This window comes from Streptomyces virginiae (assembly GCF_000720455.1).
In the GTDB taxonomy this organism is placed as follows: Bacteria; Actinomycetota; Actinomycetes; order Streptomycetales; family Streptomycetaceae; genus Streptomyces; species Streptomyces virginiae.
The window spans coordinates 230,687-286,585 of the sequence record NZ_JOAK01000002.1 but is presented as its reverse complement, the minus strand read 5'-3'; the positions used below and the strand labels follow the sequence as shown (position 1 = coordinate 286,585).

Annotated in this window: 52 protein-coding genes, 2 tRNA genes and 1 pseudogene (2 of these 55 only partly in view); 13 read left to right on the top strand and 42 right to left on the bottom strand. The window is 72.2% G+C overall.

What is annotated here, in order from left to right; translation table 11 throughout:
- Together IG86_RS0104285 and IG86_RS0104280 are read left to right on the top strand one after the other, a co-directional pair.
- A protein-coding gene (locus IG86_RS0104285; protein ID WP_030894747.1) for a metal ABC transporter permease crosses the window boundary here: on the top strand, positions 1-489 show its 3' portion. 375 nt of this gene lie to the left of the window's left edge; the window shows 489 of its 864 coding nt (coding positions 376-864); its start codon lies off the left edge, out of view; its stop codon occupies positions 487-489.
- 42 nt (positions 490-531) lie between these two features.
- Entirely contained in the window at positions 532-960 is a 429-nt protein-coding gene (locus IG86_RS0104280; RefSeq protein ID WP_078848072.1) for a Fur family transcriptional regulator, read from the top strand.
- On the opposite strand, the gene IG86_RS0104275 is transcribed toward IG86_RS0104280, so the two are convergent.
- The 5 genes from IG86_RS0104275 to IG86_RS0104255 form a co-directional block, all read right to left on the bottom strand.
- The gene (locus IG86_RS0104275; protein ID WP_030819327.1) at positions 957-1,493 is read right to left on the bottom strand and encodes a YcxB family protein; all 537 of its coding nucleotides are present in this window, start codon (positions 1,491-1,493) and stop codon (positions 957-959) included. The two genes, IG86_RS0104280 and IG86_RS0104275, sit on opposite strands and share 4 nt — an antisense overlap.
- A 19-nt stretch (positions 1,494-1,512) precedes the next feature.
- Complete coding sequence (locus IG86_RS0104270) at positions 1,513-2,334, bottom strand: isoprenyl transferase (protein ID WP_030819324.1); 822 nt, start codon at positions 2,332-2,334, stop codon at positions 1,513-1,515.
- 11 nt (positions 2,335-2,345) lie between these two features.
- The gene (gene recO / locus IG86_RS0104265; protein ID WP_030649778.1) at positions 2,346-3,092 is read right to left on the bottom strand and encodes a DNA repair protein RecO; all 747 of its coding nucleotides are present in this window, start codon (positions 3,090-3,092) and stop codon (positions 2,346-2,348) included.
- A 95-nt stretch (positions 3,093-3,187) separates the two neighbouring features.
- Entirely contained in the window at positions 3,188-4,729 is a 1,542-nt protein-coding gene (locus tag IG86_RS0104260) for a nucleobase:cation symporter-2 family protein (RefSeq protein ID WP_037847637.1), read from the bottom strand.
- Between the two features lie 536 nt (positions 4,730-5,265).
- Positions 5,266-5,961, bottom strand: coding sequence for a TerB family tellurite resistance protein (locus tag IG86_RS0104255; RefSeq protein WP_030819320.1), 696 nt, complete (start codon positions 5,959-5,961; stop codon positions 5,266-5,268).
- Between the two features lie 150 nt (positions 5,962-6,111).
- Between IG86_RS0104255 and IG86_RS0104250 the strand changes: the two genes are divergently transcribed.
- On the top strand, positions 6,112-6,870 hold the full coding sequence (locus tag IG86_RS0104250; RefSeq protein WP_030819318.1) for an SDR family NAD(P)-dependent oxidoreductase: 759 nt from the start codon (positions 6,112-6,114) through the stop codon (positions 6,868-6,870).
- Positions 6,871-6,948: 78 nt separating this feature from the next.
- Here the strand turns inward: IG86_RS0104250 and leuA are convergent, their stop codons facing one another.
- Entirely contained in the window at positions 6,949-8,712 is a 1,764-nt protein-coding gene (leuA, locus tag IG86_RS0104245) for a 2-isopropylmalate synthase (RefSeq protein ID WP_030894745.1), read from the bottom strand.
- 406 nt (positions 8,713-9,118) lie between these two features.
- Between leuA and IG86_RS0104240 the strand changes: the two genes are divergently transcribed.
- From IG86_RS0104240 to IG86_RS0104225, 4 genes are all read left to right on the top strand, one after another.
- Positions 9,119-10,192 carry a M4 family metallopeptidase gene (locus IG86_RS0104240; RefSeq protein WP_030819316.1) on the top strand — a complete coding sequence of 358 codons (1,074 nt, stop codon included), beginning with the start codon at positions 9,119-9,121 and terminating at the stop codon, positions 10,190-10,192.
- 9 nt (positions 10,193-10,201) lie between these two features.
- Positions 10,202-10,471 (top strand): protealysin inhibitor emfourin, encoded by a 270-nt coding sequence (locus IG86_RS0104235; protein ID WP_030027862.1) that lies wholly within the window; start codon positions 10,202-10,204, stop codon positions 10,469-10,471.
- A 27-nt stretch (positions 10,472-10,498) separates the two neighbouring features.
- Entirely contained in the window at positions 10,499-11,326 is an 828-nt protein-coding gene (locus IG86_RS0104230) for a GNAT family N-acetyltransferase (RefSeq protein ID WP_030819312.1), read from the top strand.
- Positions 11,327-11,470: 144 nt separating this feature from the next.
- Complete coding sequence (locus IG86_RS0104225) at positions 11,471-12,160, top strand: SAM-dependent methyltransferase (protein WP_030894742.1); 690 nt, start codon at positions 11,471-11,473, stop codon at positions 12,158-12,160.
- 31 nt (positions 12,161-12,191) lie between these two features.
- Here the strand turns inward: IG86_RS0104225 and era are convergent, their stop codons facing one another.
- From era to IG86_RS0104210, 3 genes are all read right to left on the bottom strand, one after another.
- A complete protein-coding gene (era, locus tag IG86_RS0104220; protein WP_030649798.1) occupies positions 12,192-13,142 on the bottom strand; it encodes a GTPase Era in 951 nt (316 codons plus the stop codon).
- Between the two features lie 1,001 nt (positions 13,143-14,143).
- Positions 14,144-15,433: a WxL domain-containing protein gene (locus tag IG86_RS0104215; protein WP_037941913.1), complete on the bottom strand. Its 1,290-nt coding sequence runs from the start codon at positions 15,431-15,433 to the stop codon at positions 14,144-14,146.
- A 116-nt stretch (positions 15,434-15,549) separates the two neighbouring features.
- Complete coding sequence (locus tag IG86_RS0104210) at positions 15,550-16,584, bottom strand: GlxA family transcriptional regulator (RefSeq protein WP_037941877.1); 1,035 nt, start codon at positions 16,582-16,584, stop codon at positions 15,550-15,552.
- A 71-nt stretch (positions 16,585-16,655) separates the two neighbouring features.
- Here IG86_RS0104210 and IG86_RS0104205 point away from each other — a divergent pair, with 71 nt between their 5' ends.
- Complete coding sequence (locus IG86_RS0104205; RefSeq protein ID WP_030894733.1) at positions 16,656-17,966, top strand: MFS transporter; 1,311 nt, start codon at positions 16,656-16,658, stop codon at positions 17,964-17,966.
- 98 nt (positions 17,967-18,064) lie between these two features.
- Here the strand turns inward: IG86_RS0104205 and IG86_RS0104200 are convergent, their stop codons facing one another.
- From IG86_RS0104200 to hrcA, 12 genes are all read right to left on the bottom strand, one after another.
- The gene (locus tag IG86_RS0104200; RefSeq protein ID WP_030894731.1) at positions 18,065-18,421 is read right to left on the bottom strand and encodes a cytidine/deoxycytidylate deaminase family protein; all 357 of its coding nucleotides are present in this window, start codon (positions 18,419-18,421) and stop codon (positions 18,065-18,067) included.
- Between the two features lie 60 nt (positions 18,422-18,481).
- A complete protein-coding gene (locus IG86_RS0104195; RefSeq protein ID WP_030819300.1) occupies positions 18,482-18,835 on the bottom strand; it encodes an MmcQ/YjbR family DNA-binding protein in 354 nt (117 codons plus the stop codon).
- Positions 18,832-20,136: a hemolysin family protein gene (locus IG86_RS0104190; RefSeq protein WP_030819298.1), complete on the bottom strand. Its 1,305-nt coding sequence runs from the start codon at positions 20,134-20,136 to the stop codon at positions 18,832-18,834. The genes IG86_RS0104195 and IG86_RS0104190 overlap by 4 nt, the downstream gene beginning before the upstream one ends.
- Entirely contained in the window at positions 20,133-20,630 is a 498-nt protein-coding gene (gene ybeY / locus IG86_RS0104185; RefSeq protein ID WP_030649828.1) for an rRNA maturation RNase YbeY, read from the bottom strand. The genes IG86_RS0104190 and ybeY overlap by 4 nt, the downstream gene beginning before the upstream one ends.
- Positions 20,631-20,643: 13 nt before the next feature.
- Positions 20,644-21,684, bottom strand: a complete 1,041-nt coding sequence (locus IG86_RS0104180; protein ID WP_030819296.1) for a PhoH family protein — start codon at positions 21,682-21,684, stop codon at positions 20,644-20,646.
- Between the two features lie 156 nt (positions 21,685-21,840).
- The gene (locus IG86_RS0104175) at positions 21,841-22,935 is read right to left on the bottom strand and encodes a carbohydrate kinase family protein (RefSeq protein WP_030819294.1); all 1,095 of its coding nucleotides are present in this window, start codon (positions 22,933-22,935) and stop codon (positions 21,841-21,843) included.
- 181 nt (positions 22,936-23,116) lie between these two features.
- Positions 23,117-24,022 (bottom strand): ribonuclease Z, encoded by a 906-nt coding sequence (locus IG86_RS0104170; protein ID WP_030894728.1) that lies wholly within the window; start codon positions 24,020-24,022, stop codon positions 23,117-23,119.
- Positions 24,023-24,025: 3 nt separating this feature from the next.
- A complete protein-coding gene (locus tag IG86_RS0104165) occupies positions 24,026-24,385 on the bottom strand; it encodes a histidine triad nucleotide-binding protein (RefSeq protein WP_030819289.1) in 360 nt (119 codons plus the stop codon).
- A gap of 79 nt (positions 24,386-24,464) precedes the next feature.
- Entirely contained in the window at positions 24,465-25,208 is a 744-nt protein-coding gene (locus IG86_RS0104160) for a 16S rRNA (uracil(1498)-N(3))-methyltransferase (RefSeq protein ID WP_030819287.1), read from the bottom strand.
- Complete coding sequence (locus IG86_RS0104155) at positions 25,205-26,296, bottom strand: nitronate monooxygenase (RefSeq protein ID WP_030819285.1); 1,092 nt, start codon at positions 26,294-26,296, stop codon at positions 25,205-25,207. Before IG86_RS0104155 ends, IG86_RS0104160 begins: the two co-directional genes overlap by 4 nt.
- Positions 26,297-26,452: 156 nt before the next feature.
- Entirely contained in the window at positions 26,453-27,592 is a 1,140-nt protein-coding gene (gene dnaJ / locus IG86_RS0104150; RefSeq protein WP_030027782.1) for a molecular chaperone DnaJ, read from the bottom strand.
- A complete protein-coding gene (hrcA, locus tag IG86_RS0104145; protein ID WP_030027783.1) occupies positions 27,593-28,609 on the bottom strand; it encodes a heat-inducible transcriptional repressor HrcA in 1,017 nt (338 codons plus the stop codon).
- Positions 28,610-28,762: 153 nt separating this feature from the next.
- Here hrcA and IG86_RS0104140 point away from each other — a divergent pair, with 153 nt between their 5' ends.
- Together IG86_RS0104140 and IG86_RS0104135 are read left to right on the top strand one after the other, a co-directional pair.
- Entirely contained in the window at positions 28,763-29,482 is a 720-nt protein-coding gene (locus IG86_RS0104140; protein WP_030819283.1) for an MBL fold metallo-hydrolase, read from the top strand.
- 34 nt (positions 29,483-29,516) lie between these two features.
- Positions 29,517-30,326: a DUF3097 domain-containing protein gene (locus tag IG86_RS0104135; RefSeq protein WP_030819281.1), complete on the top strand. Its 810-nt coding sequence runs from the start codon at positions 29,517-29,519 to the stop codon at positions 30,324-30,326.
- A 13-nt stretch (positions 30,327-30,339) separates the two neighbouring features.
- On the opposite strand, the gene hemW is transcribed toward IG86_RS0104135, so the two are convergent.
- The 3 genes from hemW to lepA form a co-directional block, all read right to left on the bottom strand.
- Positions 30,340-31,572 carry a radical SAM family heme chaperone HemW gene (hemW, locus tag IG86_RS0104130; protein WP_030819279.1) on the bottom strand — a complete coding sequence of 411 codons (1,233 nt, stop codon included), beginning with the start codon at positions 31,570-31,572 and terminating at the stop codon, positions 30,340-30,342.
- A gap of 126 nt (positions 31,573-31,698) precedes the next feature.
- Positions 31,699-33,591, bottom strand: a complete 1,893-nt coding sequence (locus tag IG86_RS0104125) for an AMP-dependent synthetase/ligase (protein WP_030894721.1) — start codon at positions 33,589-33,591, stop codon at positions 31,699-31,701.
- 235 nt (positions 33,592-33,826) lie between these two features.
- A complete protein-coding gene (gene lepA, locus IG86_RS0104120) occupies positions 33,827-35,692 on the bottom strand; it encodes a translation elongation factor 4 (RefSeq protein ID WP_030819275.1) in 1,866 nt (621 codons plus the stop codon).
- Positions 35,693-35,948: 256 nt separating this feature from the next.
- Here lepA and rpsT point away from each other — a divergent pair, with 256 nt between their 5' ends.
- Positions 35,949-36,209: a 30S ribosomal protein S20 gene (gene rpsT, locus IG86_RS0104115; protein WP_030030523.1), complete on the top strand. Its 261-nt coding sequence runs from the start codon at positions 35,949-35,951 to the stop codon at positions 36,207-36,209.
- Positions 36,210-36,417: 208 nt separating this feature from the next.
- Here rpsT and holA read toward each other — a convergent pair whose 3' ends face one another.
- Positions 36,418-37,410 (bottom strand): DNA polymerase III subunit delta, encoded by a 993-nt coding sequence (gene holA, locus IG86_RS0104110; RefSeq protein WP_030819273.1) that lies wholly within the window; start codon positions 37,408-37,410, stop codon positions 36,418-36,420.
- A gap of 76 nt (positions 37,411-37,486) precedes the next feature.
- Here holA and IG86_RS0104105 point away from each other — a divergent pair, with 76 nt between their 5' ends.
- On the top strand, positions 37,487-37,729 hold the full coding sequence (locus IG86_RS0104105) for a hypothetical protein (protein ID WP_030649865.1): 243 nt from the start codon (positions 37,487-37,489) through the stop codon (positions 37,727-37,729).
- 12 nt (positions 37,730-37,741) lie between these two features.
- Here IG86_RS0104105 and IG86_RS0104100 read toward each other — a convergent pair whose 3' ends face one another.
- From IG86_RS0104100 to IG86_RS43485, 14 genes and pseudogenes are all read right to left on the bottom strand, one after another.
- On the bottom strand, positions 37,742-38,623 hold the full coding sequence (locus IG86_RS0104100; protein ID WP_030819271.1) for a YceI family protein: 882 nt from the start codon (positions 38,621-38,623) through the stop codon (positions 37,742-37,744).
- Between the two features lie 136 nt (positions 38,624-38,759).
- Positions 38,760-41,132: pseudogene (locus IG86_RS40815) on the bottom strand (ComEC/Rec2 family competence protein); the annotation flags it as partial.
- The gene (locus IG86_RS0104090; RefSeq protein WP_338116722.1) at positions 41,129-41,914 is read right to left on the bottom strand and encodes a ComEA family DNA-binding protein; all 786 of its coding nucleotides are present in this window, start codon (positions 41,912-41,914) and stop codon (positions 41,129-41,131) included. The gene IG86_RS0104090 and the pseudogene IG86_RS40815, both read right to left, overlap by 4 nt.
- Positions 41,915-42,252: 338 nt before the next feature.
- Positions 42,253-43,098 carry a DegV family protein gene (locus IG86_RS0104085; RefSeq protein ID WP_030894715.1) on the bottom strand — a complete coding sequence of 282 codons (846 nt, stop codon included), beginning with the start codon at positions 43,096-43,098 and terminating at the stop codon, positions 42,253-42,255.
- 312 nt (positions 43,099-43,410) lie between these two features.
- A complete protein-coding gene (locus IG86_RS0104080) occupies positions 43,411-44,157 on the bottom strand; it encodes a hypothetical protein (RefSeq protein WP_030894713.1) in 747 nt (248 codons plus the stop codon).
- Between the two features lie 162 nt (positions 44,158-44,319).
- The gene (gene leuS / locus IG86_RS0104075; protein ID WP_030819262.1) at positions 44,320-47,184 is read right to left on the bottom strand and encodes a leucine--tRNA ligase; all 2,865 of its coding nucleotides are present in this window, start codon (positions 47,182-47,184) and stop codon (positions 44,320-44,322) included.
- 255 nt (positions 47,185-47,439) lie between these two features.
- Positions 47,440-47,512, bottom strand: a tRNA-Ala gene (locus tag IG86_RS0104070).
- A gap of 131 nt (positions 47,513-47,643) precedes the next feature.
- Positions 47,644-47,817: a hypothetical protein gene (locus IG86_RS0104065; protein ID WP_157854762.1), complete on the bottom strand. Its 174-nt coding sequence runs from the start codon at positions 47,815-47,817 to the stop codon at positions 47,644-47,646.
- 203 nt (positions 47,818-48,020) lie between these two features.
- Positions 48,021-48,093: transfer RNA gene (locus IG86_RS0104060), tRNA-Ala, on the bottom strand.
- Positions 48,094-48,216: 123 nt separating this feature from the next.
- Positions 48,217-48,882 carry a histidine phosphatase family protein gene (locus tag IG86_RS0104055; protein ID WP_030819260.1) on the bottom strand — a complete coding sequence of 222 codons (666 nt, stop codon included), beginning with the start codon at positions 48,880-48,882 and terminating at the stop codon, positions 48,217-48,219.
- A complete protein-coding gene (gene rsfS, locus IG86_RS0104050) occupies positions 48,879-49,325 on the bottom strand; it encodes a ribosome silencing factor (RefSeq protein WP_030819259.1) in 447 nt (148 codons plus the stop codon). Before rsfS ends, IG86_RS0104055 begins: the two co-directional genes overlap by 4 nt.
- A gap of 119 nt (positions 49,326-49,444) precedes the next feature.
- Positions 49,445-51,139, bottom strand: a complete 1,695-nt coding sequence (locus IG86_RS0104045; protein WP_030819258.1) for an LCP family protein — start codon at positions 51,137-51,139, stop codon at positions 49,445-49,447.
- A gap of 23 nt (positions 51,140-51,162) precedes the next feature.
- On the bottom strand, positions 51,163-51,780 hold the full coding sequence (gene nadD / locus IG86_RS0104040) for a nicotinate-nucleotide adenylyltransferase (RefSeq protein WP_030819257.1): 618 nt from the start codon (positions 51,778-51,780) through the stop codon (positions 51,163-51,165).
- Positions 51,781-51,816: 36 nt separating this feature from the next.
- Entirely contained in the window at positions 51,817-51,984 is a 168-nt protein-coding gene (locus tag IG86_RS43485; protein ID WP_037631388.1) for a hypothetical protein, read from the bottom strand.
- Between the two features lie 139 nt (positions 51,985-52,123).
- Between IG86_RS43485 and IG86_RS0104030 the strand changes: the two genes are divergently transcribed.
- Positions 52,124-53,206, top strand: a complete 1,083-nt coding sequence (locus IG86_RS0104030; RefSeq protein WP_030819256.1) for a M48 family metallopeptidase — start codon at positions 52,124-52,126, stop codon at positions 53,204-53,206.
- On the opposite strand, the gene IG86_RS0104025 is transcribed toward IG86_RS0104030, so the two are convergent.
- The 3 genes from IG86_RS0104025 to IG86_RS0104015 all read right to left on the bottom strand — a co-directional run.
- Positions 53,190-54,326 (bottom strand): SCO2583 family membrane protein, encoded by a 1,137-nt coding sequence (locus IG86_RS0104025; protein ID WP_030894707.1) that lies wholly within the window; start codon positions 54,324-54,326, stop codon positions 53,190-53,192. The genes IG86_RS0104030 and IG86_RS0104025 overlap by 17 nt on opposite strands.
- Positions 54,327-54,394: 68 nt before the next feature.
- Positions 54,395-54,961 (bottom strand): SCO2584 family spore wall biosynthesis protein, encoded by a 567-nt coding sequence (locus IG86_RS0104020; protein WP_037847626.1) that lies wholly within the window; start codon positions 54,959-54,961, stop codon positions 54,395-54,397.
- 77 nt (positions 54,962-55,038) lie between these two features.
- A protein-coding gene (locus IG86_RS0104015; RefSeq protein ID WP_030819253.1) for a glutamate-5-semialdehyde dehydrogenase crosses the window boundary here: on the bottom strand, positions 55,039-55,899 show its 3' portion. The gene runs 423 nt beyond the window's last position; 861 of the gene's 1,284 nt are visible here — the last part of the coding sequence; its start codon lies beyond the right edge, outside the window; its stop codon occupies positions 55,039-55,041.

Below are 55,899 nucleotides of genomic sequence, written 5' to 3'. Positions count from 1 at the left end.
GTCGCCACCGAGGACGTGACCGCGATGGCGATCCTCGCCGCGTTCGTCCTCGCCGTCGCGATCGGTCTGCGCAGGCAGCTCTTCGCCGTCTGCCAGGACGAGGAGTTCGCCCGGGTCACCGGGCTGCCCGTGCGCGCCCTGAACCTGCTGATCGCGGTCACCGCCGCAGTCACCGTCACCGTCGCCATGCGCATCGTCGGCCTGCTGCTGGTCAGCGCGATGCTGGTGATCCCGGTCGCCGCCGCCCAGCGGCTCACCCGCAGCTTCGCCACCACCCTGGGCCTGGCCATGGCCATCAGCGTGACCGTCTCCCTGACCGGCACGGCGGCCACCTACTACATCAACGTGCCCTCGGGCGCGACGATCGTGCTGCTCGCGATCGGCGTCTTCATGGTGCTGACCGCTCTCTCCGCCCCCCTGGCCCGCCGCCGGGCCAAAGCCGCCCTGGCGGTCGAAGAGGTCTGCACGCGCGACGATGTGAAGGTCTAGCGGGCTGGCACAATGGCCGCAGGCCTATACGAGGAGGAACCGGTGGCGACTGCGCCTGGCGAGATGAATACCGCGCCAGTACGAGGACGATCCACCCGGCAGCGGGCCGCGGTCGCGGCGGCGCTGGACGAGGTGGACGAGTTCCGCAGCGCCCAGGAACTCCACGACATGCTCAAGCACCGTGGTGACTCCGTGGGCCTGACCACCGTCTACCGCACCCTCCAGTCCCTCGCGGACGCCGGAGAGGTCGACGTCCTGCGCACCAGCGACGGCGAGTCCGTCTACCGCCGGTGCTCCACCGGCGATCACCACCACCACCTGGTCTGCCGCAAGTGCGGCAAGGCCGTCGAGGTGGAGGGGCCGGCCGTGGAGAAGTGGGCGGAGTCCATCGCCGCCGAGCACGGCTTCGTGAACGTCGCCCACACGGTGGAGATCTTCGGCACCTGCGCCGACTGCGCGGCCGCCGTCTAGAGCCTTCGCAGCTTCCGCCCGAGGAGCTCACGGATCCGGTCCAGCTCCTGGTCCGTCAGGGCGGCGCGCTTGGGCAGCCACAGCAGAGTGCCGTCCTCCTTCGTCAGGAGCAGGATCAGGTTCCGGCTCTCGCCGAAGCCCGCGCACTGGCTCCACAGGATCCGCGACGAGGTCCCGTCGGGCATCCGGGTCACCACTCCCGTGTCGGAGTGGATGCAGTGGTACTCGCGGTGCCGGGCCGCCCACTCGTACAGCCGGTGCGCCTGCCGGTCCAGGCTCAGGTACGCCCCGTACCAGCCGACGAGCGGCCCCAGAACGGCCAGCAGCAGCAGCTGCTCGGCCGCCATGCCCTGGACCGCCCCCAACGTGATGGGCACCAGGGGCAGCCCCAGCCACATCAGCATCCCGGCGCGGCCCTTCGCCGTCTTACGGGCGTACCACCTCATGGCCTCGCGGGCATCACCGGGCCGGGGGCTGTAGTACGCCTCGATCTCCGCGCCGACGGCCGGCTCCGCCCCGCCTGTGGTGTTCATGGGGGCAGAGCCTAGGGGGTCAGCCGGTGGAGCCTTCGGGCTGGTTGGGGACGGCGCCGCCGAAGCGGCGGTCGCGCTGGGCGTACTCCAGGCAGGCCGCCCAGAGGTTGCGCCGGTCGAAGTCCGGCCACAGCACGTCCTGGAAGACCATCTCGGCGTACGCGCTCTGCCAGAGCAGGTAGTTGGAGGTGCGCTGCTCGCCGCTCGGGCGCAGGAACAGGTCCACGTCCGGCATGTCCGGGTAGTAGATGTACTTGGCGAAGGTCTTCTCGTTGACCTTCGACGGGTCGAGCTTGCCCGCCGCCACGTCCCGGGCGATGGCCTGCGCCGCGTCGGCGATCTCCGCGCGGCCGCCGTAGTTCACGCAGAAGTACAGGGTCATGGCGTCGTTGTCGACGGTCTGCTCCTGCGCGACCTGCAGCTCCTGGACGACCGACTTCCACATCTTCGGCATGCGGCCGACCCAGCGGATGCGGATGCCCAGCTCGTTCATCTCGTCGCGGCGCCGCCGGATGACGTCGCGGTTGAAGTTCATGAGGAAGCGGACCTCGTCGGGCGAGCGCTTCCAGTTCTCCGTCGAGAAGGCGTACAGGGAGAGGTTCTTGACGCCCATCTCCAGGCAGCCCTTGAGCACGTCGAGCACGACGCCCTCGCCGACCTTGTGCCCCTCGGTGCGGGGCAGGCCGCGCTCCTTGGCCCAGCGGCCGTTGCCGTCCATGACGACGGCGACGTGGTTCGGGACCAGCTCGCCGGGGATCTTCGGCGGGACCGCGCCGGAAGGGTGCGGCTCGGGAACCTTGTACTCCCGGCGAGAGCGTCCCAGAATCCCGCGTCGTGCCATGTGCCCAGCTCCTATTTCTCGACGTATCGCAGGGAGCGTAGCCCGCGCTCCAGATGCCAGTGCAAATAGGCGGAGACCAGCCCGCTGCCCTCCCGCACGTGACGCGCCTCACACGCGTCGGCATGCCCCCAGTCGCCCGTCAGCAGGGCGCTGAGCAGGGCGATGGCCTCCGACGAGGGTACGACGCTGCCGGGCACGCGGCAGTCCCCGCATATGACCCCGCCCGCGGCGACGGAGAAGTGCCGGTTGGGGCCGTGGATCCCGCACTTCGCGCAGTCCTCGAAGCTGGGCGCGTAGCCGTTGACGGCGAGCGAGCGCAGCAGGAAGGCGTCCAGGATGAGGTGCGGTTCGTGTTCGCCGCGCGAGAGCGTGCGCAGGGCTCCCACCAGCAGCAGGTACTGCTGCACGGAGGGCTCGCCCTCGTTCTCGGTGAACCGCTCGGCGGTCTCCAGCATGGCGGTGCCGGCGGTGTAGCGGGCGTAGTCGGTGACGATGCCGTTGCCGTACGGGGCGATGATCTCGGTCTGGGTGCAGAGCGGCAGGCTGCGGCCGACCAGTTCGCTGCCGCGGGCGAAGAACTGCACGTCGGCATGGGAGAAAGGTTCCAGCCGGGCGCCGAACTTGGACTTCGTGCGCCGCACTCCGCGGGCGACCGCCCGTACCCGGCCGTGGCCCCGGGTCAGCAGCGTGATGATGCGGTCCGCCTCACCCAGCTTCTGGGTGCGCAGCACGATGCCGTCGTCGCGGAACAGACTCATGCGCCCATTGTCCCGTACGGGGATCCGCGCGCAGACAGCGACGACCCCTCGCCCGGACGTCGGTCCGGGCGAGGGGTCAGCACCCCTTGGGAGGGTCAGGGAGCGGACGGGGACGGCGTGGGGTCGGCGTCGTCCGCCTTCTCGGCCGAGGGGGCGGGGGAGGCGGCCTGGGCCGGTACCGCCGCGGGTACCTCGGGGGCGGTGGCGTCGGAGCCGGGCGCCGTGTCGACCTCGGCCTCGGCGAGGGCCTGGGCTCCCGCCTGCGGGGCGTCGTGGGCGTTGTCCTCGGCCAGCCCGTTGAAGATGAGGTTGAGCACGATGGCGGCCGTGGCGCCGAGGGTGACACCGCTGTTGAGGAGCGAGGACAGGTCCGCGTCCATGTGCTTGGTGAAGAACACCGGGACGGTCGCCGGGAGCAGGGCGAAGGCGAGGGAGACGCCGACGATCAGGGCGTTCTTCTCCTCCTTGAGGTCCACCTTGCCCAGGGTCTGGATACCGGCCAGGGCGACCATGGCGAACATGACGGTCGCTGCGCCGCCGAGGACTCCGTGGGGGACGGCGGCGACGATCGCGGCGGCCTTGGGCAGCAGACCGAGGACGATCATGAAGACACCCGCGGCGACGACCACGAACCGGCTCTTCACCTTCGTCATCCGCACCAGGCCGACGTTCTCGGCGAAGGCGACGTACGGGAAGGAGTTGAGGACACCGCCGAGGGCGGTGGCGGCGCCGTCGGCACGCAGGGCGCGTGCCACGGTCTCGCTGTCGACCTCTTTGCCGACGATGTCGCCGACGGCGTAGGTGTCACCGGTCGTCTCGACCATGGTGATCAGCATGACGATGAGCATCAGGACGATCGGGAACCACTCGAACTTCGGGATGCCGAAGTGGAAGGGGGTGGTGACGCCGATCCAGTCGGAGTTGCCCACGTCGCCGAACTTCGCGTCGCCGAGGAGGAAGGCGACCCCGGTGCCGACGACCAGGCCGAGGAGGATCGCGATGCTGGAGAGGAACGGCTTGCCGATCTTCATCAGGACGAGGATGAAGAGCATCGTGCCGCCGGCGTAGGCGAAGTTCTCGGGTTCGCCGAAGTCGGGGCTGCCGAGGCCGCCGGCGGCGTCGTTGAGGCCGACCGGGATCAGGACGATGCCCAGGACGGTGATCACCGTGCCGGTGACGACCGGCGGGAAGAGCCGCATGACCGTCCGGAACGCCTTGGCGGGCAGCCAGGCGAAGGCGAAGGTGGCGATACCGGCGGTTATGACCGCGCCGTAGATGACCAGCAGGGCGGCCGTTCCGCCGCCCGCTCCGAGGCCGATGGCGATCATCGGGGACACGGCGGTGAAGGTCACGCCCTGGATCAGCGGCAGTCGCGCGCCGATCCGGCCGATGCCCCAGGCCTGGATGATCGACGCGATGCCGCAGGTGAAGAGGTCCGCGTTGATCAGGTAGACCAGCTGTTCAGGGCTCAGCTTGAGTGCGCTGCCCACGATGATCGGGACGATCACCGCGCCGGCGTAGAAGGCGAGTACGTGCTGGAAGCCGTACAGCGCGAGCTTGGGGAGGGGGAGCACCTCGTCGACCGGGTGCGTGCTCTGCTTTCCGTCGGTGGAAAGCCGGGCGGCGACACGTGCCATCTCAGCCTTGCCCTTCAAGGTAGGTAAGTGAGAGGAGATCTGGTTATCCCTGGGCGAAGTGGGTCGTTAACCCGTTGGTTCGCCAGGGTTTTCAGTACGTTCACGTGGGTCGAAGTCCCGCTGTGCGGGGCGGCGGCTTCTCGGCGTGTGACCGGAATTGAACGCCTGTGGGGGGCTTCACAGATATCGTCGACTTCTACAAACTGTTGACCACACTCGGCTTCAGATCTGTAGATTTCTCCAGTGGTGGAGGATCCGGCACAGGGGTATGAGCCGGACCTTCCACAGGAGGGCGCCCCAGCCGCGCGAGTGCGAACCGCACCGGCCATGAGCTGCCACGACGCGCTTTGCGGCCCCTCGGCGACGCAAAGGAGAAGGGCCCGTTCCGGCGCCCTCACGGGCGGCCCGAACGGGCCCGGAGTCATCGACTCCGCTGTTCACAAAGTGTTCACCAGGCGAGATTTCGGCCTCCATGAGGCCGGATCGTTACGTCAGACCGACTCGTTCCGGACGGTTCCGGGCGGCGCCGGCGCTCCTCAGGGCGCGCGCACCGCCGACAGCAGCCGGGCCACCTCGTCCGCGCCGATCCGCAGCGCCGACCCGACGGTGGCGAGCACTTCGCGCTCGGCCGGGATGTACGGGCCGTCCGCGAGGGCGATCCGCGCGCCCTGGAGCAGGATCGATTCCCGGCCCGGGCCCGCCAGGTGCGGGGCGAGCGGCTCCAGGGCCTCGTGGAGCTCTATCGACAGCGCGGCCCCGCAGCACTCCGGGATGTCGTACAGCCCGAGCCGGCCCTCGTCCGTGGACAGCGCCTCCACGAGGGACTCCAGCTGCTCCTCGGTGCAGTCCTGGAAGCCCGCGGCCCGTACGGCGCACACGGCCGCCTCCAGCGCGCTGCGCGAGGCCGTCCCGCCCGCCGTGAGCACGGCCAGCGCCACGGTGTGCACGGCGTCCCGCAGGAGCGCGGTGAACCGGGTGGTGGTGAGGTGGTCCAGGACGTCGGTGCCGAAGCGCGCGCGGCAGCCCTGGCACTCGACGACGGGCCCCGCCTGCCCGCGCGGCAGCAGCGGCACCCCGAGGACGGTGAACCGGCGGCGGCCGGTGCGCCTGCGGTAGTTGCGGTCCCCACCGCAGTCCGGGCAGAAGAACTCCCCGTCACCCACGGTGCTCCAGGTGGTACGGATGCCCCAGACCGTCAGCTTCCGGCCGTCCCCACCCCGAACTGGCAGCACGTCGCACCTCCGTGGTCGTCCGGCAGCATCGCCGGGTTGGCGTGATGTTAGCCACATCGGTGAGGATGCGTCAGTCGTGCGACAAGACAACATGTCCCCCGCCCGGGAGTTGGCCGATCTGCACCCCCGGTTCCGCTTAGGGTCTGCCGCATGAACGAGAAGTCGTGTCTGGTGACGGGGGCCGCGAGCGGGATCGGCCGGGCCACCGCCGTGCTGCTGGCCCGCTCCGGGGCCCGGGTGACCGCGGCCGATATCAACGGCCCCGGGGTCGAGGCGCTGCGTACGGATCTGGCCGCCGAGGGCCACGCGATCACCGTGGTGCGCGGTGACGTCTCCGATCCGGACGACAACCGGGCGATGGTCGCCGCCGCCGTGGAGGCCTACGGGCGCCTCGACGTCGCCGTGGCGAACGCCGGGGTGCTCCCCCTTTCGGACGTCCGGGAGACCACCGCGCGGGACTGGGACCACGTCATGGCGGTCGACGGCCGCGGGATGTTCCTGACCTGCAAGTACGCCATCGAGGCGATGACCGCGCAGCCGCATCCCGGCGGGGCGCTGGTCTGCGTGTCCTCGATCTCGGGCGTGGCCGGGCAGGCCCGCCAGGCGGCGTACGGACCGGCGAAGTTCGTCGCGTCGGGGCTGACCAAGCACCTCGCGGTCGAGTGGGCGGCGCACGGGATCCGCGTCAACGCGGTGGCTCCCGGAACGATCCGAACGGAGCGGGTGATCGCGCTGCAGGACGAGCCGGGCGGGCCGGAGTACCTGGCGGAGGTCACGGGGGCGCACCCGATGGGCCGGCTCGGCGAGCCCGATGAGGTGGCCCGGGTCATCGCCTTCCTCGCCTCGGACGCGGCCTCGTTCGTGACGGGCGCCATCGTGCCCGTGGACGGCGGCTACCTCGCCCGCTGACGCCCACGCGGCCCGGAAGCCCGGACACGACGGAACCCCGCCCCTCCCGAGGGAGGAGCGGGGTTCACGTACGAGTGGTCAGCGGCCCGCGCGGTTGACGGCGGAGATGACCGCCTTCAGGGAGGCGCGGGTGGTGTTGGCGTCGATGCCGATGCCCCACAGGACCCGGCCGTCGATCGCGCACTCGATGTAGGAGGCGGCCACGGCGGACGCGCCCTCGCTCATGGTGTGCTCGGTGTAGTCCAGCAGGCGGGCGTCGACGCCGATGCCGGCCAGCGCGTCGAAGAACGCCGAGATCGGACCGTTGCCGGTGCCGTTCAGGACCGTCTCCACGCCGTCCACGATCGCCTCGACGGTCAGCGTGTCCGTGCCGTCCTTGTCGGTTGCCGTCGAGCCGGAGCGCAGCTGGATGCGGCCCCACGGGTTCTCCGGGTTGGGCAGGTACTCGTCGGAGAAGACGTCCCAGATCGCCTGCGGCGTGACCTCGCCGCCCTCGGCGTCGGTCTTGGCCTGGATGATCCGGGAGAACTCGATCTGCATGCGGCGCGGCAGGTCCAGCTTGTGGTCGTTCTTCAGGACGTACGCGATGCCGCCCTTGCCGGACTGCGAGTTGACCCGGATGACCGCCTCGTAGGAGCGGCCGACGTCCTTGGGGTCGATGGGCAGGTACGGGACCGCCCACTCGATGTCGTCGACGGTCTTGCCCTGGGCGGCCGCGTCGGCCTCCATGGCGTCGAAGCCCTTCTTGATGGCGTCCTGGTGGGAGCCGGAGAAGGCGGTGTAGACCAGGTCGCCCGCGTAGGGGTGGCGCGGGTGGACCGGCATCTGGTTGCAGTACTCGCTGGTGCGACGGATCTCGTCGATCTGCGAGAAGTCGATCTGCGGGTCGATGCCCTGGGAGAACAGGTTCATGCCCAGCGTGATCAGGTCGACGTTGCCGGTGCGCTCGCCCTGCCCGAACAGGCAGCCCTCGATGCGGTCGGCGCCGGCCATCAGGGCCAGCTCGGCGGCGGCGACGGCGGTGCCGCGGTCGTTGTGCGGGTGGACGGAGATGCAGATGTGCTCGCGGCGGGTCAGGTTGCGGGCCATCCACTCGAAGCGGTCCGCGTGCGTGGACGGCGTCGAGCGCTCCACGGTGGCGGGCAGGTTCAGGATGATCTCGCGGCCCTCGGCCGGCTGCCAGACGTCGCAGACGGCCTCGCAGACCTCCAGGGCGAAGTCCAGCTCGGTGTCGGTGAAGATCTCCGGGCTGTACTGGTAGCCGAAGGTGGTCTCCGGGCCCAGCAGCTTCTCCGCGTACTCCATGACCAGGCGGGTGCCGTCGACGGCGATCTGCTTGATCTGCTCCTTGGAGCCGCGGAAGACGACCCGGCGGAAGGTCGGCGCGGTCGCGTTGTACAGGTGCACGGTGGCGCGCTTGGCGCCGACCAGGGACTCGACGGTCCGCTCGATCAGGTCCTCGCGGGCCTGGGTCAGTACGGAGATCGTCACGTCGTCCGGGATCGCGCCCTCTTCGATGATGGAGCGCACGAAGGCGAAGTCGGTCTCGCCGGAGGACGGGAAGCCGACCTCGATCTCCTTGTAGCCCATGCGCACCAGCAGGTCGAACATCTCGCGCTTGCGGGCCGGGGTCATCGGGTCGATCAGCGACTGGTTGCCGTCCCGCAGGTCGGTGGACAGCCAGCGGGGGGCCTTGGTGACGCGGGCATCGGGCCAGGTGCGGTCCGGGATGTCCACCTGCTCGTACGAGCCGTACTTGTGGATCGGCATCCCGGAGGACTTCTGGGTTTGGGTCGCGTTCGTGATGGGCGTGGGGCGACCGACAAAAGGCTGCTGGCTCATGGCGTTGGGCTCCTCGCGTGTCCGCGGTAGTTCGCTGGGACGGCCGACGGCGGTCGTAAAAACCGCAACACCAAACTCCGCGGGGAGGGGGCCGGCCTACGACTACAGACCCTCGCCGCGGCAGCTAAGGAGAAGCAGCCCGAAACGCATGATGGGCCGAGCCTAGCCGAGCCGCGCCGTAACGCGAGGACCTGTTTCAGTATGCAAGACCCGCACATCCGATTTGCACCAAATGTGAGCCAAGCCTCGTTCACTCCGCACAGGTCGGGGCGATCCCCCGAAAGACCCTCCGGCCCGGCCGTGCGATCGCACCAGGCACGTTTCTGCAGCGGCGGGACGTGACACAACCGAATGAATCATGGTTGCACCTAGTGACATAAAGGTGACGCGGTGCCACATTGCCGGCATGGATGCCTCCCACGCTCACCGCCACCCCGTCTTCTGCACCGTCGTGCCGCCGCACCTCCTCGACAAGGCCGCGCTGTCCGGCGACACCCGGCGCGCCGACCTCGCCCAGCGCACCCTCGAACGCGACTCCCTGCTGCGCACCCGGCGCCGGGTCACGGCCGTGCGCGGGATCGTGCCCACGCTCGCCGCACCCGCCGGCGACGACCCGCAGCGGACGATCTTCGACGCCCAGCACCGCACCCAGCTCCCCGGGACGAAGGTCCGCGAGGAGGGCGACCCGCTGAGCAAGGACGCCACCGTGAACCGCGCCTACGCGGGACTCGGGGCGACGTACGAGCTGTTCCTGAAGGGCTTCGGGCGCCGCTCGATCGACGATTCCGGACTCCCGCTGGACGCCACCGTCCACTACGGCGAGGACTACAACAACGCCTTCTGGGACGGCCAGCAGATGGTCTTCGGCGACGGGGACGGGGACCTCTTCCTCGATTTCACCGTGTCGGTGGACGTCATCGGGCACGAGTTGACCCACGGCGTCACCCAGTACACGGCGAACCTGCGCTACCGCGGCCAGTCGGGCGCCCTGAACGAGTCCATGTCGGACGTCTTCGGCTCCCTGATCAAGCAGTACTCGCTGGAACAGACGGCCGAGCAGGCCGACTGGCTGATCGGCGCCGGGCTGCTCGGCCCCCACGTGACCGGGGTCGCGCTGCGCTCGATGAAGGCGCCGGGCACGGCGTACGACGACGACGAGCTCGGCAAGGACCCGCAGCCGGCCACCATGGACGACTACGTGAACACCCACAGCGACAACGGCGGCGTCCACATCAACTCGGGCATCCCCAACCACGCCTTCTACATCGCGGCGACCGAGCTGGGCGGCAAGGCCTGGGAGCGGGCCGGACAGATCTGGTACGACACCCTGACCGGCGGGGACCTCACCCCCAAGGCGGACTTCGCCGACTTCGCCCGGCTCTCGACGGCAGCAGCCGCCACCCGGTACGGGGACGGCGGGGCGGAGCACCAGGCACTCCAGAAGGCATGGTCGGCCGTGGGCGTCCCGCTCGCCGGGTAGAAAGCTCCCATGCGGATTCAGGTGGTACGGACGGGCGGCTTCGCGGGCATCGAACGCCGGGCCGAGGTGGACACCTCGGGCCTGCCGGACGAGGAGGAGTGGCAGGCCCTGGCCCAGCTCGCGCTGCGGCCCGGCCCGCCGGGCGACCCGGCGGACCGGGTGCGGGACGGCTTCTCCTACCGGATCACGGTGGACGGGCGGACGGTCTCCTGCGCCGAGCCGCGCCTGTCGGAAGCCCAGCGGGCGCTGATCTCACGGGTCCTGAAAGAAGGTGCCTGAAGGACGCCCCTTTGCTTGGATGGCCGGATGACCAATCCCATGATCGATTCCACGCTGTCCGAGCTGGAGCAGTACTACGACACGGTGCCGCGGGTGGGCGGCGCCCGGGCCGAGGACTTCGGGCCCCTGACCCTCTTCGTCCAGGAGGGCTCGGGCTGGCCGTTCTACGCGCGGCCCGCGCTCGGCGGCCGCGACGCGACCGCCGCCGACGTGGAGCGGGTGCTCGCCCGCCAGCGCGAGCTCGGCGTGCCCGAGGCCTTCGAGTGGGTCGCCGAGACCAGCCCCGCGCTGCGCGCCGCCGCGGAGGAGGCGGGGCTCCACGTCCACGCGCACCCGCTGATGGTGCTGGAGGCCGCCGAGGAGCTGCCCCCGCACCCGGAGGTACGGCTGCTCGACGCCGAGGACCCCCTGCTGGCGGCCGCGCTGACGGTCCCGGCGCTGGCCTTCGCCGAACCGGGGACCGCGTTGGGCGAGGCCGGGCCGGCGGAACTGTCGGCCGCGCTGGCGGACCCGTCGGTGGAGACCCGCCGGGCGAGCGTCTCGGCGAAGCTCGCCGCGGGCACCTCGGGGATGGCCGCGGCGGTGCGGGACGGCGTGGTCCTGTGCTCGGGCATGTTCAATCCGGTCGGAGACGTCGCCGAAGTGGTGGGCGTCGGCACCCTGCCGTCCGCCCGCCGTCAGGGCCTGGCCCTCGGGGTCACCGCGGCCCTCGTCGCGCAGGCCCGCGAGCGGGGCGCCCGTACGGTCTTCCTCTCGGCCGGCGACGAGGACGTGGCCCGGATCTACGCCCGCGCCGGCTTCCGCCGGGTGGCCACGGCCCTGATCGCGGAGCCGCCGGCGCAGCCCGCGGCCTGACCGACCGGTTCCGGCCGCTGCGGGGTCGGCCGGAGCCGTTCTGCCCGCACGGCCCCTGTTTGCCAAGTCGGCAACAATGTTTGCCAGTGAGTGCGAGGCGGGCGCAGCATCGGGGGCACGAGACGCCGAGCGGAAGAGGCCCCCATGCCGAAGCACGACCACCACACGCACGAGCACGCACACGAGAACGCGGCGGAGGACGGGAACGGCCCGGTCCCCGGCGGCGAGGAGTTCTGGGACGGGCGCTACAGCGAGAGCACGCGCATCTGGAGCGGCAATCCGAACGCCCTCCTGGTCCGCGAGGCCCAGGACCTCGCCCCCGGCCGGGCCCTCGACCTCGGCTGCGGGGAGGGCGCCGACACCGTCTGGCTGGCCCGCCGCGGGTGGCGGGTCACCGCCACCGACATCTCGAAGGTGGCCCTCGGCCGCGCCGCCGAGCACGCCGCCGAGGCCGGGGTCGCCGACCTCGTCGACTGGCAGCGCCACGACTTCGCGCAGTCCTTCCCCGAGGGGGAGTTCGACCTCGTCTCGGCGTGCTTCCTGCACAGCTACGGGGAGTTCCCGCGCGAGCGGATCCTGCGCAGGGCCGCCGCCGCGGTGGCCCCCGGCGGGACCCTCCTCGTGGTGGGCCACGCGGGGGGACCGTCGTGGAACCCGGACGCCCTCGCGGACATCCACTTCCCGACCCCGGAGGAGGTCCTCGCGCAGCTGGAGCTGCCGGAGGGCGGCTGGGAGGTCCTCACCGCGGCGGAGCACGTCCAGCCCATGACCGACCCCGAGGGCCGGCCCGGGACCCGTCCCGACAACGCGCTGAAGGTCCGGCGCCTCGCCTAGGTCGTGTCCGGGGCCGTGTCCGGGCGGCCGGTCAGAAGCCGAGCTTGCGGAGCTGCTTGGGGTCCCGCTGCCAGTCCTTGGCGACCTTCACGTGGAGGTCGAGGAAGACGGGGGTCCCGAGCAGCGCCTCGATGTGCTTGCGCGACTTCATCCCGACCTCCTTCAGGCGGGAGCCCTTCGGGCCGATGATGATGCCCTTCTGGCTCGGCCGCTCGATGTAGACGTTGGCGTGGATGTCGAGCAGCGGGCGGTCCGCCGGACGGTTCTCGCGCGGGATCATCTCCTCGACGACCACGGCGATGGAGTGCGGGAGCTCGTCGCGCACGCCTTCCAGCGCGGCCTCGCGGATCAGCTCCGCGACCATGACCATCTCGGGCTCGTCGGTGAGGTCGCCCTCCGGGTACAGCGGCGGGCTCTCCGGCAGCAGCGGCGCGATCAGGTCGGCCAGCAGCTGGACCTGGCTGTCGCCGACCGCCGAGACGGGGACGATCTCGGCCCACTCGAAGCCGAGCTCCTCGGCGAGCTGGTGGACCGCGATGAGCTGCTCGCCCACCTGCTTGGACTCGACCAGGTCGGTCTTGGTGATGATGGCGATCTTGGGGGTCTTCTTGATCCCCGCGAGCTCCTTGGCGATGAACTTGTCGCCGGGGCCCAGCTTCTGGTCGGCCGGCAGGCAGAAGCCGATGACGTCGACCTCGGCCCAGGTGGTGCGCACGACGTCGTTGAGGCGCTCGCCGAGCAGGGTGCGCGGCTTGTGCAGGCCGGGCGTGTCGACGAGGACGAGCTGGGCGTCGGGGCGGTGCACGATGCCGCGGACGGTGTGGCGGGTGGTCTGCGGCCGGTTGGAGGTGATCGCGACCTTGGTGCCCACGAGTGCATTGGTGAGGGTCGACTTGCCGGCGTTGGGGCGGCCGACGAAGCAGGCGAAGCCCGCACGGTGCGGGGCGGTGGACTCGGGGGAACGATCGCTCATACGGGCCATTCTCCCCGATGCGGCTCCCAGCGCCGACCAGACCAGTGCGACGACGGCGAGCAGGGCCGCCAGCGGCGGGTGCGCCGCGTAGGCCGCACGGCCCTGAGCTGTGCTTCCGTCGGCCCGCGCATGCACCGTGACCTGGGCCCATTCCACGTCGGGCGGGCCGTCCCAACGGGTTGCGAGGCGTACTTCCTGACCCGGCAGCAGTTCGGCGGGCAGCCCGGTGAGCCCGCGGTCGAGCAGCCGACGGCCGAGGGCGCCGGTGGCGGTGAGGCCGGCGCGGGGCCGGAGGGTGACGTTGCCGGTGTTGTGGAGCGTGTACGAGATTTCCGCGGCGGAGCCGCGTCGGTGCACGGTGACGTCGCCGACGGCGAGGGCGGGCGCGGTGGGACCGGTCACCCGCAGGTACATCCGGGCGGCGACGGCCTGCCGCACCCCGATGCCCGTGGCGGCGTCCGCGGCGCCGGGGCCGCCGGCCGCCTCGGGCCGCTCCTCCAGGGCCACGACGGCGCCGGGGTGGTCCCCCGGTTCCGCGCGGTCGGGGACGGTGAGGGTGAAGCCGACGCCGACCGTGCCGCGGGCCGGCACGGTGACCCGCTCCCGGTCGAGCCTCGTCCACGCGGCGGCGGCCCGGCGCGGCTCGTCGGGGCCGCGAACGGCGAAGCCGCCGTCTCGAGCGGTGTTGTAGGCGTCGGCGGCGTAGAGGCGGAAGGTGCGGGGGTGGTCGCTGCGGTTGGTGAGGGTGACGGCGTCGGTGACGCGCTGGCCGGGGGCGGCGGCGAGGTAGAAGCAGGGCCGTGTGCCGATGGTGCTCGCGGCGGGCAGCACGGACCACTGGCCGTCGTCGGCCTCTGCCGTCCCGGCGGGCAGCAGCACGAGGCCGATCGCGGCCGCGGCCATGGCCGGCACGGCTGCCAACCGCGACCAGGAGCCCCGCGCTGCGGCGCCGCTGCCGGGGGCCCGGCCCCCGGACCCCCGCGCCTCAAACGCCGGCGAGGCTGAACATGTCACGACAGGATCAGTGTCAGGACCGCCGTGTAGGCGCCCGGTGGGGTGTACGGCGGGACGTGCAGGGTGACCGTCGCGTCGATCGTGAACGTGCCGCCGACCAGCGGCGCGTCCGGGGTGGAGGCCAGGAGCGCGCCCTCCGGGCCGACCACGCCCGCGCTGCCCGGCGTACAGGCGCTCCGGCTGCCGGGGGCCGCCACGCAGGACGGGGTCCAGGACAGGGACGCGCCCGGGATGCGGATCCCGCCCGGTCCGGTGAAGTCGGTGACCTTGCCGGTCAGGGACCAGCCGGCCGGGCCGCCGCGGGCGTCGGTGACGGTCACGGTGCCGATCCGGCCGGGGGCGGCGCCCCCGTCGCCGTACGGGACCGGGCCGAGGGTGATGTCCTGGCCCGCCTGGGTCATGCCCAGCGCGCCCGGCTCGACGGTGGCGGTGACCTTCTGGGTGGCGGACGCCGGCGGGGCGGCGTCGACGACCGTGTACGCGGCCGGGCCGGAGCCCTGCCGCGCGGACCAGGCCGCGCCCTCGTAGGCGACCACGGCGGTGGTCGTGCGGTCCGTGACCGGCAGCTGCACGACGGCCGTGCCCAGGTCGTCGGCGGTGGCGCTCACCCGGTCGGCGGTCTCGGCGGCGCCGGCCCGCCCGGCGACGGTCACGGCCGCGCCCGGGGGGAACCCGGCGGCGGTGACCCTGACCCCGGCGCCGGGCCTTCCGTGGGCGGAGGCGAGGAACACGCTGCGCAGGTTGGCCGTGGGCAGTTCGGTGGCGTTGAGGCGGGCGGAGACGGGGCCGGAGGCGGTGCAGGTGGTGTCGAGGTCCACCAGGTGGCCGGTGTGCAGGGTGTAGGGGCCCGGGGCCAGGGTGATCTCGCCGGGCGCGGTGACGGTGAAGGTGCCGGTCATGGTGACGGCGGGCAGGGGCGCGCCGGCCGGGACGGGGTCGTTGCGCTTGGCGCCGACGACGGTGACCTCACCGCTCTGGGCACCCGCCAGCAGGATCCGGCCGGTCGGGGTGAGCACGTCGGCGGGGAGTTCACCGCCGACGCCGCCGACCGGGTTCCGGGCCGGGGTCCTGACCACCTGGTAGGTCACGGTGACGGTGTCGCCGACGCGGGGAGCCGGGTCGTCGACGGTGATCCTGGCGGTGGTCGGCCCGTCCGCGGGCGGGAGTCCGGCCTCCTGGGGCGCCAGGCACTGCGTGGGGAACTCCACCTGCCCGGGGGGCGTCTCCCCCTCTGCCGCGGCGGGTGCACCGAGGGCGCCCCCGGTCGTGGCCACGAGTGCGGCCACGGCGACCACTGCCGACCATCTCCCGTTCCGCGCCCGTGTTCGCACTGCCCGCCCCCTGGGTTCCCTCGCGCCGAGCCCCGCGCAGGGGGCCATTCACGAGCGGGCGGCGGGAGAAGTCAATGCGCGGGCCCGGCATCAACTGATGGCCCATCAGGAGATGGCATCGTGGCACCGCCTCCCCCGGTGGCACGGAACGTACGCCGGTAGGCCGTCGGGCTCACCCCCAGTGCCGCCTGCACGTGCTTGCGCAGCGACTGCGCCGTCCCGAAACCGCTCTCCCGCGCGACCCGCTCCATCGACAGCTCCGTCTGCTCCAGGAGTTGCCGGGCCCGCTCCACCCGCTGGCCGGTGATCCACTGGCCCGGGCTGATGCCCGCCTCCTCGCGGAAGCGGCGCGTGAAGGTCCGTACCGACATGGCCTCCTGCCGGGCCATGTCGGTGAGCCTGAGCGGCTCGTGCAGCCGGTCCAGCACCCAGGCGCGGGCCGCCGTGGTGGTGGCGAGCTGGGGCTCCGGCATCGGGCGTTCGACGAACTGCGCCTGTCCGCCCTCGCGGTGGGGCGGTACGACGGTCCGCCGGGCCGCTTCGTTCGCGACGGCCGCGCCGTGGTCGCGGCGCACGATGTGCAGGCACAGGTCGATGCCGGCGGCGACGCCCGCCGAGGTCAGCACGTCCCCGTCGTCGGTGTAGAGCACGTCGGGGTCCACCCGGACGGCGGGGAAGAGCCGCTGGAAGTGGTCGGCGGAGGCCCAGTGGGTGGTGGCCGGCCGGCCGTCGAGGTAGCCGGCGGCGGCCAGGACGTAGCCGCCCGTGCAGATGGAGACGAGCCGGGTCCCGGGGCGCAGGTGCGCGAGGGCCGCGGCCAGCTCGTCGGTCAGTCTGCCCTCCTCGTAGGCCGGACCCAGCTCGTACGAGGCCGGCACGACCATCGTGTCGGCGGTGGCGAGCAGCTCGGGGCCGTACGCGACGTGGATGTCGAAGTCGGCGTCGGTGGGGACCGGGCCGGGAGCGAGCCCGCAGGTGAGGATCTCGTACAGCGGCCGCCCCGCCGGGTCCTTGGCGCGGCCGAAGATCCGGTGGGGGATGCCGAGCTCGAAGGGCAGCAGCCCCGGGAGGGCCAGGACGACGACGCGGTGCGGCGAAGGTTCCATGGCCCGATCGTATCGAAGCGTGACAGTCAGGCCACTGTCCTACGGTGCTCCGCCGGCCGGAAGCTTCTCTCGTGACCCAGACAGCCCCCGCCCCCGGCACCGCCGCCTCGCGCACCCGTCCCCCGCGGCGGACCGGACGCGTCCACCGCGCCTGGTACGTCGCCGCCGTCACCTTCGTGACGATCATCGGCGCGGCCGGTTTCGCCTCCCTGCCCGGCCTGCTCGTCGAACCGTTGCACGAGGAGTTCGACTGGTCGCGCGGCACCATCGGCGTGGCCGTCTCCGTGAACCTCGCCCTCTACGGGATCACCGCACCCTTCGCCGCGGCGCTGATGGACCGCTTCGGCATCCGCCGGGTCGTGGCACTGGCCCTGGCCGTCATCGCCTGCGGGGCGATGGCCACGGTGTGGATGACCGCGCCCTGGCAGCTGGTGCTGTGCTGGGGCGTGCTGGTGGGGCTGGGCAGCGGCTCGATGGCGCTGGCCTTCGCCGCGACGGTGACGGGCCGCTGGTTCACCGCCCGGCGCGGCCTGGTCACCGGCATCCTGACCGCCGCCGGCGCCTCGGGGCAGCTGGTCTTCCTGCCGCTGCTGGCGTGGCTGGTGGACCGCCACGGCTGGCGCCCGGCGACGGTGACGGTCGCCGTGGCGGCCCTGGCCGTCGTGCCCTTCGTCTGGCTGCTGCTGCGCGACCATCCCGCGGACCTGGGGCTCGCCCCGTACGGCGGCACGTACGCACCCAAGCCGGCCCCGGCCCGGGGCGCGGCGCGCCGTGCGCTGAAGGTCCTCGCCGACGCGGCCCGGACCGGCCCCTTCTGGCTGCTGGCGGGCACCTTCGCGATCTGCGGGGCCTCGACGAACGGGCTGGTGCGGACCCACTTCGTGCCCGCCGCGCACGACCACGGCATGCCGGTGACTGCGGCGGCCGGCCTGCTGGCGGTGATCGGCGTCTTCGACGTGGCCGGCACGGTGGCGTCCGGCTGGTTCACGGACCGCTTCGAGTCCCGGCGGCTGCTGGCCGTCTACTACGCGCTGCGCGGGATCTCGCTCCTCTTCCTGCCGATCCTGCTGGCGCCGTCGGTGCGGCCGCCGCTGATCTTCTTCATCGTCTTCTACGGCCTGGACTGGGTCGCGACCGTCCCCCCGACGATCGCCCTGTGCCGCGAGCACTACGGGGACGACGGCGCGATCGTCTTCGGCTGGGTGCTGGCCTCGCACCAGATCGGCGCGGCGGTGGTCGCCTTCCTGGGCGGCCTGGTCCGGGACCTCACGGGCTCGTACGACGCCGTCTGGTACGGGTCGGGCGCCCTGTGCGCGGTGGCCGCGCTCATGGCGATGGTCATCCGCCGTCGGCCTCCCGGCGGGGCGGCCGAATCCGTTTGAGACGCGGGGTCCGGGGCGGCCCCAGGAACCCGGCTCCGCCGGGCACCGGGCTCCCCCCGGACCCGCGCCTCAAACGCCGGCGAGGCTGAATCCGGCGGCTACGGGCCGGCCGGGGTCGTGGACTTCAGGGTGCCGTCCGGGGCCGCCAGGAGGACCGGGGTGTCCGGGCCGCCGAGGTCGCGGACGGCCGCGCGGTCGGCCTGCGACGGGGCCTCGGCCGCGCTCACTACGGCTGCGGCCTCCAGGGAGCGCGCGCCGCTGGCCACGGCCATCGCGACCGCGGTCTGCAGCGCGCTCAGCTTCAGGGAGTCGAGCTCCACCGTCCCCGCGACGTACGTCCGTCCCGTCTCGTCCCGTACCGCCGCCCCCTCGGGCACCCCGTTGCGGGCCCGGGCGCTGCGCGCCAGCGTGATGATCTTGCTGTCCTCGGGGTCGATCCCGGTGCTCTCCGTCATGGTCGAAAGCATAGGGAGCGCCTCCGCCCGGCCGTGCAACGACCCCGCCGGGGGCCCGGATCAGGGCCGGTCGAGCTTCAGGCGCTCCGCGCGCGGCAGCCCCGCGACCACCAGGTCGTAGGAGTCCTCGACGAGCTCGCGCAGCATCGTGTCGGGGATCCCGCCCACGGTCACCGTGTTCCAGTGCCGCTTGTTCATGTGGTAGCCCGGCGCGATCGCCCCGTGCTCCTCGCGCAGCCGCACCGCCAGCTCCGGTTCGCACTTGAGGTTGATCTTCAGCGGCTCGGCGTCCAGCGCGCTGAGCGCGAACATCTTGCCCTTCACCTTGAACACCGAGGTCTCGGGCGTGAAGGGGAACTCCTCCACCGCCGCGTTGAAGCCCAGCAGGAACTCCCGCAGCTGCGCCGGGGTCATTCCCCCTCCTCCCCCGCGGTCTCCGCCGCGGCCACCGGTTCGACCAGCACGGTCACGATCTTGTTCCGCCGCCCGGCCGGTGATTCGGCCGTCAGCCGCAGCGGCCGGCCGTCGGGCAGTTCGACCATCGCCGAGGCGCCCGCGATCGGCACCCGGCCCAGCGCCTTCGCCAGCAGCCCGCCGACCGTCTCGACGTCCTCGTCGTCGAAGGCCTCGACCTTGAAGAGCTCGCCGAGGTCGGTGATGTCGAGGCGTGCCGTGACCCGGTAGCGGTCCTCGCCCAGGTCCTCGACCGGCGGGAGCTCCCGGTCGTACTCGTCCGTGATCTCGCCGACGATCTCCTCGAGGATGTCCTCGATGGTGACGATGCCGGCCGTGCCGCCGTACTCGTCGATCACGACGGCCACGTGGTTGCGCACCTGCTGCATCTCGCGCAGCAGGTCGCCCGCGTTCTTGGTGTCCGGCACGAAGACGGCCGGCCGCATCGCCGTCGACACCAGTTCGGCCTCGGCCTCGCGACTGATGTGCGTCTTGCGGACCAGGTCCTTCAGGTAGACGATCCCGACGATGTCGTCCTCGTTCTCCCCGGTGACCGGGATGCGCGAGAAACCCGACCGCAGGGCGAGCGTCGTCGCCTGACGGACCGTCTTGTAGCGCTCGATGCAGACCAGGTCGGTGCGCGGCACCATCACCTCGCGCACGAGCGTGTCGCCCAGTTCGAAGACCTGGTGCACCATCCGGCGCTCGTCGTCCTCGATGAGCGATTCCTTCTCGGCGAGGTCGACCATCGCCCGCAGCTCGGCCTCGGAGGCGAAGGGCCCCTTGCGGAAGCCCTTCCCGGGCGTGAGCGCGTTGCCGATGAGGATCAGCAGCTGCGGGATCGGCCCCATGATCCTGGCGAGCGGCACGAGGACGTACGCGGCCGCCGTCGCCGTGTTCAGCGGGTGCTGGCGGCCGATCGTACGCGGGGAGACGCCCACGGCGACGAAGGAGACCAGCACCATCACGGCGATGGCCACGAGCAGAGCGGTCCAGTTCTCGCCGAACTCGTCGAGGCACACATAGGTGACGAGGACCCCGGCCGCCATCTCACAGGTGACCCGGACCAGCAGCGCCACGTTGAGGTAGCGGGTGGGGTCGCCGGCGACCTGGGCGAGCTTCTCGCTGCCGCGCCTGCCCTCCCGTACGGCCTGTTCGGCACGGAAGATCGAGATGCGGGCGATGCCGGACTCCGCGCACGCCGCGAACCAGGCCACGACCACCAGCAGCACCGCGCCGGTGATCAGTTGCGGGGCGCTCACGAGACGGTGGGAGCCGGGGACGGGCCGGTCAGCCCGCGCTCGCCGCGCCACCCGTCCACGATGGCCGCCTGGAGGCCGAACATCTCGGCCTTCTCGTCCGGCTCCTCGTGGTCGTAGCCGAGCAGGTGCAGCACCCCGTGGACGGTCAGGAGCTGGAGCTCCTCGTCCATGGAGTGCTGCGTCGGGGCTTCCTCACCCTGCTTCTTCGCGACCTCGGGGCAGAGCACGATGTCGCCGAGGAGCCCCTGCGGGGGCTCCTCCTCGTCCTTCGTCGGCGGACGGAGCTCGTCCATCGGGAAGGACATGACGTCGGTCGGGCCCGGCAGGTCCATCCACTGGATGTGGAGCTGCTCCATCGCGTCCTCGTCGATGACGATGACGGAGAGCTCCGAGAGCGGGTGGATCCGCATCCGGGTGAGCGCGTAACGGGCGATGTCGAGGATCGCCTGCTCGTCGACCTCGGTTCCGGACTCGTTGTTGACGTCGATCGACATGGTGCGCTGGGTTCTACTTCCGCTGGTAGCCGTTGGCGGCCTGCTGGCCGTCGTCGTACTTCTCGTACGCGTCGACGATACGGCCGACCAGCTTGTGCCGGACGACATCCTCGGACGTGAGCCTCGAGAAGTGGATGTCCGGTACCCCGTCGAGGATTTCCTGGACCTGGCGCAGACCGCTCCTGGCCCCGCCGGGAAGGTCGATCTGGGTGATGTCACCGGTGATCACGATCTTCGAGTCGAAGCCGAGCCGGGTCAGGAACATCTTCATCTGCTCGGTGGTCGTGTTCTGGGCCTCGTCGAGGACCACGAACGCGTCGTTGAGCGTGCGTCCGCGCATGTAGGCCAGCGGCGCGACCTCGATCGTGCCCGCCGCCATGAGCCGGGGGATCGAGTCGGGGTCGAGCATGTCGTGCAGCGCGTCGTAGAGCGGGCGCAGGTAGGGGTCGATCTTGTCGAAGAGGGTGCCCGGCAGGAATCCGAGCCGCTCCCCCGCCTCGACGGCGGGCCGGGTCAGGATGATCCGGCTGACCTGCTTGGACTGCAGGGCCTGGACCGCCTTGGCCATGGCGAGGTAGGTCTTTCCGGTACCGGCGGGACCGATGCCGAAGACGATCGTGTTCTTGTCGATCGCGTCGACGTACCGCTTCTGGTTGAGGGTCTTGGGGCGGATGGTGCGGCCGCGGCTGGAGAGGATGTTCTGGGTGAGCACCTCGGCGGGCGTCTCGGGCCCGTCGCCGTTGCCGTTCGCGCTCGCCTTGAGCATGGCGATCGAGCGTTCCACTGCGTCCTCCGTCATCGGCTGCCCGGTGCGGAGCACCAGCATCATCTCGTCGAACAGTCGCTGGATCAGGGCGACTTCCGCCGCTTCCCCGATCGCGCTGACCTGGTTGCCCCGAACATGGATGTCGGCCTTCGGGAAGGCCTTCTCGATCACGCGCAACAGGGCGTCGCCCGAGCCGAGCACCGTCACCATCGGGTGCGTCGCCGGTACGGTGAAGTGCGCTCGCGCCTGCCCCGGCGCGGGGATGTGGGCTGTCGATGTCTGAGTCATGGGCCGGCACTGTGGCCTGCGCATACCTCCCGCTGAGGGGCCGCGCCGATCGACGACCTCCGGAGTACCAAGGGTACGTCGCCGCCGCTGCTTCCCCGAGGGGTTTTACCCGCCGCCCGCGCCGCTCCCCGGCTCCCCGGCTCCGCGGTCCCCCGGTCACGCGGAGTGCCGGAAGCCGATGGTGGGCACGGCTCTGCGCCGGGCGGCCGGGGTGGCGGCCGACGGGATCAGGTCGTCCAGGAAGCCGTAGCGGCCGCGCAGGGCGTGCGGGGCGGCCCGCCACCAGTGGGCCACCTCCGGCCAGCCGGGGGCCGACAGCGAGCCGCCGAACTCCTGGACCGACAGGGCCGCGGTCAGCCCGGCGAAGGCCAGCCGGTCCGCCAGCGGCCAGCCCGCCAGGGTGCCGGTGACGAAGCCGGCCACGTAGACGTCCCCCGCCCCCGTGGGGTCCAGGGCGTCGACGGCGATGCCGGGGACGTGCGCGGTCTCCCCGGTGCGCCCGTCCACCGCGTACGAGCCCTCGGGGCCCATGGTCACCACCGCGATCGGCACCTTCTCGGCCAGGGCGCGGGCCGCCGCCCGGGGACATTCGGTGCGCGTGTACCGCATGGCCTCGCCCGCGTTCGGCAGGAAGGCCTCGCAGTGCTCCAGGTCGGCCAGGGCCCCCAGGTCCCAGCGCCCGCTCTCGTCCCAGCCCACGTCCGCGAAGACCCGCGAGCCTCGCCGGGCGGCCTCGCCGATCCACTCCTCGCCGCGGCCCGGCCCCAGCGAGGCGACCGCTGCGCGGGCCCGCGGCGGGCACTGCGGGACGGGCCCGGGGCCCGCCGGCGGAGGGGCCTCGTGGCCGTGGGAGACCATCGTGCGCTCGCCCTCGTACGCCATCGACACGGTGACGGGGCTGTGCCAGCCGGGGACGATCCGCGACATGGACAGGTCGATGCCCTCGCCCTGCTCCAGGGCGTCCCAGCAGTACTCGCCGTAGTGGTCGTCCCCGAAGGCCGCCGCCAGGGAGGTGCGCAGGCCGAGCCGGGCCAGGGCGGTGGCCATGTTGGCGACGCCCCCGGGGCTGGAGCCCATGCCGCGCGCCCAGGACTCCGTACCGCGCACGGGCGCCGAGTCGAGGCCGGTGAAGATGATGTCGAGGAAGACCGTTCCGGTCAGGAAGACGTCGCAGCCCGGTTCCTCCGGGTCGCGCACCGGACCGAGCGGGTCCAGGGCTGCGGTGCGACTGTCGAGGTCCCCACTGGCCACGGTGGTCTCCCCTGTTGATCTCGAAGGGCCGTTTCTCGGTGAAAGCTGCCAGGTTTTCCCGCCCGGGGCGGGATCAAAACCCAGTGTGGCGCAGGTCACCTCGAACACGCCCTCCGAACCGATCACCGGAACCCGCGGGGGCGGGCCCGGGGGCGCCGTGCGCACCCCCGGGCCGACCGCGTCAGCCCCGCTTCGGCAACGGCACCCGCATCAGGTCCGCGGCCACGGTGAGTTCCCCCTCGAACCCCGCCGCCCGCGCCTGGCGCTCGAACTCGGCCGGGTCGGTGTAGCGCTGCGAGAAGTGCGTCAGCACGAGGTGCCGTACGCCCGCGTCCCGTGCCACCCGCGCCGCCTGCCCGGCGGTCAGGTGCCCGTGGTCGGTGGCCAGCCGTTCGTCCTCGTCGAGGAAGGTCGACTCGATCACCAGCATGTCGCAGCCTTCGGCGAGCTCGTCCACGCCGGGACAGAGCCGGGTGTCCATGACGAACGCGAAGCGCTGCCCGGGCCGGGGCTCGCTGACCGCGTCGAGGGGGACGCCGTAGAGCTCCCCCTCGCGCTGGATCCGGCCCACGTCGGGCCCCTTGATCCCGTGGTGTTCGAGCCACTCCGGCACCATCCGGCGCCCGTCGGGCTCGGTGATCCGGTAGCCGAAGGACTCCACCGGGTGCGAGAGGCGCCGGGTCTCCAGGACGTACGAGGACCCGCGCGCCACCGGCCCGTCCTCGGACACCGGTTCCTCCAGGATCGGAACGGTCTCCCGGTAGGCCGTGGCGTACCGCAGCCGGTCGAAGAACTTCTGCCCCGACGCCGGGTAGTGCGCGGCGACGGGGTGCGGGACCTGGTCGAGGTTGATCCGCTGGATCACCCCGGCGAGGCCGAGGCTGTGGTCACCGTGGAAGTGGGTGACGCAGATCCGGTTGATGTCGTGCGCGGCGACCCCGGCACGCAGCATCTGGCGCTGCGTGCCCTCGCCGGGGTCGAAGAGGATGCCCTCGCCGTCCCAGCGCAGCAGGTAGCCGTTGTGGTTGCGGTGGCGGGTGGGCACCTGGCTGGCGGTGCCCAGCACCACGAACTCTCTGACGGACACGCGCTATCCCGGGGGCCACTGGAGGCCGCGGCCGCCCAGGACGTGCGCGTGGGCGTGCCAGACGGTCTGTCCGGCGCCGGAGCCCGTGTTGAAGACGATCCGGTAGCCGTGGTCGTCGATCTTCTCGTCGGCGGCGACCTGTGCGGCCTCACGCAGTATGTCGGCGGCGACGCCCGGCTCGGCGGCCGCGAGGGACGCGGCGTCGCGGTAGTGCACCTTGGGGATGACGAGCACGTGCGTGGGCGCCTGCGGGTTGATGTCCCGGAAGGCGACGGTGGTCTCGGTCTCCCGGACCACCGTCGCCGGGACGGCACCCTCGACGATCTTGCAGAACAGGCAGTCGGCCTGCGGTTCCCCGGCCATTGCGCACCCTCCCGTGACGTTGATCGGTCCGGGCATCGTATCCAGCCGGGGGCCCGCGGCGGGCGCGCATTTCGGCCGGTCAGGCCCAGCGTCCGGTACGGGCCAGCAGGACCGCCGCGGCCGCGGTGCCGGCGGTGGAGGTCCGCAGGACGGAACGGCCCAGACGGTAGGGGTGCGCGCCGGCCGCGGCGAAGACTTCCAGCTCCTCCGGGGAGACCCCGCCCTCCGGGCCGACCACCAGGACGACGGAACCGGAGGCGGGCAGCTCGGCCGTGGCCAGGGCCTGCGAGGGGGTGTCGCGGTCCTCGTGCAGGACCATCGCCAGGTCGGCGCCGGCCAGCAGCGCCGCGACCTGCTTGGTGGACATCGCCTCGGCCACCTCCGGGAAGCGGACCCGGCGGGACTGCTTGCCCGCCTCCCGGGCCGTGGCCCGCCACTTGGCCAGGGACTTGGCCCCGCGGTCCCCGCGCCACTGCGTGATGCAGCGCGAGGCCTGCCAGGGCACGATCGCGTCCACGCCGGTCTCGGTCATGGTCTCGACGGCCAGCTCGCCCCGGTCCCCCTTGGGCAGGGCCTGGACCACGGTGATGCGGACCGCGGGCTCCTCCTCCCGCCCGGCCGAGGCGACCGCGACGACCAGCCGGTCCTTGCCCTCGGCCGCCTTCACGACCGCCTCCGCCCAGCCGCCCCGGCCGTCCGTCAGGACGACCTGCTCGCCCGGGTTCAGCCGTTTCACGGACACGGCGTGCCGGCCCTCCGGGCCGTCCAGGACGAACTCCGCCCCTGCGGGGACCTCTTCGACCACGAACACCGGGGCCGTCATGACGCACTCCTCATCTGCATTTCCTTCAACGTGCTCTGTGCCGCGGCCAGTTCCGCCGCCAGCACCTCCACCAGCTGCGCCGCCGGCAGCGCCCGCGCGAGCCGGTGCCCCTGGCCGGCCCACAGGGCCATGCCCTGCGCGTCGCCGGCCGCGGCGGCCGCCTTGCGCAGCCCCGAGGTCAGGTGGTGGACCTGGGGGTAGGCGGCCGGGGCGTAGGGGCCGTGCTCCCGCATGAAGCGGTTGACCAGCCCCCGCGCCGGCCGCCCGGAGAAGGCGCGGGTCAGCTCCGTGCGGACGAAGAGCGGATCGGTCAGCGCCTTTTTGTGCACGGGGTCCGCCCCCGATTCCGGACAGACCAGGAAGGCCGTCCCGAGCTGCGCCGCCGCCGCGCCGGCCGCCAGCAGTGCGGCGATCTGCGCGCCGCGCATGACGCCGCCCGCCGCGATGATCGGCAGGGCCACGGCCTCCCGTACCTGCGCCACCAGCGCGAGCAGTCCCACGGCCGCCGTGCCGTCGATCTGCGGGTCGTCGCGGTGGGTGCCCTGGTGACCGCCGGCCTCGACGCCCTGGACGCAGACGGCGTCGGCGCCCGACCGCTGCGCGCTGCGGGCCTCCTCCACGGAGGTCACCGTGACGACGGTGTACGTACCGGCCTTGCGCAGGGCGGCGAGGGCCGCGGAGGCCGGACAGCCGAAGGTGAACGACACGACCGGGACCGGATCTTCGAGGAGGATGGCGAGCTTGGCGTCGTAGCCGTCGTCGCTGGTGCCGATGATGTCCTCCTCGGCGAGCGAGATCTCGTACCAGCTGGCCTCGCCGGCCAGCTGCCCGCGGTACGCCTCCACCGCGGCCGGGTCGACGTACCCGGTCTGCGGCATGAGGAGGTTGACCCCGAAGTGGCGCCGGGTGAGCGCGCGCACCTGCTTGATCTCCTGGTACATCCCGTCGGCGGTCTTGTAGCCCCCGGCCAGGAAGCCCAGCCCGCCCGCCTCGCACACGGCGGCGACGAGCGGCGGGCAGGAGGCGCCGCCGGCCATGGGGGCCTGCACGATCGGGTGGGAGGAGAGACCGTTCGCCGCGGTGGACATGGACTGCATCGTGCCACGTCCGGCCCATGGGGCCGAATCACCGCATTCGCCTGGCATAGTCCGCTTCCCGGCGGGCCCTGGGCAGGCTCCGGGGCCATGCGAAGAGCCCGGCCGGGGCATTCCCCGGCCGGGCTCGAAGCGGTGCTCGCCCTGCGGTCAGCGACCGTTGAACGCGTCCTTCAGACGGCTGAACAGGCCCTGCTGGCCCGGCGCGAACTGCCCCATGGGCCGCTCCTCGCCGCGCAGCTTCGCCAGCTGGCGCAGCAGCTCCTCCTGCTGGGCGTCCAGCTTGGTCGGGGTGGTGACCTCGACGTGGACGATCAGGTCGCCGCGCCCGCCGCCGCGCAGGTGCGTGACGCCGCGCCCGTGCAGCGGGATCGCCTGGCCGGACCCGGTGCCGGGCCGGATGTCGATCTCCTCCAGGCCGTCGAGCGTCTCCAGCGGGCATTTGGTGCCCAGTGCGGCCGCCGTCATGGGAATGGTGACCGTGCAGTGCAGGTCGTCCCCGCGCCGCTGGAAGGTCGGGTGCGCCAGCTCGTGGATCTCCACGTACAGGTCGCCGGCGGGACCGCCGCCGGGGCCGACCTCGCCCTCGCCCGCGAGCTGGATGCGGGTGCCGTTCTCGACACCGGCCGGGATCTTGACCGTGAGGCTGCGGCGGGAGCGGACCCGGCCGTCGCCCGCGCACTCGTGGCACGGGGTCGGGACGACGGTGCCGAAGCCCTGGCACTGCGGGCAGGGACGCGAGGTCATGACCTGGCCCAGGAAGGACCGGGTGACCTGCGAGACCTCACCGCGGCCGCGGCACATGTCACACGTCTGCGCCGAGGTGCCGGGGGCTGCGCCCTCGCCGGAGCAGGTGGTGCAGACGACGGCCGTGTCGACCTGGATGTCCTTGGTCGTCCCGAAGGCCGCCTCGTCCAGTTCCAGGTCCAGGCGGATCATGGCGTCCTGGCCGCGGCGCGTCCGCGAGCGCGGGCCGCGCTGCGAGGCCTGGCCGAAGAAGGCGTCCATGATGTCGGAGAAGTTGCCGAAGCCGCCCGCTCCGAAGCCGCCGGCCCCACCGCCGCCGCCCGAGGAGGACAGCGGGTCGCCCCCGAGGTCGTAGACCTGCTTCTTCTGCGGGTCCGAGAGCACCTCGTAGGCCGCGTTGATCTCCTTGAAGCGCTCCTGCGTCTTCGGGTCCGGATTCACGTCCGGGTGGAGTTCACGCGCGAGGCGCCGGAAGGCCTTCTTGATCTCGTCCTGCGATGCGTCGCGGCGTACGCCGAGAACGGCGTAGTAGTCCGTGGCCACTTACGACTCCGCCAGGATCTGTCCGACGTAACGTGCCACTGCGCGTACCGCTCCCATCGTTCCGGGGTAGTCCATGCGGGTCGGTCCGACCACGCCGAGTTTGGCGACCGTTTCGCCGCCCGAACCGTAACCGACCGAGACGACCGACGTGGAGTTGAGCCCCTCGTAGGCGTTCTCGTGCCCGATCCTTACGGCCATTCCCGACTCGTTGGCCTCGCCGAGCAGCTTGAGGAGCACGACCTGCTCCTCCAGCGCCTCCAGCACCGGCCTGATCGTCAGGGGGAAATCGTGTCCGAAGCGGGTGAGATTGGCGGTACCGCCGATCATCAGCCGCTCCTCCGCCTCCTCGACCAGGGTTTCGAGGAGGGTCGAGAGCACCGTGGAGACCGTGCCGCGGTCGTCGGCCTCGAAGGATTCCGGGAGGTCCTGGACGAGCGGGGGCACGTCGGTGAAGCGCCGGCCGACGACCCGGCTGTTGAGCCGGGCCCGCAGGTCGGCGAGCGAGGCCTCGCCGAAGGGGCTCGGGCAGTCGACGAGCCGCTGCTCGACGCGTCCGGTGTCCGTGATCAGTACGAGCATCAGGCGCGCGGGTGCGAGCGAGAGCAGCTCCACGTGCCGGACGGTCGACCGGGTCAGGCTCGGGTACTGGACGACCGCGACCTGCCGGGTGAGCTGCGCGAGCAGCCGCACCGTACGGCCGACGACGTCGTCGAGGTCGACGGCTCCGTCGAGGAAGTTCTGGATGGCCCGGCGCTCGGGCGTCGACAGGGGCTTGACCCCCGCCAGCTTGTCGACGAAGAGGCGGTAGCCCTTGTCGGTGGGGATCCGGCCGGCGCTGGTGTGGGGCTGGGCGATGTAGCCCTCTTCCTCCAGCACCGCCATGTCGTTGCGCACGGTCGCGGGCGAGACGCCGAGCCGGTGCCGCTCGGTGAGCGCCTTGGAGCCGACGGGCTCCTCCGTCCCGACGTAGTCCTGGACGATGGCGCGCAGCACTTCGAGTCTGCGTTCGCTGAGCATCGCGCACACCTCCAGCGTGATCCGTTGCCGTGTTCTGCCGTGTTCTGCCGTTCGTTGGCACTCTGTACGTTCGAGTGCCAGGAATCCCCCGCTCAGTGTACGGCCGGGTACAGAGACCCTGGCAAGGGAGGCCCGCCAGGGTAGCGTCGCGGCATGGACGTGCGTTGGGAAGAGGCGGGCTGGGAACGGCTCACCGGACGGGCCGGCCGGCGGCGTCTGCCGGTGTGGGACTGCACGGTGGGACTGGTGGTGGGGGACGAGTCCGTCCTTCTGATCGACCCGGGGTCGAGCGTGCGCGAGGGCGCGCGGGTGCGGGCGGAGGCCGAGCGGCTGACCGGCCGGAGCGTGACCCATATCGCATTCACGCACGGGCATTTCGATCACGTACTGGGGGCGTCCGCCTTCGCCGGGGTCGAGGTCTTCGGGGCGGTCGGGCTGGCCGGGCTCCTCGCGTCGGGCCGCGAGGAGCTGCGCGCGGACGCGGTGCGGCACGGGCTCGCGGAGGAGGAGGCGGCCGAGGCGGTGGACCTGCTGGTGCTGCCCGGCCATCCGGTGTCGGGCGAGTGGACGCTGGAGCTGGGCGGGGTGCAGGTGCTGCTGGCCAACGTGGGGCCCGGGCACACCGGGCACGACCTGGCCGTCTTCGTCCCGGGCGAACGCGAGACGGTGTTCTGCGGGGACCTGGTCGAGGAGTCGGGCGAGCCGTTGGCGGGCCCGGACGCGGTGCCGCGGCAGTGGCCCGCCGCCCTGGACCGGCTGCTGTCGCTGGGCGGCGAGGACGCGCTGTACGTGCCGGGTCACGGAGCGGTGGTCGGGGCGGAGTTCGTGCGTGCGCAACGCGCCACACTGGCGGCCCGTTCCGGCGTGTCGTAGGCGGGAGGCGCGCGGCTCTCCTAGTGTCGGCCGGATGCGCGAGTACTCCCCCGACCTGACCCCGCAGTGGAAGCGACCCAAGGCCGTGCCGGAGGTCGCCGCGGAACCGGACCTGGTGGTCGAGGTGGCGGGTACGGACTTCTGCGGCGCGGTGGTGGCCTGCGAGGCGGGCACGGTGACCCTGGAGGACCGCTTCGGCAAGCGCCGGGTGTTCCCGATGGAGCCGCGGGGCTTCCTGCTGGACGGCGCGGTCGTCACCCTGGTCCGCCCGCCCCGCGGCCCGTCGGCGCCGGCCCGTACGGCGTCGGGGTCGATCGCCGTCCCGGGTGCCCGGGCGCGGGTGGCCCGGGCGGGCCGGATCTACGTCGAGGGCCGGCACGACGCCGAGCTGGTGGAGCGGGTCTGGGGCGACGACCTGCGCATCGAGGGCGTGGTGGTCGAGTACCTGGAGGGCGTCGACGACCTGCCGGCGGTGGTGGCGCAGTTCGGTCCGGCGCCGGACGCCCGGCTGGGCGTGCTGGTGGACCACCTGGTGCCCGGCTCGAAGGAGTCCCGTATCGCCGCCTCGGTGACCTCGCCGGACGTGCTGGTGGTGGGCCACCCGTACGTGGACGTCTGGCAGGCGGTGAAGCCGTCCGCGCTGGGCATCCCGGCGTGGCCGGTGGTCCCGCGCGGCCAGGACTGGAAGACGGGCGTCTGCAGGGCGCTGGGCTGGCCGGAGAACACCGGGGCGGCCTGGCAGCACATCCTGTCCCGGGTGGGCTCCTACAAGGACCTGGAGCCGACCCTGCTGGGCCGCGTGGAGGAACTGATCGACTTCGTCACGGCCGGCGGCGAGGCCTGAACCCGGCGCGTGGTCAGTCGACCAGGTCCCGGACCACGGCGTCGGCCAGCAGCCGCCCGCGCAGGGTCAGGACGGCCCGCCCCGCCCCGTACGGTCCGGACTCCAGGAGACCGTCCGCGAGGGCCTTGCGGGAGGCCGCGAGGCCGGCCGGGGCGAGCAGGGACAGCGGGACGCCGTCCACGAGGCGCAGCTCCAGCAGGATCCGCTCCACGCGGCGGTCCTCCTCCGACAGCAGCTCGCGCCCCGCGCCCGGGGAGCGGCCCTCCGCGAGGGCGGCGGCGTAGGCACCGGGGTGCTTGACGTTCCACCAGCGCACCCCGCCCACGTGCGAGTGCGCGCCCGGCCCGGCGCCCCACCAGTCGGCGCCGCGCCAGTACAGCTCGTTGTGCAGGCAGCGTCCGGCCTGCGAGGTGGCCCAGTTCGACACCTCGTACCAGGAGTAGCCGGCCTGGGCCATGACCTCGTCGGCGATCAGGTAGCGGTCGGCGTGGACGTCGTCGTCGGTCATGGGGACCTCGCCGCGGCGGATCCGGCGGGCCAGCTGCGTGCCCTCTTCGACGATCAGCGCGTAGGCGCTGACGTGGTCCGGGCCGGCCGCGAGGGCGGCGGCGAGGGAGTCCCGCCAGTCCTGGTCGCTCTCGCCGGGCGTGCCGTAGATCAGGTCGAGGTTGACGTGCTCGAAGCCCGCCGCGCGGGCCTCGGCGACGCACGCCTCGGGGCGCCCGGGCGTGTGGGTGCGGTCGAGGACCTTCAGGACGTGCTGCTTGGCGCTCTGCATGCCGAAGGAGATCCGGTTGAAGCCCCCGGCGCGCAGCTCGGCCAGGTACGCCGGGTCCACGGACTCCGGATTGGCCTCCGTCGTGATCTCGGCGCCGTCGGCCAGGCCGAACTCGTCCCGGATCGCCGCGAGCATGCGTACGAGGTCGGCGGCGGGCAGCAGCGTCGGCGTGCCGCCGCCGACGAAGACGGTGCGGACGGGCCGCGGGTCGTCGCCGAGGACCTTGCGCGCGAGGCGGACCTCGTCGATCAGGGTGTCGGCGTAGTTCTCGCGGGAGGCGAGCACGCCTCCGGTGCCCCGCAGCTCGGTGGCCGTGTAGGTGTTGAAGTCGCAGTACCCGCAGCGCGTGGCGCAGTAGGGGACGTGCAGGTAGAACCCGAGCGGCCGCTCCCCCGCGCCCGCCAGGGCGTGGGACGGCAGCGAGCCGTCTTCGGGCATGGGTTCACCGTCGGGGAGTGCGGAAGGCATGCCCCCATCATCCCGCACCCGGCGCACCCCCGGGCCCCGCCGGTGACCGCCTCGGCCCCGCCGGCGTTCGAGGCGCGGGGGGTGCGGGGCGGGTCACCGCCCCGCCCCGCCGGTCCCGCGGCAGGCCTACGCCTCGCGCGACCCCTCGTACATCTCCTCGATCAGGTGCTTGAACTCACGCTCGACCACCGGTCGCTTCAGCTTCAGGCTGGGCGTGAGGTCGCCGTGCTCGACGTCGAGGTCGCGCGGCAGGATCCGGAACTTCTTGACCGTCTGCCACCGCTGGAGGCCCTCGTTCAGGGTCTGGACGTAGGTCTCGATCAGCCGGTTGGTCTCCGGCGCCGCCAGGACCTCCTTGTACGTGCGGCCCTCCAGCCCGTTCTCGGCCGCCCAGCCCAGGATCGACGGCTCGTCGAGCGCGATCAGGGCGGTGCAGAAGTTCCGGTCGGCGCCGTGCACGACGATGGTCGACACGTACGGGCAGATCGCCTTGAACTGGCCCTCGATCTCGGCCGGGGCGACGTACTTGCCGCCCGAGGTCTTGATCAGGTCCTTCTTGCGGTCGGTGATGCGCAGGTAGCCGTCGGCGGACAGCTCGCCGATGTCGCCCGTGTGCAGCCAGCCGTCGGACTCCAGGACCTCGGCGGTCTTGTCCGGCTGCCCGTGGTAGCCCTGCATGATGCCGGGGCCGCGCAGCAGGACCTCGCCGTCGTCGGCGATGCGGACCTCGGTGCCGGGGAGCGGCTTGCCGACCGTGCCGGTGCGGTAGGCCTCGCCCGGGTTGACGAAGGAGGCCGCGCTGGACTCGGTGAGGCCGTAGCCCTCCAGGATGTGGACGCCCGCGCCGGAGAAGAAGAAGCCGATCTCGGGTGCCAGGGCGGAGGCGCCGGAGACGGCCGCGCGCAGCTTGCCGCCGAAGGCGTCGCGGAGCTTGGAGTAGACGAGGGCGTCGGCGACCTTGTGCTTGGTGGTGAGCGCGAAGGGGGCGGTCGCGCGCCCGGTGCGGCGGAAGTTGTCCTGGGTGACCTTGGCGTACTCGCGGGCCACGCCGACCGACCACTGGAAGATCTTGTACTTGGCGCCGCCGCCGGCCCGGGCCTTGGCGGCCACGCCGTTGTAGACCTTCTCGAAGATGCGCGGAACGGCCGCCATGTAGGTCGGCTGGACCACCGGCAGGTTCTCGATGATCTTGTCGATGCGGCCGTCGACGGCGGTGACGTGCCCGGCCTCGATCTGCCCGGAGGTCAGCACCTTGCCGAAGACGTGGGCCAGCGGCAGCCACAGGTACTGGACGTCCTCCTTGCCGATCAGTCCGGTGGCGACCATGGCCTTGGCCATGTACGACCAGTTGTCGTGCGGCAGCCGGACGCCCTTGGGCCGGCCGGTGGTGCCGGAGGTGTAGATGAGGGTGGCGAGCTGCTCGGGGGTGATGGAGGCGATGCGCTCGTTGACGGCCTCGGGGTGCTTGGCGAGGTACTCCGCGCCCCTGGCCTCCAGGTCGGCCAGCGAGAGCACCCAGCCCTCCGGGTCGCCTTCGGCGGCGACCGCGTCGGCGGCCTCCAGGACGACGACGTGGCGCAGCCCGGGCAGGTCGGCGCGGCGCTCGCGCGCCTTCGCGAGCTGCGCGGCGTCCTCGGCGATGAGGACCCGGCTCTCGGAGTCCGCGAGGATGAACGCCGACTCGTCGGCGTTGGTGCTGGGGTAGATCGTGGTGACCGCGCCGCCGGCGCACATCACGCCGAGGTCGGAGAGGATCCACTCGACCCGGGTGTTGGAGGCGAGCGCGACGCGCTCTTCCGTTCCGAGGCCGAGGGAGATCAGTCCGGCCGCGATGGCGAAGACCCGCTCGGCGGCCTGGCTCCAGCTCAGCGATTTCCAGTCGTCCGTGGCGCCCCGGCCGCCGGCCGCGGGCACCGGGTACCGGTAGGCCTCCGCGTTCGGCGTCGCTGCGACGCGCTCAAGGAAGAGCACCGCCACGGTGGGCGGGCGGTTCTCGAGATAGGTCTGTGTGTCGCTCACGACATCCTCCGGACCGAACCACGCGGGCAGTGCGTGGGCGTGGGGCGCTGGGGGCGCTTGGGACTGGCGGGTTTGCAGCCGTTGACTTTTTAAACTGGCGAGTAACCGTCGAGCAGTGATCAGACTAGAGCGCCTCCGGCGTGCGCGTAAGAGTTGGCGAGCGGCCGCTTGATAACGAAACAGGCCCCCGCGCAATGCGCGGAGGCCTGTGTACGCCGGGTGACGGCAGGGGTGGCTACTTCTTCTTCGCGCCGGACTCGTCACTGGAGAGGACGGCGATGAAGGCCTCCTGCGGGACCTCCACGGAGCCGACCATCTTCATGCGCTTCTTGCCTTCCTTCTGCTTCTCCAGCAGCTTCCGCTTACGGGAGATGTCACCGCCGTAGCACTTGGCGAGGACGTCCTTGCGGATGGCGCGGATGGTCTCGCGGGCGATGACGCGGGAGCCGACGGCCGCCTGGATCGGCACCTCGAAGGCCTGCCGCGGGATGAGCTCGCGCAGCTTGGCGACGAGGCGCACGCCGTAGGCGTAGGCGGCGTCCTTGTGGCAGACGGCGGAGAAGGCGTCGACCTTGTCGCCGTGCAGCAGGATGTCGACCTTGACCAGGCTGGAGGCCTGCTCGCCGGTGGGCTCGTAGTCGAGGGAGGCGTAGCCGCGCGTCTTGGACTTCAGCTGGTCGAAGAAGTCGAAGACGATCTCGGCGAGCGGGAGGGTGTAGCGGATCTCGACGCGGTCCTCGGAGAGGTAGTCCATGCCGAGGAGCGTGCCGCGGCGCTGCTGGCACAGCTCCATGATCGCGCCGATGAACTCGGTCGGGGCGAGCACGGTGGCCCGGACGACCGGCTCGAAGACGTCCTTGATCTTGCCTTCGGGGAACTCGCTCGGATTGGTGACGGTGACTTCCTTGCCGTCCTCCAGGACCACCCGGTAGACCACGTTGGGCGCGGTCGCGATCAGGTCGAGGCCGAACTCGCGCTCCAGGCGCTCGCGGACCACGTCCAGGTGGAGCAGGCCGAGGAAGCCGACGCGGAAGCCGAAGCCGAGCGCCGCGGAGGTCTCGGGCTCGTAGACGAGCGCGGCGTCGTTGAGCTGGAGCTTGTCCAGGGCCTCGCGCAGGTCCGGGTAGTCGGAGCCGTCGAGCGGGTAGAGGCCCGAGAAGACCATCGGCTTCGGGTCCTTGTAGCCGCCGAGGGCCTCGGTCGCGCCGTTGTGCAGGCTGGTGATGGTGTCACCGACCTTGGACTGGCGGACGTCCTTCACGCCGGTGATGATGTAGCCCACCTCGCCGACGCCGATGCCGTCGGCCGGGGTCATCTCCGGGGAGGAGACACCGATCTCCAGCAGCTCGTGGGTGGCGCCGGTGGACATCATCTTGATGCGCTCGCGCTTGTTGAGCTGGCCGTCGACCACACGGACGTACGTGACGACGCCGCGGTAGGAGTCGTAGACCGAGTCGAAGATCATCGCGCGGGCGGGGGCGTCCTTGACGCCGACCGGGGCCGGGACGGTGGCGACGACCTTGTCCAGCAGCGCGTCCACGCCCATGCCGGTCTTGGCCGAGACGCGCAGCACGTCGTCGGGGTCGCAGCCGACCAGGTTCGCGAGCTCCTCGGCGAACTTCTCCGGCTGGGCGGCCGGCAGGTCGATCTTGTTGAGGACGGGGACGATCGCGAGGTCGTTCTCCATCGCCAGGTACAGGTTGGCGAGGGTCTGCGCCTCGATGCCCTGGGCGGCGTCCACCAGCAGGATCGTGCCCTCGCACGCGGCGAGCGAGCGCGAGACCTCGTAGGTGAAGTCGACGTGCCCGGGGGTGTCGATCATGTTGAGGATGTGGGTGCTGCCCTGACCCTCGCCCGTGGTGGGCGCCCAGGGCAGTCGCACCGCCTGGGACTTGATCGTGATGCCGCGCTCACGCTCGATGTCCATGCGGTCGAGGTACTGGGCGCGCATCTGCCGCTGGTCGACGACACCGGTGAGCTGGAGCATCCGGTCGGCAAGGGTCGACTTGCCGTGGTCGATGTGCGCGATGATGCAGAAATTGCGGATCAGCGCCGGGTCGGTACGGCTCGGCTCGGGCACGTGGCTGGGGATCGCGGGCACGCAGTGTCCTGATTCTCGGGTCGCAGTCGGAAGCGTTTTCGGAGCGTCGGTCTGAGCGGACAGTCCGGCTCCGGTCGCTCTCGGCGGCGCGATGTCGGTCCATACGCAGGCTCCCATGGTCCCATGGACGGGGCAGTGCGCTCGGTTTGGGCCGCCAGGAGCGCGCCTGGTAGCCTGGGCAGCTGTGTCTCGTATGCCCTCTCAGCTGTCGGGACACAATCCGAAGATCAAACTCTGAACCTGAAAAGGCTCTTTCGTGGCGAACATCAAGTCCCAGATCAAGCGGAACAAGACCAACGAGAAGGCTCGCCTTCGCAACAAGTCGGTCAAGTCCGAGCTGCGCACCTTCATCCGCAAGGCCAACGAGGCCATCCTCGCCGGCGACGCGGAGAAGGCCACCGCTGCGGCCCGCCTGGCTTCCAAGAAGCTGGACAAGGCTGTCTCGAAGGGTGTCATCCACAAGAACGCCGCCGCCAACAAGAAGTCGGCGCTGGCCTCCAAGGTTGCCGCCATCTGAGTTCCGCACTCGATGTGATCGCCGGAAGGGACCCAGCGGGCCCTCTCTCCCGCTCCTGACCGGCACCCCGCTCCGCACACGAAGCGTTCGCCACGCGGGTGCGGCGCAACACGAGCAGTGACCGAAGGCCCCGGCCGTCCCCCTTCCCCAGGGTGACGGCCGGGGCCTTCGCGCTGCTCCGGGGCCGGCGGGGCCTTCGGGGCACGGATCAGCGGCGCTGGGGGCGGGCCGCGCGGGCCACCGCGACGACCGCCTTCTCCAGGGCGTACTCGGGGTCGTCGCCCCCGCCCTTGACCCCCGCGTCGGCGGCGGCGACGGCGCGCAGCGCGTCCGCGACGCCGTCCGCCGACCAGCCCCGCATCTGCTGGCGGACCCGGTCGATCTTCCACGGCGGCATGCCGAGGTCGCGGGCGAGGTCCCCGGGCCGGGCCCCGCGCGGGGCCGAGGCGAGCTTGCCGATCGCGCGGACCGCCTGCGCCAGCGCACTGGTGATCAGGACGGGGGCCACGCCGGTGGCCAGGGACCAGCGCAGGGCTTCCAGGGCCTCCGCCGCACGCCCCTCGACCGCCCGGTCGGCGACGGTGAAGCTGGAGGCCTCGGCCCGGCCGGTGTAGTAGCGGCCGACGACGGCCTCGTCGATGGTCCCCTCGACGTCCGCGCACAGCTGCGCCGCGGCGCTCGCCAGCTCCCGCAGGTCGCTGCCGATGGCGTCGACCAGCGTCTGGCACGCCTCCGGGGTCGCCGAACGGCCCAGCGTGCGGAACTCCCCCCGCACGAAGGCGAGCCGGTCCGCCGCCTTCGTCATCTTCGGGCAGGCGATCTCCCGGGCGCCGGCCTTGCGCGCCGCGTCCAGCAGGCCCTTGCCCTTGACGCCGCCCGCATGGAGGAGGACCAGCGCGATCTCCTCGTAGGGCGCGGCGAGGTAGGCCTTGACCTCCTTGACCGTGTCGGCGGACAGGTCCTGCGCGTTGCGCACGACCAGCACCTTGCGCTCGGAGAAGAGCGAGGGGCTCGCCAGCTCGGCCAGCGTGCCGGGCTGGAGCTGGTCGGAAGTGAGGTCGCGGACGTCGGTGTCGGCGTCGGCGGCACGGGCGGCCGCCACCACCTCCCGCACGGCGCGGTCGAGCAGCAGCTCCTCCTGCCCCACCGCGAGGGTGATCGGGGCAAGGGGATCGTCGGTGGAGTTCTTCCTGGTGGCCATCGCCCCCAGCATCCCACGCCGCACTGACAGCCCCCCGCGCCCCGGCCCCCTCCACCGCGTATTCGACAATGGCCCGGTGAACGTGCGACATGTACTCGTCCTGCCCGACCGCGACGCCGCCGAGGAGGTGGCGCAGGAGGCCGTCGACCGCTTCGGCCTCCCGGAGGAACCGCAGTTGGTCCGCGACGCGCTGGCCGGCGAGGACGACGCCGAGGACGCCCAGTGGCTGGTGGTCGTCGAGGACCCGCGGGAACGGCTCGACGCCGGCGCGCTGGACGACCTCGCCGCCGAGTACGAAGGCTGGCTGGAGGCCCCCTGAGCCCCGCCGGGGTCAGGCCTTGTGCACGATCTGGACGTCCAGTGCCACGTCCACGCTCGAACCGATCGCCGCGATCCCGTGGGCCAGCATCGACTGCCAGTTGAGGGTGAAGTCCTCGCGGTGCAGTTCGGCGGTGGCCCGGCAGGCCGCCCGCACCTCGCCCTCCATGCCCGTGCCCAGGCCGAGGTACTGGGTGTCCAGGGTCACGGACCGGCTCACCCCGTGGAGGGTCAGGGCGCCCGCGACGGCCCACCGGCCGCCGGTGCGGTGGATGAACCGTTCGCTGTAGAACTCCACCGTCGGGTGGCGGACCGCGTCCAGGAAGTCCCCCGACCGCAGGTGGTCGTCGCGCAGCCGGACCCCGGTGTCGATGCTCGCCGCGTCGATGATCACGTGCATGGAGGAGTCCTCCATGCGGTCGGCTATGCGCACCGCCCCGGCGAAGGTGTTGAACCGTCCGTTGATCCGGGCGAGGCCGATGTGCCGGGCCGTGAAACCGATGGACGAGTGCGTCGGGTCGAGTTCCCAGTGGCCGGGCTGCGGCAGGATCGGCGGCTCCACCGCGTCGAGGATGATCTCCCCCGTACCGGGCTGGGCCGGGTCCCCCACGAGCGTGACCCCGTGGAACGGCGTGTACCCCTCGGCGGTGACGGAGAGCCGGTACTCCCCCTCCGGCACGGCGGCCGTGAAGCCGCCGAACGGGTCGGTCTCGCCGCTGACGATCCGACGGCCGATCGGATCCGTCACCTCGAACGCGGCCTGCCGGATGGGCCGGTGGACGGTGTCGAGGACTCGGCAGCTGAGCAGACGCGCCGTCGGCGGCAGCGTCAGTGTCGCGGATGTGTGCGGGCTGGAACTTCCGGCCGACTCCATCCCCCGTCGGCGACCGAACATGACGTGTGCACCCCCGTGCTGTGTGGACTTGGACCGCTCTGGCGAAGACGCATTCGATCATGCTGTCGGGTTGTGGGCAAACAGAACACTCGCGCCCGGTATGACCGCGTCGCATACGTCGTCTCCTGGCTGGAAACGCACGCAGCCGAACGCCGGTTCCACTGACGGCGATCGAGCCGTCGGTGTCGGTGCGCAACACGGTCGCCCCCACGGCCCGCAGGCGGGCGAGCGTACCCGGCGCGGGATGCCCGTACCGGTTTTTTGTACCGACGGGAACAATCGCCAGCCGCGGGCGGACCCGCTCGTGCAGCCCCGGATCCTGGTGTGCCGAGCCGTGGTGGGCGACCTTGAGGACGTCCACCGGCCCTAACTGCGGATGCTCCCTCAGGAGGGCCTGCTGCGCCTCGGGTTCGAGGTCGCCGAGCAGCAGCAGAGTGAGTCCCGCGCCGCGCACCAGCAGGACGACGCTCGCGTCGTTGGGCCCTTGGAAGGGCGACCCGGCCGGCGGCGGCCACAGCACCTCCCATTCGAACGGCCCGGCCCGGCGCCGCTCCCCCTGCACCGCCCGCACGACCGGCACCCCGGCGGCCGCCGCCGTCCGCCGTACGAACTCGGCCTGCCCGGGCGGCTCTTCCAGCACGGTGGCCTGGATCACCCCCACGGACCGGCCCCGCAGGACGCCTGCCAGGCCTCCCACGTGGTCGGCGTGAAAGTGCGTCAGCAGGAGCATCGGCACCCGTTGCACCCCCAGCTCGCGCAGGCAGGCGTCCACCGGCCCGGGTTCCGCACCGGCGTCCACCACCACCGCCTCCCCCGGGCCCACGGCGAGAACCGCCGCGTCCCCCTGCCCCACGGCGCACTGGACGTAGCTCCAGTCGGGCGGGGGCCAGCCGGTGAGCGTGCGGGTGAGCTGCGGCGGCCGCAGTACCGCGAGGAGCAGCAGCACCACCAGCGCGGAGCACAGCCACCGCCGCCGCCCCAGGCGGGCGCCGATCACGACGACCGCCAGGGTGAGCGCCGCCAGCAGCAGGCCGCCGGTGATCCCGCCCGGCCAGGGCAGCTCCGCGCCGGGGAACCTCGCCCCGGCCCGCGCGACGGCGGCGATCCACCCTGCGGGCACCCCTGCGCACCGGGCGAGCACCTCGGCGGCGGGCATCCAGAGCGGGGCCGCCGCCAGCGCGGCGAAGCCGAGGACGGTCGCCGGACCGGCCGCCAGCTCGGCCAGCAGGTTGCACGGCACCGCCACCAGGCTGACCCGGGCCGCGAGCACGGCGACCACGGGCGCGCACACCGCCTGGGCGGCAGCGGCGGCGCCCACCGCCTCGGCGAGCCGGGGCCCCGCCCCGCGCCGCCGCAGGGCCCCGCTCCACCGGGGAGCGAGGGTCAGCAGCGCCCCGGTGGCCAGGACCGAGAGCAGGAAGCCGTAACTGCGGGCCAGCCACGGGTCGTAGAGCACCAGCAGCAGTACCGCGGCCCCCAGGGCGGGGATCAGGGACCTGCGCCGGCCGGTGGCGATGGCCAGCAGGGTGACCGCCCCGCAGGCCGCGGCCCGCAGCACGCTCGGCTCCGGCCGGCAGACCACCACGAACGCCAGGGTCAGGGCCGTCCCGCACAGGGCGGTCGTCCGCAGGGAGAGTCCGAGGCGGGGCGCCAGCCCGCGCCGTTCGGCCTGCTGCGCGCGGCCCGGGGGCCCGATGAGCAGGAACAGCACCACGGTCAGGTTCGACCCGGAGACGGCCAGCAGATGGAGCAGATCGGTGGCCCGGAAGGCCTCGTGCAGGTCGGGCGGAACCCTGGAGGTGTCCCCGACGACCAGTCCCGGCAGCAGGGCCCGCGCATCCGGTGCGAGCCCCTCGGTGGCCCCGCGCAGCCCGGCCCGCAGCCGCCCCGCCAGCCGCTGGGCGGTGTCCGGGCCGCCGGTCACCGCCGGCGGTATGTCACCGGACGGGCGGAGCAGCGCCACGGCCCGCTCCCCGCCCCGCGCGGGGGCCAGCCGGGCGACCACCGCCACCCGGGTGGAGGGCAGGAGCCGGGCCCATCCCGCGTGCCCGGCCAGCACCCGCACCGGGGTCTCGACCCGGGTGCTCGCCCCGTCGGGCCCGGTCACCCGGGTGACCACCGCGTCCAGCACCACCACCGGCGGCCCGCTGCCGCTCCGCGCGGTCCGGGGATCCGAGCCGACGGTCAGCTCGACGTGGACCCGGGCGTGCCGGCTCGCCAGTCCGGCGACCGGCCCGGCCCGCGCCTCGGCCAGCTGGAGCCCCGCGACGCCCGCTCCGGCGGCCGCGGACAGCAGGGCAGCCGCCACGGCCGGGGCGACCCGCCACAGCGCCCCCGGGCGCCTCGCCTGCAGCAGCATCAGCAGGCCCGCGGCGACCACCGCCAGGCCCACGCCGAGGGCGGTCCCCCCGACGGGTGCCCCGAGCGCGAGGGCGGCCGCCGCCCAGGCGGCCACGGCGGGCACCGCGAGACGCAGGTCCACCGGGCCCGCCCCCTCCGGGCGGTTCACGGCCGCACCAGCTTGCGCAGGTCGGCGAAGCGCCGCTCGCCGATGCCGTTGACCTGGCGCAGCTCCTCCACGGAACGGAAGCCGCCGCGGGCGGTGCGGAAGTCGACGATGTGCTGGGCCAGCACCGGCCCCACCCCCGGCAGACCGTCCAGCTGCTCGACGGTGGCCGAACCAAGGCTGAGCGGCCCGGCGGACGGCCCGCCCACGGCGCCCCCGGGCGGCGGCTGTGTCGTCGCGTTCACGCCCACCAGCACCTGTTCGCCGTCCACCAGCACCCGGGCCCGGTTCAGTCCGGTGGTGTCCGTGCCCGGCCGCACTCCCCCGGCGGCGGCCAGCGCGTCCTCCACCCGGGAACCGGCGGGCAGCCGCCGCACTCCCGGATCCCGGACCTTGCCTCCGACGTCGACGACGATCCGCGCGGTCCCCGCCCCGGCGCCTGCCGCGGCCGGTGGCGCGGCGGACGCGGTGGCCCCCGCCGGCACCACCGCGGGGGCGGCCAGGGCGGGGGCGGTCACCTCCCGCGGCCGGGACGACCAGTACTGCTGCCCCGCGAAGCCGACGGCGGCGACCAGCACCACCCCGACCGCGGCCACCGTGCGCGGCTCCACCGCGCACCGGGCCTGCAGCCACACCGGCAGCCGCTCCCGCACCGCCAGCCTGCGGGCGGTACCGGTGGGCAGGGCGGCCGCCTCCCCGGGCGGCGCCTCGGGCTCCTCCGGGGCCGGCGGCGCCGCCTGCGGCGGGCCGGCACCGCCGAACAGGGCTTCGGCCCTCCGCCGCACCGCGCCCGGATCCCGATCAGGTCCCGGGTCGGGGCCGGGATCGGGGCCGGCATCAGGGTCGAGGTCGGGATCGAGACAGGGATCGGGATCGTGATGCGGAAGGTGAGCGGGCGCGGCACGGAGGCCGTGGCGGCGCCTGCCGCGCCCCCGTCCGTGCCGGAAACGGCTGTCGGAGAGGCGGGAACGGCCCGGGCCGCTGGTGGCGCCCGACGGATACGGAGTACGCGCTCGAAGAGTCATGTCACGACCGTAGGGGCAGATCCCGACAGCCGTTCGGAGGCTTCAATTCCGGTGGACGGCAGCCCTGTTGTGGACAACCGCGCCACTCGTTCCGGTGATCAGCGGGGCGAGACGACCGCCGCCAGCAGCCCCGGCCCGGTGTGCGCGCCGATCACCGCTCCGACCTCGCTGACGTGCAGCTCGACCAGGCCGGGAATCCGCTCGCGGAGCCGCTGGGCGAGCTTCTCGGCCCGCTCCGGCGCCGCCAGGTGATGCACCGCCACGTCCACGCCGCCTGAGCCGGCGCGCTCGACGGCCAGCTCCTCCAGGCGGGCGATGGCCTTGGAAGCCGTACGCACCTTCTCCAGCATCTCGATCCGCCCGCCGTCCAGGGTCAGCAGCGGCTTCACCGCCAGGGCCGAGCCGAGCAGGGCCTGCGCGGCCCCGATCCGGCCGCCTCGGCGCAGGTAGTCCAGGGTGTCGACGTAGAAGTACGCGGCCATGTCCGCCGCCCGTTTCTCGGCGGCCGCCACGGCCTCGTCCACGGAGCCGCCCGCTTCGGCGACCTCCGCCGCGGCGAGCGCGCAGAATCCGAGGGCCATGGCGACCATGCCCGTGTCCACGACGCGTACGGGCACCGGCGCGGTCCTGGCGGCCACCACGGCGGCGTCATAGGTCCCGGAGAACTCGGCGGACAGGTGCAGGCTGACGATGCCGGTCGCCCCGGCGTCCGCGGCCGCCCGGTAGGCCCGTACGAACTCCTCCGGGCTCGGGCGGGAGGTGGTGACCGAGCGGCGCTTCTGCAGGGCCAGGGCCAGGCTGCGCGCCGAGATCTCGGTGCCCTCTTCCAGGGCCTCTCCGCCGAGCACCACGGTGAGCGGGACGGCGGTGATTCCGTGCCGCGCCATGGCCGGTCGGGGCAGGTAGGCCGTGGAATCGGTGACGATGGCGACATGGCGGGACATGAGGCGGAGGTTACCGCTCGTGGGGGCGGGACGGCAGCCGGGGCCCCGGGGCGGGGCGGGGGCGGGTCGCGCGGGCCCCCCGCCGGGGCTGGGTGCGGCCGAGCCTACGGGTTGTGCGGCGGGCGGCGTCGGGGGCCCTGGGGGGCTCTCCCCCACCCCGCCCCTTCCCGAAACTCGGGGCTCCGCCCCGAGACCCCCTGGGGAGTGTCCGCAAAGTAGCAAGCGTGCGTGCCGGACCCCGCCGCGCAGGCGGGACCTTGCGGACACGACCTAAGGGGCTGCGCCCCTCAGGCGCCCGGTGCGGGGCCCTGCTCAGCCCGCGCTTTCCGGGCGGGGGGTCTTCTGCTGCCAGGGGTACTGCACCGTCGGAGCGGGCGGGTTCAGAGCCGCGGGCCGGGGCGTGGGCGCCGGCTCCGGGCTCGGCGCGGACTGGCCGGACTGGGCGGACTGGGCGGACTGGGCGGACTGGGCGGCGTCCCATTCGGCGGCTGCCGCCGCCAGGTCGTCCACCGGTTCGCGGGACCAGTCGCGCAGCGCGCCCGATTCCATCTGGATCTGGTCCGACAGCAGGGACAGGTCGTCCTCCGCGAAGCGCCGGGCCCGGTCGCGGGCGGCCCACCGCAGCGAGTCCGCCGCCTGGATGATCTTGGCCGCGCGCTCCCGCAGATCCGGCAGGAGCTCGGCGGTGCGCTGCCGGTCGGGCTCCTGCTCCAGTCGCTTCAGTTCCCCGTCGAGCTCGTGCCCGTGGGCGCTCAGCCGCTCGAACAGCCCGAGGGACTCCCGCAGCGAGGCGTCCGCCTGAGCCCCCTCGGCCAGCGCCTGCTGCGTGGCGCGCATCGACGTCCGCAGGTCCAGCCGCAGCTGCGCGAGCGCTCCCGCCACTCCGACCTGGCCGAAGCTCTTGGCCCGCAGCGTGGTGTCCTCCACGCTGCGCCTCGCCTGGGCGACGGTGCGCTCCACACCCCGCTTGGCCGCGCCCACCGCCTTGACCGTGAGGTACGCGCCGAGGCCGACGATGGCCAGCAACATCAACGCGAAGATGATCAACGCGGCCTCCATGACGGCCCCTTTCCCCAGGCGTCAGCTCTTCCCCTCCACCGTAAACGCCACGGGCAGGCCAGGGGTTCCAATCGAACCCCCAACCTGCCCGTACGGGATCCCCCCTATGCGGGGGTGCGCCCTCAGACGAAGCTCTCAGACGAAGCTCTCAGGCCGAAGACCTCAGATGACGATGTTCACCAGCTTCGGCGCGCGCACGATCACCTTGCGGATCTCCGCGCCGCCCAGCGCCGCCACGACCCCGGCGTCGTTCACGGCCAGCTGCTCCAGATCGGCGTCCGTGATCGACGGCGACACCTCCAGGCGCGCCTTGACCTTGCCCTTGACCTGCACCACGCAGGTGACGCTCTCGTCCACGACGTACGCCGGGTCCGCGACCGGGAAGTCCTGGTGGACCACGGACTCGCTGTGGCCCAGCCGGTGCCACAGCTCCTCCGCGATGTGCGGGGCCAGCGGGGCGACCAGCAGGACCAGCCGCTCGGCGACCGAGCGCTCCAGCGGGCGGCCCGCCTTCGTCAGGGCGTTGTTCAGCTCGGTGATCTTGGCGATGGCGGTGTTGAACCGCAGCCCCGCCATGTCCGCGCCGGCCCCGTCGATCGCCTTGTGCAGGGCGCGCAGCGTGTCCTCGCCCGGCTCGGCGTCGACGACCGTCACCGCGCCGGTCTCCTCGTCCACGATGTTGCGCCACAGGCGCTGCAGCAGGCGGTACTGGCCGACCACGGCGCGCGTGTCCCACGGACGCGAGACGTCCAGCGGACCCATCGCCATCTCGTACAGGCGCAGCGTGTCGGCGCCGTACTCCTCGCAGATCTCGTCCGGCGTGACGGCGTTCTTCAGGGACTTGCCCATCTTGCCGTGCTCGCGCTTGACCTGCTTGCCCTCGTAGAAGTAGCCGCCGTCGCGCTCCTCGACCTCGGCCGCCGGGACGTACACACCGCGCTCGTCGGTGTAGGCGTACGCCTGGATCATGCCCTGGTTGAACAGCTTGTGGAACGGCTCCGCCGAGGACACGTGGCCCAGGTCGAACAGCACCTTCGACCAGAAGCGGGCGTACAGCAGGTGCAGCACGGCGTGCTCGGCGCCGCCCACGTACAGGTCGACACCGCCGTGCGGGGCGCCCTCGCGGGGACCCATCCAGTACTGCTCGATCTCCGGGTCGACCAGCGCGGAGGCGTTGTTCGGGTCCAGGTAGCGCAGCTCGTACCAGCAGGAACCGGCCCAGTTGGGCATGGTGTTGGTCTCGCGACGGTAGGACTTCACGCCGTCGCCCAGGTCCAGCTCGACGTTGACCCAGTCGGCCTTGCGCGACAGCGGGGTCTCCGGCTGCGAGTCCGCGTCGTCCGGCTCGAAGGTGCGCGGCGAGTAGTCCTCGACCTCCGGCAGCTCCAGCGGCAGCATCGACTCGGGCAGGGAGTGCGCGACGCCGTCCTCGTCGTAGACGATCGGGAAGGGCTCGCCCCAGTACCGCTGGCGGCTGAACAGCCAGTCGCGCAGGCGGAAGTTGACCGTGCCCTCGCCGATGCCGCGCCCGGCCAGCCATTCGGTGATCGCGGCCTTCGCCTCGACGACGCCCAGGCCGTCCAGGGAGATGCCCTCGCCGGTGGAGTTGACCAGCTTCGCGTCGTACGAGGCGAAGGCGTCGTCCCACTCGGCCGGGTCGGTGCCGCGGCCGTCGGAGGGCTGCACGACGCAGCGCATCGGCAGCTCGAAGGCGCGCGCGAACTCGAAGTCCCGGCTGTCGTGCGCCGGAACGGCCATGATCGCGCCGGTGCCGTAGCCCATCAGGACGTAGTCGGCGATGAAGACCGGGACCTTGTCGCCGCTGACCGGGTTGATCGCGTACTCGCCGGTGAAGACGCCGGTCTTGTCCTTGGCCTCGGCCTGGCGCTCGACGTCCGACTTCGAGGCGGCCTGCTTGCGGTAGGCGGTGACGGCCTCCGCCGGGGTGGCGTGCCCGCCCGTCCACACGTCGTGGGTGCCCTCGGGCCAGGCTGCCGGGATGAACTTCTCCACCAGCGGGTGCTCGGGCGCCAGCACCATGTAGGTGGCGCCGAACAGGGTGTCGGGGCGGGTGGTGAAGACGGTGATGGCCTCGTCGCCCAGCGCGAAGTCGACGCGCGCGCCCTCGCTGCGGCCGATCCAGTTGCGCTGCTGCAGCTTGATGGCCTCGGGCCAGTCCAGCGCGTCCAGGTCGTCCAGCAGCCGGTCGGCGTACGCGGTGATCCGCATGTTCCACTGGCTCAGCTTGGACTTGAAGACCGGGAAGTTGCCGCGCTCGGAGCGACCGTCGGCGGTGACCTCCTCGTTGGCCAGTACGGTGCCCAGCCCGGGGCACCAGTTGACGGGCGCGTCCGAGGAGTACGCCAGCCGGTGGCCGTTCAGTACGTCGGCCCGCTCGGCCGCGGTCAGCCCGGCCCAGGCGCGCCCGCCGGGGACCTCACGGGAGCCGTCCTCGAAGGCGGCGACCAGCTCGGCGATCGGGCGGGCCTTCCTGGCGTCCGCGTCGTACCAGGAGTTGTAGATCTGCAGGAAGATCCACTGGGTCCACTTGTAGTAGTCCGGGTCGATCGTGGCGAACGAGCGGCGCTTGTCGTGGCCCAGGCCCAGCCGGCGCAGCTGGACCTTCATGTTCTCGATGTTCGCCTCGGTCGACACGCGCGGATGCGTGCCGGTCTGCACGGCGTACTGCTCGGCCGGCAGGCCGAAGGCGTCGAATCCCAGGGTGTGCAGGACGTTGTGGCCGGTCATCCGCTGGTGGCGGGCGTAGACGTCGGTGGCGATGTACCCGAGCGGGTGACCGACGTGCAGGCCCGCACCGGACGGGTACGGGAACATGTCCATGATGAACTTCTTGGGCCGCGCGACGACCGCGGGGTCCCCCGCCAGGTCACCGGTCGGGTTCGGGGCCTCGTAGGTGCCCTGCGCGTCCCATACGTCCTGCCAGCGTGCCTCGATGTCGGCGGCCATGGCAGCCGTGTAACGGTGCGCCTCGGCCGCCTCGGGGGCCGGGGTGTTCGTCTCGCTCATGATTTCTGAAGCTCCATCGATCGTCTCTGCCGTCTCTGCCTGCCCAAACGAAAAAACCCCTCGCACAGGAGGGGGCGCCGCGCCGAGGCCGACCGTTTCGAAGGTCGGTACTGATCAGCGCGGCTCGGTAAGCAGGAGGCGTACGGCACGCATGGCGTCAGGGTACCGCAGCGGCCCCTGCCGACGCTCTGCCGTTCCACCGGGTGACACAACGAGAAGCGGGCCACCCGATCCGGGTGGCCCGCTTCTTCACTGTGGAGCTAAGGAGAATTGAACTCCTGACCTCCTGCATGCCATGCAGGCGCTCTACCAACTGAGCTATAGCCCCTTGCCCTGCTTGCCGCTTCGGTTTCCCTTGCCGGTTCCCCTTGGCGACGTCCCAAACATTACACGGTCATGGCCCTGGTCCAAAAATCGGTTTCCACCGACCATGGGCCATGTCCGATTTGCAGCGGTCTGTCACGCTCTCGCGAACTGGTAGAAGCGCTTGAGCGTGCAGTGCTCATCGAGCAGCCGACCGTAGATCGGCTCCCCTTCCAGCTCACGGTACGTCTCGATCGGGTCGCCTTTTATGATCAGCGCCCGCGCGCATTCCTCGCACCAGTACTGGTAGTCGGGGTTGACCGGGTCCATGTCCCGCACGATCGGCGTCCCGTTGTTGCACCAGTCGCACCGGCGCCGGTGTGCACCCATCCGTTCGCGACTCCCTCCCGCGTCGGGCCGTCGACTCCCCCTCCGGCTGTCCGATTCTGCCACGCCGGTGCGGGCCAGGTCAGCAAACGCAAAGGGTACAAAAACAAGGATCCCGCCCCCACTTGGGGACGGGATCCTGATTGTGGAGCTAAGGAGAATTGAACTCCTGACCTCCTGCATGCCATGCAGGCGCTCTACCAACTGAGCTATAGCCCCGCTCTCCGCTGCGCTTCCCCCGTCTCCGGTGTTCTTCGCTGCGAACAAGAAGAACTCTAGCCTGCGACCAGCCGGAAAGTGAAATCCGGGTCGGAGCCCCGGTGGGAAGCGGCAGGGAGCCGTTCAGTCGTCGTCGCCGAGCACCGGTTCCGGCAGCGTGCCGGCGTTGTGCTCCAGCAGACGCCAGCCGCGGGCGCCCTCGCCGAGGACGGACCAGCAGCAGTTGGAGAGCCCGCCCAGGCCCTCCCAGTGGTACGGCTCCAGGCCCAGCAGGCGCCCGATCGTCGTACGGATGGTGCCGCCGTGGCTGACCACGACGAGCGTGCCGTTCTTCGGCAGCCCGTCGGTGTGCTCCAGCACCACGGGCGCGGCGCGGTCGGCGACCTCGGTCTCCAGCTCACCGCCGCCGCGGCGAACCGGCTCGCCGCGCTTCCACGCCGCGTACTGCTCGCCGTACTTGCCGAGGATCTCCTCGTGCGTCAGACCCTGCCACTCACCGGCGTACGTCTCGCGCAGCGCCTCGGTGTGCGTCACGGGCAGCCCCGTGACGGCGGCCAGCTCGGCCGCGGTGGCCGCGGCACGCCGCAGGTCCGAGGCGACGATGGCGTCCGGCTTCAGCGAGGCGAGCAGCCGCGCGGAGCGGCGCGCCTGTGCCAGGCCCGTGTCGGTCAGCTCGATGTCCGTGGAACCCTGGAAGCGCCGCTCCAGGTTCCAGGACGTCTGGCCGTGCCGCCAGAGGACGATCTTCCTGCTGGACCTGGCCGGCTCGGCCGCGTCGGTCGCGCTCAGAACAGATCACCGTCCAGGTCCTCGTCGCCCGCCGCCTCGCGCAGCTTGGCGTGCTCCTCGGCCTTGCCGATGGTGAGCTTGGCGTCCTCGGGGAGCTCGATCTCGGGGCAGTCCTTCCACAGGCGCTCCAGCGCGTAGAAGACCCGCTCCTCGCTGTGCTGGACGTGGACGACGATGTCGACGTAGTCGAGCAGGATCCAGCGGGCGTCGCGGTCGCCCTCGCGGCGCACCGGCTTGGCGCCGAGCTCCTTCTGCAGGCGCTCCTCGATCTCGTCGACGATCGACTTGACCTGACGGTCGTTGGGCGCCGAGGCGAGCAGGAAGGCGTCGGTGATCGACAGCACGTCGCTGACGTCGTACGCGATGATGTCGTGCGCGAGCCGGTCGGCCGCGGCCTGGGCAGCGGTGGTGATGAGCTCGATGGAGCGGTCCGTGGCGGTCACTGGCCATGCTTTCGGGTTGGCGGGCAGATCCTTACAAGGGTCTCATGTACCGCCGACGGCGCCCGCGCGGAACGTTCCGCACGGGCGCGAGCGCCCCTCCCGGCCGGGCCGCGGCCCGGTCAGGACGCCTTGTAGTCCTTCCCGAGGATCACCACGACCTCGGCGTTCACGACGTTCTCGGCCTTCTTCACGACCGTCTCGGGCAGCCCCAGCGTCTTGGCCACCTCGATCGCCCGGTCGCGCTGGGCGTCGTCCTGATAGGTGATCTGCGAGGCGGCCGCGGTCTTGTCGGCCTTGCCGCCGTCCACGAAGGTGTAGCCGCCGTTCATCAGCGCCGCCTTGGCCGCGACCTGCGTCTTCTCGTCGCCGGTGGCGTCCTTCAGGCCGACGCGCGGGGTGGCGCCGGGCTGCGCAGCGTCGGCGGAGCCGCCGAGCACCTCCTTGACGACCTTCTTGTTGGCCTCGTCCGTGAGCGTCCCGTCCTGCTTCACCGCGATGACGTCGGTGCGGTACGCGCCCACCTTGGCGTGCGCGCCGAGCTTGGACAGCAGGGCTCCGAGGGTCTGCGCGTTGAGCGCGGGATCGAGGATCTGGCCGATGCTCTCGACCGTGACGGCCGCGGCCTTGGGGTCGCTCGGGACCTTGCGCAGGACCGCGTGGAGCACCTTGCCCGTGCGCTCCAGCTGCTTGGCCTCCGCCTCGCCCTGTGCGCGGTACGTGGCGTACGCGACGGCCATCGGGCCGCTCAGGCTCTGCTTCTGACCCTGGGCCACGGCCGGGGTCTTGGCCGCGTCGTCGGCCGGGACCGCGGTGTCGGTGTCGACCTCGATGCCGCCGACCAGCTCGACCAGGTTCTCCAGGAAGGGGGTGTCCAGGCGCCAGGTGCCGCCGATGTGGGTGCCGAGCACGGAGTCGAGGGCCTCGCGGGTGCCGAGGCCGCCCTCCTCGACCGCCTTGCCGAGGGCCGTTGCGGTGCCGTCCTGGCCGGTCACGGCGAGGGCGTTGGGCAGCAGGACGGTGGCGCCCTGCTTGGTGGTGACGTTGTCGACGAGCAGCGCCGAGGAGGTGCCGCCCTTCTTGGTGTTGTGCAGGTGCACGACGATCATGTCGCGCTTCTGCGCCGCGGCGTCCGCGGCGGTGGCGGTCTTCTCGGAACCGGGACCGTCGAGGAAGGGCAGCTTGCCCGCGTACCAGAGGTAGCCGGCGCCCGCTACGACGAACACCGCCAGGACGACGATCAGCGCGACGACCCGGTTGCGGCCGCGGCGGCGGGCCTCCTCGCGGCGTTCGGTGCGGCTCTCGGTGAACTTGAGCCAGTCGATGACGTCCTCGGAGTCCTCGTCCGGCTGGTCGATGAAGGCGAACATCTCGGTGCGGTAGTCCCGGCCCGCCTCGGATCCGCCCTCGGGCCGGCGCGGCTCGGGGACCTGGGCGGCCGGCCGCTCCGCCGGGGCCTCGGACCGCTCGGCGGTCGTGGGCTCGGGCGCCGCCTGCTGCGGGATCCACTGCTGGGCCTGCTGCTGGGTCTGCTGCGGGGCCTGGTGCTGGGCCTGCTGGGCGTCGTACCCGTAGGAGGGCGCCTGGGTGTACTCCTGCTGCCCGTACTCCTGGGCCGCGGGCTGCTGCGGGTAGTACTGCTGCGGCTGCTGCTGGCCGTAGCCCTGGTAGTCGTAGCCGTAGCCCTGCTGCTCGTACTGGGGGGCGGCGGGCTGCGCGGGCGCCTGGCCGTACACCGGCCGCCCGTACGCGTCGTAGCCGATGAGCTGCTGCTCGTGCGCGGCATACGGGTCGTACGGATCCTGTCGGTCGTTCACCGCGGGCCCCTCTCTCCGGAAGCTCAGGCTCCCCGGTACAGCTCACGCTTGTCGATGTAGCGCACCACACCGTCCGGCACCAGGTACCAGACGGGATCCCCCTGGGCTACCCGTGCACGGCAGTCCGTGGACGAGATCGCCAGCGCGGGCACCTCGACCAGGGAGACCCCGCCCTCGGGCAGCCCGTCGTCGGTGAGCACGTGGCCCGGCCGGGTGACTCCGATGAAGTGGGAGAGCGAGAAGAGCTCGTCGGCGTTGCGCCAGGTCAGGATCTGCGCGAGCGCGTCGGCACCCGTGATGAAGAACAGGTCGGCGTCGTCGTTCAGCGCCTTCAGGTCCCGCAGGGTGTCGATCGTGTACGTCGGCCCGCCGCGGTCGATGTCGATGCGGCTCACCGAGAACTGCGGGTTCGAGGCCGTGGCGATGACCGTCATCAGGTAGCGGTCCTCGGCGGGCGAGACGGCCCACTGGGACTTCTGCCACGGCTCACCGGTCGGCACGAACACCACCTCGTCGAGGTGGAAAAGGGCGGCCACCTCACTGGCGGCCACCAGGTGTCCGTGGTGGATCGGGTCGAATGTCCCGCCCATCACGCCGAGCCGGCGCTTGACCGGACCGGTAGGCATCTCCTGCTCTCCCATGAGCGCAGAGCCTACTGGCCCGGCGGACCGGACCGACTAGCGGTCGCGGTTCAGGCGCGTGGTGACCCAGAGCATCAGCATCAGGATCACGAAGGCGGCGCCGCCGGTCAGGTACGGGTTGAGGCTGTCGTGGTTGCCGCCGTGCTGCTCGGCCCCCTCCGAGGCGAGGACGACCAGGTTGTGGGCGGTGGAGGAGAGGCTCATCAGGCAGATACCTATCGAGTCGGGGAGCGGGCGGAGACTTCGCTCACATCGTATGCGGGCGCCCGGGGCACGCTCGCGCCGACTCAGGCGTTGGAGAGGATAGACGCATGGTCGAGCAGGTCAATCAGGGGAGGGCGCAATGACGCAGACGGGATTCGAGAAGACGCCGGCGCGGGACCGCAGGAGGTTCCCCGGTATCTCCTCGCGTGCGTACGAGCATCCGGCGGACCGGTCGGCCCTGGTGGCGCTGCGCAAGCTGAGCGGTTTCGACACGGTCTTCAAGGCCCTGAGCGGGCTGCTCCCGGAGCGCAGCCTGCGCCTGCTGTTCCTGTCGGACTCGGTGCGGGTGGGCGAGACGCAGTTCCCGCACCTGCACGCGATGCTCCGCGACGCCTGTTACATCCTGGACCTGGAGAAGGTCCCGCAGATGTACGTGCAGCAGGACCCGCGGCCCAATGCCATGTGCATCGGGCTGGACGAGCCGATCATCGTGGTGACCACGAGCCTCGTCGAGCTGCTCGACGAGGAGGAGATGCGGGCGGTGGTCGGCCACGAGGTGGGCCACGCGCTGTCGGGGCACTCCGTGTACCGCACGATCCTGCTGTTCCTGACGAACCTGGCGCTGAAGGTCGCGTGGATCCCGCTCGGCAACGTGGCGGTCATGACGCTGGTGACCGCGCTGCGGGAGTGGTTCCGCAAGTCGGAGCTCTCGGCCGACCGGGCGGGGCTGCTGGTGGGGCAGGACGTGACGGCCTCGATGCGCGGCCTGATGAAGCTGGCGGGCGGCAACCACCTGCACGAGATGAACGTGGACGCCTTCCTGGAGCAGGCCGACGAGTACGAGAAGGGCGGCGACCTGCGCGATTCCGTGCTGAAGATCCTCAACATGCTGCCGCGCACGCACCCCTTCACCACGGTCCGGGCGGCCGAGCTGAAGAAGTGGTCGGAGAGCCGGGACTACCAGCGGATCATGGATGGCCACTACCCGCGCCGCGAGGAGGACAAGGACGCCTCGGTCACGGACTCCTTCCGGGAGTCGGCCGCGCACTACGCCGATTCGGTGCGCACCAGCAAGGACCCGCTGTTCAAGCTGGTGGGCGACATCGCGGGCGGCGCGGCCGACATGGGCGGCAGGCTGCGTGACAAGTTCACCGGCGCCGGAGCCGGCTCCGGCGCGGACACCGGCTCCGAAGGCAGGGGCGGGGCTACGGGGCAGGGCTGACCGGGGCGCCCGGAGTCGCCGAGGGGGCCAGGACGCCGCACAGCCCGGCCGTGCGCCTCGGGTGGCCGCTGGCGTACGGGTCGCTCGCGGCCGGGCCCACGGTGGTGGGGCCGGCCCCGGCCAGGAGCGGGCGGAAGCCTCCGGCCGGGTCGGCGGAGCAGTCCTGCGGCCCGGCCATCACGTAGGCCGATGCCAGCTCCAGCCGCCGGGCGCTGAGGTCGTCCCGGTCGAAGCGCAGCCGCAGCTCGCGCCGGACGGTGAAGAGCGACGCGCCGTCGGCCGCGGCCGGGGCTCCGGTGGCCGGCCGGACGGCGTACACGAAGGTGTGATCGGTGGTGACCTCCAGCACGTCCTGGGCCACCTCCTCGTAGGAGAGGCTGCCGCTCACCCGGACCCGGGGGTCGGCCATGACGGCGGCGGCCGCGTCGAAGCGGACCAGCCAGCCGGTGGCCGCGTGCCGGCCGTCGCCGGAGGGCGAGGTCATGCTGCGGTCGAACTGCTCCAGCTGGTCGGGGTCGAGCAGGACGCGCACGGGCCGGGTGGCGGACCCGGCCAGGACGTCGGGGTCCAGGGAGGACTGCACCAGGTAGTCCTTGGCGATGGACAGGGCGGTGACGACCTGGACGTCGGTGAAGTGGTGCGTGCGGCGCACGGCGGGCAGGCTGATCCCGGCCGCCCCGACCCGGTAGTCGGCGGCGGGGCTCTGCGCGAACAGCTCGGGCGGCAGCCCGCCGGGCACGGCGGTGGTCGGCGCGAGCGGGACCACGGTGCTGGTGAGCGGCTGGGCGGGCCCTCCGGGCGGCGGCACGTAGGGGTTGCGCAGCCCCATGTAGACGGCGGCGGCGAAGGCCGTGGCGATGAGCAGCACGAGCAGCATGCCCTGCCGGGCGCCGCGGCCGGGGGTGCTGGTCCGGGGCGCGGAACTCGACCAGATGGACCGGCTGCGGACGGCGCGGGCGTGTTCGCCCATGCGTTCCTGGGCGGAGTACTCCTGGAGCCGGGCAGCACGGACGAAGTCCTCGTCGAACACCACCGATCGGTACTCGTCCGACCGGAACTCGTCGTCGCCCCCGCCGGTGCCGTCGGGGGTGCCGTTGGGTGGGTCTCCTGGCACGGCCATCGCTTCTCCCCGCTGTCCCCGCTTCAGAGAAGCCCCCAGCTCCGGCGAACGCGACTGGGGTCGTACCTTCAGGGTTGGCGTACTGAGGGGTACGTAAACGCGCCGACGCCGGTGACTTCACGCCTGGGGGTGCTGGCGGGCGCCGGAGCGGGGTCCGCTTCGCCCGAGGCACTGCGGTAGACGGCGCTGAAGGCGAGCGCGACCATGCCGAGGCCCATCACGAAGGCGAGCACCCAGGCGACCGGCCGCAGCCACGGGGCGCGGCCCCGGTAGGGGCGCAGGCTGCCGCCGTAGGCCCCGTAGGGACCGTCGGGGTGGCCGTGGCCCCGCTCGTGGCCGCCGCCGTGGTCCCAGCCGTACTCGTCGGCGTCGTACCCGTCGGGCTGGCCGTAGCCGTAGCCGTCGTGGTCGTCGTCGCCCGTCCAGCCGCCGGCGACGGCCCGGGCGGCTTCCGCCTCCGCGCGCGCCCGGTCGGCCGCCCGCTGGCGCTCGGCGGCGCTCGGTTCATGGATCTCGGCGTTCCGGACGAAGTCCTCGTCGAACACCACGGAGGCGAAGTCCTCTTCCGCGCCTCCGCGGTCGTCGTCGGGCTCCCCGTCGTCCGGGAACGGCTTGCCCCCCACGTCGTCCGGCACGGGAACAGAGTAGACCTGGGGAGGGCCTTTGGGCAGGGTGTCCGCCGAATTCCGGCCACACCCGGTGGGCACTTCGACTACCGAACGTGACCGTCGCCGGTGACGATGTACTTGGTGGAGGTGAGCTCGGGAAGCCCCATCGGGCCCCGGGCGTGCAGCTTCTGCGTGGAGATGCCGATCTCGGCACCGAAGCCGAACTGACCACCGTCGGTGAACCGGGTGGATGCATTCACGGCGACGGTGGTGGAGTCGACCAGCTGGGTGAAGCGGCGCGCGGCGGCCTGCGAGGTGGTGACGATCGCCTCGGTGTGACCGGAGGTCCAGCGGCGGATGTGGGTGACGGCGTCGTCGAGGGAGTCCACGACCGCCGCGGCGATGTCGTAGGACAGGTACTCGGCGGCCCAGTCCTCGTCCGTGGCGGGCAGGGCGGTGGCCTTGGTGCCCTCGGCGGCGGCGAGGACGGCCTCGTCGCCGTGGACGGTGACGCCGGCGTCGGCGAGCGCGTCGAGGGCGCGCGGCAGGAAGGCGCCGGCGATGTCACGGTGGACGAGGAGGGTCTCGGCGGCGTTGCAGACGGAGGGCCGCTGGGCCTTGGAGTTGATCAGGATGTCCACGGCCATGTCGAGGTCGGCCTGGGCGTCCACGTAGACGTGGCAGTTGCCGGTACCGGTCTCGATGACCGGGACGGTGGACTCCTCGACCACGGTCTTGATGAGGGAGGCACCGCCGCGCGGGATGAGCACGTCGACGAGACCGCGGGCGCGCATCAGCTCGCGGACGGAGTCGCGGGACTCGCCGGGGACGAGCTGGATCGCGTCGGCGGGCAGGCCGGCGCTCTCGACGGCGTCGCGGAGGATGGCGACGAGCGCGGTGTTGGAGGCGTAGGCGGAGGAGCTGCCGCGCAGGAGGACGGCGTTGCCGGACTTGAGGCAGAGGGC

What these genes read in the sequence shown, in the direction of transcription:
- IG86_RS0104275 (WP_030819327.1), bottom strand. Translation starts at nt 1,493, where the DNA reads ATGAACACCACAGGCGGGGCGGAGCCGGCCGTCGGCGCGGAGATCGAG.
- IG86_RS0104270 (WP_030819324.1), bottom strand. Translation starts at nt 2,334, where the DNA reads ATGGCACGACGCGGGATTCTGGGACGCTCTCGCCGGGAGTACAAGGTT.
- recO (WP_030649778.1), bottom strand. Translation starts at nt 3,092, where the DNA reads ATGAGTCTGTTCCGCGACGACGGCATCGTGCTGCGCACCCAGAAGCTG.
- IG86_RS0104260 (WP_037847637.1), bottom strand. Translation starts at nt 4,729, where the DNA reads ATGGCACGTGTCGCCGCCCGGCTTTCCACCGACGGAAAGCAGAGCACG.
- IG86_RS0104250 (WP_030819318.1), top strand. Translation starts at nt 6,112, where the DNA reads ATGAACGAGAAGTCGTGTCTGGTGACGGGGGCCGCGAGCGGGATCGGC.
- leuA (WP_030894745.1), bottom strand. Translation starts at nt 8,712, where the DNA reads ATGAGCCAGCAGCCTTTTGTCGGTCGCCCCACGCCCATCACGAACGCG.
- IG86_RS0104240 (WP_030819316.1), top strand. Translation starts at nt 9,119, where the DNA reads ATGGATGCCTCCCACGCTCACCGCCACCCCGTCTTCTGCACCGTCGTG.
- IG86_RS0104235 (WP_030027862.1), top strand. Translation starts at nt 10,202, where the DNA reads ATGCGGATTCAGGTGGTACGGACGGGCGGCTTCGCGGGCATCGAACGC.
- IG86_RS0104230 (WP_030819312.1), top strand. Translation starts at nt 10,499, where the DNA reads ATGACCAATCCCATGATCGATTCCACGCTGTCCGAGCTGGAGCAGTAC.
- IG86_RS0104225 (WP_030894742.1), top strand. Translation starts at nt 11,471, where the DNA reads ATGCCGAAGCACGACCACCACACGCACGAGCACGCACACGAGAACGCG.
- era (WP_030649798.1), bottom strand. Translation starts at nt 13,142, where the DNA reads ATGGCCCGTATGAGCGATCGTTCCCCCGAGTCCACCGCCCCGCACCGT.
- IG86_RS0104210 (WP_037941877.1), bottom strand. Translation starts at nt 16,584, where the DNA reads ATGGAACCTTCGCCGCACCGCGTCGTCGTCCTGGCCCTCCCGGGGCTG.
- IG86_RS0104200 (WP_030894731.1), bottom strand. Translation starts at nt 18,421, where the DNA reads ATGACGGAGAGCACCGGGATCGACCCCGAGGACAGCAAGATCATCACG.
- IG86_RS0104195 (WP_030819300.1), bottom strand. Translation starts at nt 18,835, where the DNA reads ATGACCCCGGCGCAGCTGCGGGAGTTCCTGCTGGGCTTCAACGCGGCG.
- ybeY (WP_030649828.1), bottom strand. Translation starts at nt 20,630, where the DNA reads ATGTCGATCGACGTCAACAACGAGTCCGGAACCGAGGTCGACGAGCAG.
- IG86_RS0104180 (WP_030819296.1), bottom strand. Translation starts at nt 21,684, where the DNA reads ATGACTCAGACATCGACAGCCCACATCCCCGCGCCGGGGCAGGCGCGA.
- IG86_RS0104165 (WP_030819289.1), bottom strand. Translation starts at nt 24,385, where the DNA reads ATGGCCGGGGAACCGCAGGCCGACTGCCTGTTCTGCAAGATCGTCGAG.
- IG86_RS0104160 (WP_030819287.1), bottom strand. Translation starts at nt 25,208, where the DNA reads ATGACGGCCCCGGTGTTCGTGGTCGAAGAGGTCCCCGCAGGGGCGGAG.
- IG86_RS0104155 (WP_030819285.1), bottom strand. Translation starts at nt 26,296, where the DNA reads ATGTCCACCGCGGCGAACGGTCTCTCCTCCCACCCGATCGTGCAGGCC.
- hrcA (WP_030027783.1), bottom strand. Translation starts at nt 28,609, where the DNA reads ATGCTCAGCGAACGCAGACTCGAAGTGCTGCGCGCCATCGTCCAGGAC.
- IG86_RS0104140 (WP_030819283.1), top strand. Translation starts at nt 28,763, where the DNA reads ATGGACGTGCGTTGGGAAGAGGCGGGCTGGGAACGGCTCACCGGACGG.
- IG86_RS0104135 (WP_030819281.1), top strand. Translation starts at nt 29,517, where the DNA reads ATGCGCGAGTACTCCCCCGACCTGACCCCGCAGTGGAAGCGACCCAAG.
- hemW (WP_030819279.1), bottom strand. Translation starts at nt 31,572, where the DNA reads ATGCCTTCCGCACTCCCCGACGGTGAACCCATGCCCGAAGACGGCTCG.
- holA (WP_030819273.1), bottom strand. Translation starts at nt 37,410, where the DNA reads ATGGCCACCAGGAAGAACTCCACCGACGATCCCCTTGCCCCGATCACC.
- IG86_RS0104100 (WP_030819271.1), bottom strand. Translation starts at nt 38,623, where the DNA reads ATGTTCGGTCGCCGACGGGGGATGGAGTCGGCCGGAAGTTCCAGCCCG.
- IG86_RS0104085 (WP_030894715.1), bottom strand. Translation starts at nt 43,098, where the DNA reads ATGTCCCGCCATGTCGCCATCGTCACCGATTCCACGGCCTACCTGCCC.
- IG86_RS0104080 (WP_030894713.1), bottom strand. Translation starts at nt 44,157, where the DNA reads ATGGAGGCCGCGTTGATCATCTTCGCGTTGATGTTGCTGGCCATCGTC.
- leuS (WP_030819262.1), bottom strand. Translation starts at nt 47,184, where the DNA reads ATGAGCGAGACGAACACCCCGGCCCCCGAGGCGGCCGAGGCGCACCGT.
- IG86_RS0104065 (WP_157854762.1), bottom strand. Translation starts at nt 47,817, where the DNA reads ATGGACCCGGTCAACCCCGACTACCAGTACTGGTGCGAGGAATGCGCG.
- nadD (WP_030819257.1), bottom strand. Translation starts at nt 51,780, where the DNA reads ATGGGAGAGCAGGAGATGCCTACCGGTCCGGTCAAGCGCCGGCTCGGC.
- IG86_RS43485 (WP_037631388.1), bottom strand. Translation starts at nt 51,984, where the DNA reads ATGAGCCTCTCCTCCACCGCCCACAACCTGGTCGTCCTCGCCTCGGAG.
- IG86_RS0104030 (WP_030819256.1), top strand. Translation starts at nt 52,124, where the DNA reads ATGACGCAGACGGGATTCGAGAAGACGCCGGCGCGGGACCGCAGGAGG.
- IG86_RS0104025 (WP_030894707.1), bottom strand. Translation starts at nt 54,326, where the DNA reads ATGGCCGTGCCAGGAGACCCACCCAACGGCACCCCCGACGGCACCGGC.